The organism is Nocardia cyriacigeorgica (assembly GCF_029868385.1).
In the GTDB taxonomy this organism is placed as follows: Bacteria; Actinomycetota; Actinomycetes; order Mycobacteriales; family Mycobacteriaceae; genus Nocardia; species Nocardia cyriacigeorgica_F.
In genome coordinates this window covers 1-57,029 of sequence record NZ_JARWNX010000061.1, presented here as the reverse complement: position 1 = coordinate 57,029, position 57,029 = coordinate 1, and the positions used below count along the sequence as shown (strand labels likewise).

General features: G+C 67.4%; 53 protein-coding genes (1 of these 53 running past the window's edge). 20 read left to right on the top strand and 33 right to left on the bottom strand.

All coding sequences use genetic code 11. The features are described from left to right. The 5 genes from QH168_RS21870 to QH168_RS21850 all read left to right on the top strand — a co-directional run. On the top strand, positions 1 to 670 hold the end of the coding sequence (locus QH168_RS21870) for an MDR family MFS transporter (protein WP_280236635.1). It extends 848 nt beyond the left edge of the window; the window shows 670 of its 1,518 coding nt (coding positions 849-1,518); its start codon lies beyond the left edge, outside the window; its stop codon occupies positions 668 to 670. Positions 671 to 700: 30 nt separating this feature from the next. Continuing rightward, entirely contained in the window at positions 701 to 1,321 is a 621-nt protein-coding gene (locus QH168_RS21865; RefSeq protein WP_280236634.1) for a hypothetical protein, read from the top strand. Between the two features lie 15 nt (positions 1,322 to 1,336). After that, the gene (locus QH168_RS21860; RefSeq protein WP_280236824.1) at positions 1,337 to 1,981 is read left to right on the top strand and encodes an MspA family porin; all 645 of its coding nucleotides are present in this window, start codon (positions 1,337 to 1,339) and stop codon (positions 1,979 to 1,981) included. Beyond that, a complete protein-coding gene (locus tag QH168_RS21855) occupies positions 1,981 to 2,460 on the top strand; it encodes a hypothetical protein (protein ID WP_280236633.1) in 480 nt (159 codons plus the stop codon). The genes QH168_RS21860 and QH168_RS21855 overlap by 1 nt, the downstream gene beginning before the upstream one ends. Positions 2,461 to 2,528: 68 nt before the next feature. Further along, a complete protein-coding gene (locus QH168_RS21850) occupies positions 2,529 to 3,152 on the top strand; it encodes a GNAT family N-acetyltransferase (protein ID WP_280236632.1) in 624 nt (207 codons plus the stop codon). On the opposite strand, the gene QH168_RS21845 is transcribed toward QH168_RS21850, so the two are convergent. The 7 genes from QH168_RS21845 to QH168_RS21815 form a co-directional block, all read right to left on the bottom strand. After that, positions 3,141 to 4,088: an Lrp/AsnC family transcriptional regulator gene (locus QH168_RS21845; protein ID WP_280236631.1), complete on the bottom strand. Its 948-nt coding sequence runs from the start codon at positions 4,086 to 4,088 to the stop codon at positions 3,141 to 3,143. The genes QH168_RS21850 and QH168_RS21845 overlap by 12 nt on opposite strands. A gap of 114 nt (positions 4,089 to 4,202) precedes the next feature. Next, the gene (locus QH168_RS21840; protein WP_280236630.1) at positions 4,203 to 5,339 is read right to left on the bottom strand and encodes a TerD family protein; all 1,137 of its coding nucleotides are present in this window, start codon (positions 5,337 to 5,339) and stop codon (positions 4,203 to 4,205) included. Positions 5,340 to 5,639: 300 nt separating this feature from the next. Further along, the gene (locus tag QH168_RS21835) at positions 5,640 to 8,417 is read right to left on the bottom strand and encodes a DUF5682 family protein (RefSeq protein ID WP_280236629.1); all 2,778 of its coding nucleotides are present in this window, start codon (positions 8,415 to 8,417) and stop codon (positions 5,640 to 5,642) included. Next, entirely contained in the window at positions 8,414 to 9,526 is a 1,113-nt protein-coding gene (locus QH168_RS21830; RefSeq protein WP_280236628.1) for an ATP-binding protein, read from the bottom strand. The genes QH168_RS21835 and QH168_RS21830 overlap by 4 nt, the downstream gene beginning before the upstream one ends. Positions 9,527 to 9,541: 15 nt before the next feature. Then, a complete protein-coding gene (locus QH168_RS21825; RefSeq protein ID WP_280236627.1) occupies positions 9,542 to 10,981 on the bottom strand; it encodes a vWA domain-containing protein in 1,440 nt (479 codons plus the stop codon). After that, entirely contained in the window at positions 10,978 to 12,369 is a 1,392-nt protein-coding gene (locus tag QH168_RS21820) for a hypothetical protein (RefSeq protein ID WP_280236626.1), read from the bottom strand. The genes QH168_RS21825 and QH168_RS21820 overlap by 4 nt, the downstream gene beginning before the upstream one ends. Then, positions 12,369 to 12,893 (bottom strand): hypothetical protein, encoded by a 525-nt coding sequence (locus QH168_RS21815; RefSeq protein WP_280236625.1) that lies wholly within the window; start codon positions 12,891 to 12,893, stop codon positions 12,369 to 12,371. The genes QH168_RS21820 and QH168_RS21815 overlap by 1 nt, the downstream gene beginning before the upstream one ends. A gap of 136 nt (positions 12,894 to 13,029) precedes the next feature. Here QH168_RS21815 and QH168_RS21810 point away from each other — a divergent pair, with 136 nt between their 5' ends. Further along, positions 13,030 to 14,589, top strand: a complete 1,560-nt coding sequence (locus QH168_RS21810; RefSeq protein WP_280236624.1) for a phytoene desaturase family protein — start codon at positions 13,030 to 13,032, stop codon at positions 14,587 to 14,589. 129 nt (positions 14,590 to 14,718) lie between these two features. Further along, complete coding sequence (locus QH168_RS21805; RefSeq protein WP_280236623.1) at positions 14,719 to 16,131, top strand: three-helix bundle dimerization domain-containing protein; 1,413 nt, start codon at positions 14,719 to 14,721, stop codon at positions 16,129 to 16,131. Between the two features lie 72 nt (positions 16,132 to 16,203). Here the strand turns inward: QH168_RS21805 and QH168_RS21800 are convergent, their stop codons facing one another. The 4 genes from QH168_RS21800 to QH168_RS21785 all read right to left on the bottom strand — a co-directional run bounded on the left by QH168_RS21800 (position 16,204) and on the right by QH168_RS21785 (position 20,225). Beyond that, positions 16,204 to 17,163, bottom strand: coding sequence for a PQQ-dependent sugar dehydrogenase (locus QH168_RS21800; protein ID WP_348537606.1), 960 nt, complete (start codon positions 17,161 to 17,163; stop codon positions 16,204 to 16,206). 389 nt (positions 17,164 to 17,552) lie between these two features. Continuing rightward, a complete protein-coding gene (locus QH168_RS21795) occupies positions 17,553 to 18,887 on the bottom strand; it encodes an MFS transporter (RefSeq protein WP_280236621.1) in 1,335 nt (444 codons plus the stop codon). Positions 18,888 to 19,034: 147 nt separating this feature from the next. After that, the gene (locus QH168_RS21790) at positions 19,035 to 19,955 is read right to left on the bottom strand and encodes an LLM class F420-dependent oxidoreductase (RefSeq protein ID WP_280236620.1); all 921 of its coding nucleotides are present in this window, start codon (positions 19,953 to 19,955) and stop codon (positions 19,035 to 19,037) included. A gap of 45 nt (positions 19,956 to 20,000) precedes the next feature. Next, positions 20,001 to 20,225: a hypothetical protein gene (locus QH168_RS21785; RefSeq protein WP_280236619.1), complete on the bottom strand. Its 225-nt coding sequence runs from the start codon at positions 20,223 to 20,225 to the stop codon at positions 20,001 to 20,003. Positions 20,226 to 20,534: 309 nt separating this feature from the next. Here QH168_RS21785 and QH168_RS21780 point away from each other — a divergent pair, with 309 nt between their 5' ends. Together QH168_RS21780 and QH168_RS21775 are read left to right on the top strand one after the other, a co-directional pair. Beyond that, positions 20,535 to 22,640, top strand: coding sequence for an AMP-binding protein (locus QH168_RS21780; RefSeq protein ID WP_280236618.1), 2,106 nt, complete (start codon positions 20,535 to 20,537; stop codon positions 22,638 to 22,640). A 184-nt stretch (positions 22,641 to 22,824) separates the two neighbouring features. Further along, on the top strand, positions 22,825 to 24,339 hold the full coding sequence (locus QH168_RS21775; RefSeq protein WP_280236617.1) for a metallophosphoesterase: 1,515 nt from the start codon (positions 22,825 to 22,827) through the stop codon (positions 24,337 to 24,339). Here QH168_RS21775 and QH168_RS21770 read toward each other — a convergent pair. After that, a complete protein-coding gene (locus QH168_RS21770) occupies positions 24,320 to 25,537 on the bottom strand; it encodes a phthiocerol/phthiodiolone dimycocerosyl transferase family protein (protein ID WP_280236616.1) in 1,218 nt (405 codons plus the stop codon). The two genes, QH168_RS21775 and QH168_RS21770, sit on opposite strands and share 20 nt — an antisense overlap. A gap of 150 nt (positions 25,538 to 25,687) precedes the next feature. Between QH168_RS21770 and QH168_RS21765 the strand changes: the two genes are divergently transcribed. Beyond that, positions 25,688 to 26,464 (top strand): siderophore-interacting protein, encoded by a 777-nt coding sequence (locus QH168_RS21765; protein WP_280236615.1) that lies wholly within the window; start codon positions 25,688 to 25,690, stop codon positions 26,462 to 26,464. A 101-nt stretch (positions 26,465 to 26,565) separates the two neighbouring features. Here the strand turns inward: QH168_RS21765 and QH168_RS21760 are convergent, their stop codons facing one another. Then, a complete protein-coding gene (locus QH168_RS21760; protein WP_280236614.1) occupies positions 26,566 to 27,348 on the bottom strand; it encodes a M50 family metallopeptidase in 783 nt (260 codons plus the stop codon). Positions 27,349 to 27,589: 241 nt separating this feature from the next. Here QH168_RS21760 and QH168_RS21755 point away from each other — a divergent pair, with 241 nt between their 5' ends. After that, on the top strand, positions 27,590 to 27,970 hold the full coding sequence (locus tag QH168_RS21755) for a hypothetical protein (protein ID WP_280236613.1): 381 nt from the start codon (positions 27,590 to 27,592) through the stop codon (positions 27,968 to 27,970). 39 nt (positions 27,971 to 28,009) lie between these two features. Here QH168_RS21755 and QH168_RS21750 read toward each other — a convergent pair whose 3' ends face one another. The 3 genes from QH168_RS21750 to QH168_RS21740 all read right to left on the bottom strand — a co-directional run bounded on the left by QH168_RS21750 (position 28,010) and on the right by QH168_RS21740 (position 31,348). Further along, entirely contained in the window at positions 28,010 to 29,230 is a 1,221-nt protein-coding gene (locus QH168_RS21750; RefSeq protein ID WP_280236612.1) for a PucR family transcriptional regulator, read from the bottom strand. Between the two features lie 164 nt (positions 29,231 to 29,394). Then, positions 29,395 to 29,892, bottom strand: a complete 498-nt coding sequence (locus QH168_RS21745; protein ID WP_280236611.1) for a DUF3558 family protein — start codon at positions 29,890 to 29,892, stop codon at positions 29,395 to 29,397. A 376-nt stretch (positions 29,893 to 30,268) separates the two neighbouring features. Next, the gene (locus tag QH168_RS21740) at positions 30,269 to 31,348 is read right to left on the bottom strand and encodes a DoxX family protein (RefSeq protein WP_280236610.1); all 1,080 of its coding nucleotides are present in this window, start codon (positions 31,346 to 31,348) and stop codon (positions 30,269 to 30,271) included. Positions 31,349 to 31,636: 288 nt separating this feature from the next. Here QH168_RS21740 and QH168_RS21735 point away from each other — a divergent pair, with 288 nt between their 5' ends. After that, positions 31,637 to 32,215 carry a dihydrofolate reductase family protein gene (locus QH168_RS21735; protein WP_280236609.1) on the top strand — a complete coding sequence of 193 codons (579 nt, stop codon included), beginning with the start codon at positions 31,637 to 31,639 and terminating at the stop codon, positions 32,213 to 32,215. 167 nt (positions 32,216 to 32,382) lie between these two features. Further along, the gene (locus QH168_RS21730) at positions 32,383 to 33,378 is read left to right on the top strand and encodes a hypothetical protein (RefSeq protein ID WP_280236608.1); all 996 of its coding nucleotides are present in this window, start codon (positions 32,383 to 32,385) and stop codon (positions 33,376 to 33,378) included. A gap of 73 nt (positions 33,379 to 33,451) precedes the next feature. On the opposite strand, the gene QH168_RS21725 is transcribed toward QH168_RS21730, so the two are convergent. Together QH168_RS21725 and QH168_RS21720 are read right to left on the bottom strand one after the other, a co-directional pair. Beyond that, the gene (locus QH168_RS21725; protein ID WP_280236607.1) at positions 33,452 to 34,864 is read right to left on the bottom strand and encodes an MDR family MFS transporter; all 1,413 of its coding nucleotides are present in this window, start codon (positions 34,862 to 34,864) and stop codon (positions 33,452 to 33,454) included. Positions 34,865 to 34,940: 76 nt separating this feature from the next. Continuing rightward, complete coding sequence (locus tag QH168_RS21720) at positions 34,941 to 35,990, bottom strand: ferredoxin--NADP reductase (protein ID WP_280236606.1); 1,050 nt, start codon at positions 35,988 to 35,990, stop codon at positions 34,941 to 34,943. 194 nt (positions 35,991 to 36,184) lie between these two features. Between QH168_RS21720 and QH168_RS21715 the strand changes: the two genes are divergently transcribed. Beyond that, complete coding sequence (locus QH168_RS21715; RefSeq protein ID WP_280236605.1) at positions 36,185 to 36,982, top strand: mycofactocin-coupled SDR family oxidoreductase; 798 nt, start codon at positions 36,185 to 36,187, stop codon at positions 36,980 to 36,982. Position 36,983: 1 nt separating this feature from the next. Beyond that, positions 36,984 to 37,811 (top strand): mycofactocin-coupled SDR family oxidoreductase, encoded by an 828-nt coding sequence (locus tag QH168_RS21710; RefSeq protein WP_280236604.1) that lies wholly within the window; start codon positions 36,984 to 36,986, stop codon positions 37,809 to 37,811. A gap of 213 nt (positions 37,812 to 38,024) precedes the next feature. Here QH168_RS21710 and QH168_RS21705 read toward each other — a convergent pair whose 3' ends face one another. From QH168_RS21705 to QH168_RS21675, 7 genes are all read right to left on the bottom strand, one after another. Continuing rightward, positions 38,025 to 38,891 (bottom strand): alpha/beta fold hydrolase, encoded by an 867-nt coding sequence (locus QH168_RS21705; protein ID WP_280236603.1) that lies wholly within the window; start codon positions 38,889 to 38,891, stop codon positions 38,025 to 38,027. 233 nt (positions 38,892 to 39,124) lie between these two features. Beyond that, the gene (locus QH168_RS21700; RefSeq protein WP_280236823.1) at positions 39,125 to 39,268 is read right to left on the bottom strand and encodes an ATP-grasp domain-containing protein; all 144 of its coding nucleotides are present in this window, start codon (positions 39,266 to 39,268) and stop codon (positions 39,125 to 39,127) included. A 27-nt stretch (positions 39,269 to 39,295) separates the two neighbouring features. Then, a complete protein-coding gene (locus tag QH168_RS21695; RefSeq protein ID WP_280236602.1) occupies positions 39,296 to 40,795 on the bottom strand; it encodes an MFS transporter in 1,500 nt (499 codons plus the stop codon). A gap of 310 nt (positions 40,796 to 41,105) precedes the next feature. Next, positions 41,106 to 41,897: an SDR family NAD(P)-dependent oxidoreductase gene (locus QH168_RS21690; RefSeq protein WP_280236601.1), complete on the bottom strand. Its 792-nt coding sequence runs from the start codon at positions 41,895 to 41,897 to the stop codon at positions 41,106 to 41,108. A gap of 25 nt (positions 41,898 to 41,922) precedes the next feature. After that, the gene (locus QH168_RS21685) at positions 41,923 to 42,180 is read right to left on the bottom strand and encodes a hypothetical protein (protein ID WP_280236600.1); all 258 of its coding nucleotides are present in this window, start codon (positions 42,178 to 42,180) and stop codon (positions 41,923 to 41,925) included. A 58-nt stretch (positions 42,181 to 42,238) separates the two neighbouring features. Then, positions 42,239 to 42,610 carry a nuclear transport factor 2 family protein gene (locus QH168_RS21680; protein WP_280236599.1) on the bottom strand — a complete coding sequence of 124 codons (372 nt, stop codon included), beginning with the start codon at positions 42,608 to 42,610 and terminating at the stop codon, positions 42,239 to 42,241. Between the two features lie 106 nt (positions 42,611 to 42,716). Then, positions 42,717 to 44,252 carry an FAD-binding protein gene (locus tag QH168_RS21675; protein WP_280236598.1) on the bottom strand — a complete coding sequence of 512 codons (1,536 nt, stop codon included), beginning with the start codon at positions 44,250 to 44,252 and terminating at the stop codon, positions 42,717 to 42,719. A gap of 216 nt (positions 44,253 to 44,468) precedes the next feature. Between QH168_RS21675 and QH168_RS21670 the strand changes: the two genes are divergently transcribed. Beyond that, positions 44,469 to 46,100 carry a flavin-containing monooxygenase gene (locus tag QH168_RS21670; protein ID WP_280236597.1) on the top strand — a complete coding sequence of 544 codons (1,632 nt, stop codon included), beginning with the start codon at positions 44,469 to 44,471 and terminating at the stop codon, positions 46,098 to 46,100. A 68-nt stretch (positions 46,101 to 46,168) separates the two neighbouring features. Here the strand turns inward: QH168_RS21670 and QH168_RS21665 are convergent, their stop codons facing one another. Beyond that, positions 46,169 to 46,675 (bottom strand): flavin reductase family protein, encoded by a 507-nt coding sequence (locus QH168_RS21665; protein WP_280236596.1) that lies wholly within the window; start codon positions 46,673 to 46,675, stop codon positions 46,169 to 46,171. 195 nt (positions 46,676 to 46,870) lie between these two features. On the opposite strand from QH168_RS21665, the gene QH168_RS21660 reads away from it, so the two are divergent. Then, a complete protein-coding gene (locus QH168_RS21660; RefSeq protein ID WP_280236822.1) occupies positions 46,871 to 47,500 on the top strand; it encodes a PadR family transcriptional regulator in 630 nt (209 codons plus the stop codon). 94 nt (positions 47,501 to 47,594) lie between these two features. Here QH168_RS21660 and QH168_RS21655 read toward each other — a convergent pair whose 3' ends face one another. The 6 genes from QH168_RS21655 to QH168_RS21630 all read right to left on the bottom strand — a co-directional run bounded on the left by QH168_RS21655 (position 47,595) and on the right by QH168_RS21630 (position 53,109). Then, complete coding sequence (locus QH168_RS21655; RefSeq protein ID WP_280236595.1) at positions 47,595 to 48,449, bottom strand: IclR family transcriptional regulator; 855 nt, start codon at positions 48,447 to 48,449, stop codon at positions 47,595 to 47,597. Positions 48,450 to 48,635: 186 nt separating this feature from the next. Further along, positions 48,636 to 49,541: a biphenyl-2,3-diol 1,2-dioxygenase gene (bphC, locus tag QH168_RS21650; protein WP_280236594.1), complete on the bottom strand. Its 906-nt coding sequence runs from the start codon at positions 49,539 to 49,541 to the stop codon at positions 48,636 to 48,638. Between the two features lie 26 nt (positions 49,542 to 49,567). Further along, the gene (locus QH168_RS21645) at positions 49,568 to 50,746 is read right to left on the bottom strand and encodes an acyl-CoA dehydrogenase family protein (RefSeq protein ID WP_280236593.1); all 1,179 of its coding nucleotides are present in this window, start codon (positions 50,744 to 50,746) and stop codon (positions 49,568 to 49,570) included. Positions 50,747 to 50,780: 34 nt separating this feature from the next. Next, complete coding sequence (locus QH168_RS21640) at positions 50,781 to 51,947, bottom strand: Rieske 2Fe-2S domain-containing protein (protein WP_432421154.1); 1,167 nt, start codon at positions 51,945 to 51,947, stop codon at positions 50,781 to 50,783. Positions 51,948 to 52,103: 156 nt separating this feature from the next. Continuing rightward, on the bottom strand, positions 52,104 to 52,733 hold the full coding sequence (locus QH168_RS21635) for a Dabb family protein (RefSeq protein ID WP_280236591.1): 630 nt from the start codon (positions 52,731 to 52,733) through the stop codon (positions 52,104 to 52,106). Further along, positions 52,726 to 53,109, bottom strand: coding sequence for a hypothetical protein (locus QH168_RS21630; RefSeq protein ID WP_348537605.1), 384 nt, complete (start codon positions 53,107 to 53,109; stop codon positions 52,726 to 52,728). Before QH168_RS21630 ends, QH168_RS21635 begins: the two co-directional genes overlap by 8 nt. A gap of 287 nt (positions 53,110 to 53,396) precedes the next feature. On the opposite strand from QH168_RS21630, the gene QH168_RS21625 reads away from it, so the two are divergent. Both QH168_RS21625 and QH168_RS21620 read left to right on the top strand, forming a co-directional pair. Further along, entirely contained in the window at positions 53,397 to 53,813 is a 417-nt protein-coding gene (locus tag QH168_RS21625; RefSeq protein ID WP_280236590.1) for a hypothetical protein, read from the top strand. Then, positions 53,810 to 54,190, top strand: coding sequence for a MaoC family dehydratase (locus tag QH168_RS21620; protein WP_280236589.1), 381 nt, complete (start codon positions 53,810 to 53,812; stop codon positions 54,188 to 54,190). The genes QH168_RS21625 and QH168_RS21620 overlap by 4 nt, the downstream gene beginning before the upstream one ends. A gap of 292 nt (positions 54,191 to 54,482) precedes the next feature. Here the strand turns inward: QH168_RS21620 and QH168_RS21615 are convergent, their stop codons facing one another. Continuing rightward, positions 54,483 to 55,475, bottom strand: a complete 993-nt coding sequence (locus tag QH168_RS21615) for an LLM class flavin-dependent oxidoreductase (RefSeq protein ID WP_280236588.1) — start codon at positions 55,473 to 55,475, stop codon at positions 54,483 to 54,485. A 177-nt stretch (positions 55,476 to 55,652) separates the two neighbouring features. On the opposite strand from QH168_RS21615, the gene QH168_RS21610 reads away from it, so the two are divergent. After that, positions 55,653 to 56,507 (top strand): SDR family oxidoreductase, encoded by an 855-nt coding sequence (locus QH168_RS21610; RefSeq protein WP_280236587.1) that lies wholly within the window; start codon positions 55,653 to 55,655, stop codon positions 56,505 to 56,507. The last annotated feature ends 522 nt before the right edge of the window (positions 56,508 to 57,029 follow it).

The window sequence follows — 57,029 nt, the reverse complement described above, 5'->3', positions numbered from 1 at the left end:
GTTGCTCGGATTCCTCAGCGGCCTGGTCATGTTCGGTGCGGTGACCTTCGTTCCGGTATATCAGCAAGTCGTGCACGGCTTGTCGGCGACGAACAGCGGATTGCTCCTGCTGCCGCTACTGGGCGGGATGCTGGTGACCGCACCGGTGGTCGGCGCCTTGGTGTCGCGGACGGGCCGATTCCGTCGGTACCCGATCGTCGGAGCCGCCGTGATGACGGCCGGACTGTTCCTGCTGGCCGGGGTGGACGAGGACACCGGTCAGCTCGTGATGGTGGCCGCGATGCTCGCCGTCGGTGTCGGTATGGGCTGTTTCATGCAGTTGACCGTCGTCATCGCGCAGAACAGCGTGGCCGACCGCGATCTCGGCGCCGCGAGCGCGACGGCCATGCTGGCCCGCAATCTCGGTAATTCGCTGGGGGTTTCAGTGCTCGGCGCGGCGTATGCGTGGCAGCTGGCGCGGTCGCTGGGCGGCGCGGAGCCGGGTGTGGGGATGTGGTCGGGCGAGGCAGCGGCCGACCTCACGCAGGTGTCGGAACCGATGCGTGCCGCCGTCCGCGCCGCCGTCGCGGACGGGGTCGCCGACGTCTTCCTGATCGGTGGGATCTGTTCCGCCGCCATGTTTCTCGTTGCGTTGGCATTGCGCGATGTCGCTCTGACCAGCCACCACTGACCTACCGAAACCACTCGAAGGAGTAGATCCGTGCACGATCTCGACCGCTCACTACCCGATCTGGCCCGCACTGACACCACGGTGATCATCGAACGGCACCCGGTGGCCGGGCCCGCACAGACGACCTCGGTCGCCGACACGATCGTGGGCTCCTGGTATGCGCGGGCACGCCCGTCCGGCCTGGTCTCTGTTGTCTGCCTGCCGAGCATGCGCAACGATTCGGTGCTCACCTACCAGCAGTGGCAGTCGGAGGTCGACGGCGAAGTCGCCTCCTCGATGCCGGGATCGGCGACGCGCTACCGGCTTCGCCGCAGTGTCGTGTTCGGCGAACATACGCCTGCCGACTGTCTGGTGGTGAGTACCTTCGAGTTCCCATCGCCCACCGACGCCGAGCAGTGGACCGACCTGATGGCCGCCGCGCTGCAATCGCGCCGACCGTCCATCGACGGGCTGCTGGGGCAGTACCTGCATATCGGAGGCGCGACCGTACTCAATTGTTCGGCATGGACGCACGCGGACGACCACCGAGCCTTTCTGGAAGCATCGCTGCCCGGACCCGAGTGGCGACGAGTTCATGAGTATCCCGGCATGGTGCACGGGCCGGGGTCCCGCTGCCGAATTCACGCTGTGCTCCGGACCGAGCAGGCGTAGCCGATGCCGGGATCGATGTTCGTGGGTCTTGTAGCGGGTGTCGGCGCGGTGACCGCCGTGGCCCTGCCGCCGGTGTCGGCCGTGGCCGACAGTGTCGAGTCGTTGCCGGGCGGAGAGCTGACGCGGACCCTGGCGGACGGCACCCGGGTGACCGTGCGGCTGATCGGTGAGTCGGTCACTCTCAGCCCATCGATGGGCGCAACGCCGTTGCACCGCAACGCCTGGGTGTCCGGGAGCGCCCGCGTCGAGCTGTCCGGCAGCGCCGACGGCGCGAGAATCGCACCGGGCTACGTCGTGGGTTGCCAGGTGCACCTCGGTGGCGCGGACTCGTCGGTGGGCGGATCGGCAGGCGTGGCCGGGCGTGGTGAACAGCCGACGGCGAGCGCGGCCGGGGGCGCGAATCTCTCGCTCGGTCCGGGCCGAGCTACCAGCTTCCAGGTACTCGACCTGGAGCGCACCGACGACTACGGCAACGAGTCGCATCGCGGCGCGAACCGGTTCACCGGCACCAGCGGCTCGGTGACGTGGGCCGACCAGACCATCGGCCTCGACGGGTGCGCGGGCTACGCCCAGGCGCGGGCGTTCGTCGTCGTCGGGGTGGAGACCGCATCGGTGACGGCATCGGTCACGCTGTGGGGGCGACCGTTCAGCCTGGGCTGATGACCGAATCCGCCACCGGACGACCGTTGGATGTCGGATCGCGGCGTTCGGCGGGCATGAGGGGCTCGCCGAACGGATCACCACCGATCATCATCGGCATGGCACACCACCCCAATGGCGCCCGCGGCATCGTGGCGGTGTTGATCGTCGCCGACGACGCCGAGCACGCTGCGATTCTGCGCCGCTATCAGGCCGTCCTCGAAGTCGAGCCATCGACCATCGGGCCGAAGACCGTGCTGATCCGCGCCGGAACCCGGATCGAGATCGTCCCCGCGTCGGCGGCCGTGCAGGTGTTGCCGGGCGAGAAGGCCCCGGCGCCCTCGTATCTGGCAGCCGTGACCGTCCACGTGGACGACCTCGACCGCGCTAGGACGCTGGTCGGGGAATCGGGTACGGAGACCACGACCACCGATACCGGTTTCTTCGTTTCCGGTCGCGACGCCTGCGGCGCCGGGCTGTTCTTCACGGCGGTTCGATGATCGTCGAGACCACCAGCGGAAGGGTCCGTGGCACCACCCATCTCTTCGACGAGAGTTAGGAAACGATGATGTCGACCTCTTCTGATGTGCGTCCGGCGCGACGCGACGATATCGGCCCCCTGGCACACACGTTGGCTGCCGCGTTCCAGGATGATCCGGTGTGGGTGTGGCTGTTGCCGGACCCGCGACGCCGAGCAGCCGGACTGCCGCGTTTCTTCGCGGCCCAGGCTCGCCACCACTATCTGGCCAACGGCGGCGTGGACGTCGCTGTCGACGGATCCGGTGCGATCGGCGGTGCGGCGCTGTGGGATCCGCCGGGGCTGTGGCGGCACTCGACCTGGTCGGAATTGCGGATGCTGCCGCAATTCGCCCGAGCATTCGGCGCCAGACTGCGCGCGGGTAAGCAATTGGGCGATGCCTTGATCGCCCGACATCCAGAGGAACCGCATTGGTATCTCGGGATCATTGGCACCGATCCGGCGCAGCGCGGGCAGGGCCACGGGCAGGCGCTCTTGCGGGCCCGGCTCGACCGCTGCGACGATGAGGGGACGCCCGCCTATCTCGAGTCGAGCAACCAGGCCAATATCGGCTATTACGAGCGGTTCGGCTTCGAGGCCACCGAGACCATCAGCATCCCGGATGGCGGCCCGACCCTGTGGTCGATGTGGCGGTCCCCGCGATCAGACCGATGAGCCACCGCGTTTGACGACTCGCGAGACCGCGGCCGTCTCGACCCGATCGACACCCGCGAGCATCCCGACGCGCCCGGCGACGTATTCGAACAGCGCGTCCGCGTCCTGGCATACGACGAAGACGAGCAGGTTGTGGCTGCCCGTCGTTGCGCCGATGAACGCCACTTCCCGATCGGTCGCCAGCGCCGAGGCTACCGAGTTGAGTTCGGCCGGAGCAGCTGTGACCCACAGCAGGCATTGGAAGGTGTAGCCGAGAACAGCGGCGTCGATCTCGACATCGAAACGCAGCACTTGGGCGCGCCGCAGCTCGTCCACTCGCCTGCGGACCGCGGATTCCGACCAACCGAGCGTCCCCGCCAGCCGTGGATATGCTGTCCGCCCGTCGATGGCCAGCGCGGGCAGCAACCGCCGGTCCAGTTCCGTCAAGCGGACCCGGCCGGACACGTCATCGACCGGTGCGTCGAGAGCGGCGATCTGCTCTGCCGACAATGCCGCGGTGCGGCCGTGCCACGGCTGGGACATGAGGTTGCGGAGCAATCGATGTGCTTCCACCTCGAGTACGTCGCGGTGGCGAGCCAGTGCGGCGAGCGGCGCTGGCTCGGCGGCATCGGTGCGGAAGACACAGATGATTTCGCCGCTGGACAACGTCGTCAACCAGGCGGTATCCGGACGGCGCACCAATGCCCGGACGACCGGCTCGACGCCGGCCGGCCGGATGCGGATCCGTACCACCCAGTCCGCGTCGCCGGTGCGTCCGCTGTCGACCACTCCGGTCACCCGGACGATCCCACTGCGGCGTAGTCGCGCGAAGCGGCGGGCCACGGTGCGATCGGAGACGTCGAGCACGTCCGCGATCCGGCTGAACGGAGCGCGCCCATCCACCTGGAGCGCGTGCAACAAGCCGAGATCGACGGCATCGAGCGCGACCGAATCCACCACACCAGAATAGGCGGGTAGCGGAATTCGGCGCTGCTCATGCTTGCCGTGGCTGAAAGTCAGCTGGTCGGCCGTGCAGGCGGGATATCGACGGCGGTATCCCGAATCGTTGTTTCAGGCGAGGTGGTGGGTGAGCTGGTGGACGGCCTCGCCGGGGTGCGTGGCGTAGATGGGTTCGCCGATGGCCTGGAGCTTCCAGCCCGTCGCCGCGAGATACAGCTTGGCCATGACCATGCCGGTGTGGGTGCCGCCGCCGTGCAGGTCCAGGTGGGCCAGTTCCACACCGGTACCGGCATCCACCAGACGGCAGAAGGCGTTGCGGATGGTTTCGAAGCTGTGCCCGTGATAGCTGGTGACCACCAGGACCACGGTCGCCACCTGCGGGTGGATTCGGGAGAGATCGACTGTGATGACCTCGTTCTCGCCGCTGCCCTCACCGGTCATGCTGTCACCCAGATGCCGTACCGAACCGTCGTTGGAATTGAGCTGGGCGAAGTAGACCGCGTCGAGCAGATGGTGGTCGGTGTCGAAGAGCAATGCGGCGGCGTCGAGGTCGGCGGGCGTGGCCGCACCACCGGCGAGGGTGTGGTCGGGCACGGGGTCCCAGCCGAGGCCGAGCCGCACCAGATCCAGCGTGGGACCGGTGCTGGTGCGTAGGCGCACGACCTGGCCCGGTACCAGTCCGAGTGGGCGGCCCACCGGCAGCTCGGCCGCCTCCACCTGGGTACGAGTCGCGGGGCGACGACCGACCTGGACGTGGCTCTCGGCCAGTACGGCCGCGAAACCACCGGCATGGCCGCGCCCGACGGTGGTGATGCCCCAGCCCGCCCCGGTGCGTTCGATATCGACTGCCACTACCGCCGAGGCCGCGCCCAACCCGTCGAACACGGTGCGGTACAGGCCGGCACCGCGACCGTTGGCGACCTCGAGGGCGGGCGCGTCCGCCTCGGCGAAGGTGCGGTGCGGATTGTCCAGGGCGACGACGACCCGAACGGTGGTCGCCGCGTGTGGAATCGAGGACAGGTCGACGTGCAGTGTCGGCACCGGCGCGGCTCCCGGTCCGGACAGCCGCAGACCGCGTGCCTCGGACTGAGTACCGAACACGAAGTCGGTCTCGTCGTGGATGGCGCCGTCGGGGCCCAGCAGGATCGCCGCGAGATGCGCGGGCAGTGCCGTCCGCGCGGAAACTACCAGGCTGTCGGCGGCCAACGGAACGATCCTGTGCTGTTCGAGCCCTTCTGTCACGCGCATCCCTTCATCGTGTGCTGTTGAACATGCGGTGCACCAACGCATTACCCGCCAGTTTGCACCGCGTGCCGATCGGAGCGGTTCCGGGCGACATGTCCACTGTAGGTGCCGTGCTCGCGTCGATGAGCGCATCGGGCGGATGCCGGTGGGCGGTCGCCGATGAGCGCTGCTGCCACCGGATGCCGACGTAGCGGCGACAAACGCCTCGTCCGCATCGAATATCGGTCGGCATGAGGCAGTGTCGGTGTGCCGTTGCGGAGCCGGGCTCGCTCGTTATCGCACACCCTGCCCTCGGCCGGCGGCTCATGAACGCGGCGGTGGCTGTAGGAGACCTGCCAGCGATTCGGCCGACCGTGGGTAGCGTTCGAGTAGTGCGCTGACTTCGGCAGTCGGGTAACTGGACGTGTCTGCCTCGGGCTCATGCCATGTGGTGTCGTGACCGAGCATCGCGGCGAGTGCCGTGCAGGTTTCGGGATGGGCGAACAGGAGTGCGGTGGCCGGGCCGTCGACCTGCGTGGGTATCGATGGTGCGGCAGCGACGTCGGCGCGCCACGGCGGTGTCCACGCGTCGATCGCGGGCAAGGTCGCCGGGAAGGTACGCCCCGCCTCGGTCACCAATCCAGGAACGAAATCCGCTGCCTCCGACCGCAACGTCTCGAGCAGCGTGGGCAACCACGGCAGCAGCACCGCATCGGGTAGCCGACCGAAAGCCTTGGACAGCAACTCCACCACGAACGGCTTCAACGCGGGCGCTGGCTCCAATGCCTGGATGAATCCGCTGAGGTACCGCGGGAAGGACGGTACGACCAACGGGTTGGCCAGCATTTCGTCACAACGGGCACGTAGCTCCGGCAGAGTGAGCAGCCCGAGCTGGAACTGCGCCGCCCACAGCAGCGCCACCATGTCCGGTGATTCCGGATGCGATTGGCGCACGGCCAGTTCGAGCTGGGTGTGATCGCAGCCGAGCGAGAGCGCGAGATTCTCCATGCCGAACAGGAATCCGAGCATGGCACCCACCTGGCGGACACCGGTGTCATCGTCGGTGAACGCGATCGGCAGCAGCGTGCAGTAGTGGGCGTACCCCTCGGTGACGAAGCGGCGGCTCCACTCGGGCAGCTCGGGACCGGTACCGCGGAAATGGTTGAGCAGCCGCCGGATCCGGCGCAGCACCTCCGGTGCGTCGTCGACGGTGCGCTCGGCCGACAGCAATGCGATCGCGCGGGCCCCGAGTTCATCGGCCAACCGCGCCTGCGCGAGATAGACCAGCGCATCCTCGACGCCCGCCAGCGCCACGGCAGCGGTGGCGTCCGCGGCGGCGACTTCCCGGCGCAGCCGATGCTCGAGCACCTGTTCGACGGTCACACCTTCGTAGCCGAGTTCGACGAGGCTGCGCTGATGCCTGCCCAAAGCCAGATCCCAGCTCTCCTGGATCGAACGTTCGCCCAGGCCACGCGAACCCATGATCGGGCGGGCGGCATCCGGTGGCAGCAATCTGCGCAGCACCCACAGCAGATCCGAACACGGTTGCAGCCGCGGATCGGCACGCAGGTCGAGCAGTGTCCGCTGGACGGTGCGTTTGGTCTGATCCAGCCCGAGCGGGGCCAGGCGGTCCAGCACATCGCGCGCCAGCGGCGGCAACGCGTCATAGCCGACGCGGCCGATGCGATCGCCACCCAGCAGGATCTCGCACAGATGGCGGACATCGCGCCGCCCCGGCACGGTGTCCTTCTCGATGCAGGTGATCGCCGCATCCTGGAAGTCGTAGGGCGTGGGCCGGGCTCGGTTGCGCATGCCCGCCAGCAGGATCGATGTCTCGAATACCGCGATGGCGTCCGCGGTGGAGGCCAGATAGCCGTTGCGCCGTGCCAGGCGCACGATATCGACCGACCATTCGAGCAATTCGGCTTCGTCCAGTTCGTCCAGCGGCGGCGGACTCGACAGGAACCCGGACAGCCGATCCGCGACGCCGGTGCTCACCGGCGTGATCGCCTTGCGTTTGGCGCGCGAGCCCGCCGCTTTGCCGCCGAGTCGAAACGCGGTCAGTCCGCTGCGCCGGAGCCCCTTCGACCACGTGGCCGCCGCGATGGAGACCGAGCCGGGCGCCGACCCGAACTGGGCTTCGATGGCGGAATGGCTGGACGGGATCAACCCGTAGCGCCATTCGGTGCCGGTGCGCGGTTCGATCACATACGGCTCACCGGTGTAGCCGACACCGAACTCCTCGACCCGGCTGGCCGCGTGGAAGGCGCCGCAGATGTAGAGGCAGTTCGCCGGATCGGTGCCGGTAGCCGCGAGATGTTCGCGCATACGCGTCCACATATAGCGCTCACGGTCTTCGTCGCGATCGTGGTCGCGGGTGGGGCGCAACCGGCGGAACAGACTGCCGATCATCACCATGACCTGGCGGTAGGTGTCGTAATCGGCGCCGGACAGCGGTTGTTCGACGAACTGGTCCCACCACTCCGACCAGTGCCTGACCTTGCCGTGATGCAGCAGATACTGCTCCAGGTCGCCGAAACGTGGCCGCAGATCACCGATCTCGATACCCACCGCGTCGCCGTGTAACGCGACTTCCGCTTCCGCCTCCGGCGCCTCACCGGGCGGCCCCGCATCGCGTGGCGACCATTGGAAGACGTGGTCGGTGGACCGGTCGACCAGGATCAACTCCACACCGGGTGTGCCGAGCGCATAGGCGATGGCCTGGTATTCGGCCGAGGCCTCGGTGATGGGTGCGACCACCGACAGCGGCGCCCACTGTGCCGGAAATCCGTCGAGTTCACCGGCAAAAGCCTGCAACGCGACCGGAAGCGTGCAGTTGTGCAGCTCATCCAGCAGCGGACGGAGGTCTTCGCACAGTTCGAGATAGATGACCGAGGGTCGCTTCTCGTGCAACCGCCGCACCATCGCCAGCGCGGAGGCCGGTGAATGGTGGCATACGGGGAAGATCTCCAGCTCTTCGCGTAGCGCGCGATCGACATCGTCGACCATTCCGGCGAGGATCTCGCCGAGCGCACCCGGCCCGTCGGCGAACTCCGTGGCCGCGTCGGCCAGCTGCTCGCGCAGCGCCGTGAAGGTGCTCACGACAGCCTCGCGATCGCGTCTCGCCCGCCCTCCAGGAACTGCGTCCAGGCGCCACCCTGGTCTTTGCTGCGCGGCTCGACCACGCCGTGCCAGTACTTGTTGAGGATGGTGAGATCCTCCGGGCTGCGCCGGGCCAGCGAACCGACCAGCGATCCGGCGAGAGTTTCGGCGCTGAGGGTGGTGCTGCCGAAGAACTGGCTGTGCAGGATGGCGTCTTCGAGGACACCGATCTGTTCGGCGGTCGACAACGCCGATTCCAGCTTGTCGTCGTCGCTGGTCGCTGCGGCGGCCGCGGCGCGAAGATCGGCGAAACTGTCGAGCAGGATATCGAGCAGGGTGGGCGGCAGCTCGAGTTCGATCCGGTGACGGCGCAGCAGTTCGGTGGTGCGGAAGCGGACGATCTCGGCCTCGCTGCGCTTATTGGTGACCACCGGGATACGCACGAAGTTGAAGCGCCGCTTGAGCGCCGAGGACAGATCGTTGACCCCGCGGTCGCGGCTGTTGGCGGTGGCGATGATGGAGAAGCCTGGCTGGGCGAAGACGACATTGTCGTCATCGAGTTCGGGTATGGAGACGTACTTCTCCGACAGGATCGAGATCAAGGCGTCCTGTACATCGCTGGTGGAGCGGGTCAGCTCCTCGAAGCGGCCGATGGTGCCCTGTTCCATCGCGGTCATGATGGGGGAGGGGATCATCGATTCACGCGACTGCCCCTTCGCGATGACCATCGAAATGTTCCACGAGTATTTGATGTGGTCCTCGGTGGTGCCCGCGGTGCCCTGCACCACAAGGGTGGAATTGCGGCTGATCGCGGCCGAGAGCAGCTCGGCGAGCCAGCTCTTACCGGTACCGGGATCGCCGATCAGCAGCAGCCCGCGGTCGGAGGCGAGGGTGACGATACTGCGTTCCACAAAACTGCGGTCGCCGAACCATTTCTGCTCGATATCACGGTCGAGACCGTCGGCGCGTTCGGAACCGAGGATGAACAGTCGCACCATCTTCGGACTCAGCCGCCACGCGAACGGCTTGGGGCCGTCGTCGATCGATTCCAGCCAATCCAGTTCCTCGGCGTATTTGACCTCGGCGGGAGCGCGCAGCGCATCGGACATGGTCGTGGGTCTCCTTCAGTCGAGAAAGTTCTTCAGCTCGGCGACGAGCTTGCGGATATGGCCGGAGATGACGGGTGTGCCCATGGCGGTGAACCGTTGTCGGAACCATGGATTGACGCTCTGGTGGCCGGAGGAGTTCACCGAACCCACCGGGATGAACTTCACCCCGGATCGGTGCACCGACTCCATGGCCTCGAACAGCGGCTGGGAGCGGTCGAACTCGTAGAAGTCCGAGATCCACACCAGCACGGTGTTCTTCGGGTCGGTGATCTTCGGCTGGGCCATGGCCATGGCGACCGGGCCGTCGTTGCCGCCACCGAGGTTGGTGCGCAGCAGCACTTCGAACGGATCGTGCACCCAGGGGGTGAGATCGATGGCGCGGGTGTCGTAGGCGATCAGATGGACGTCCACCTTGGGCAGGCCCGCGAAGATCGACGCCAGGATCGTGCAGTTGACCATCGAATCCACCATCGACCCGGATTGGTCGACCACCACGATCATGCGTGCGGGCGTGGTGCGCTTGGCGGTCTGCCGGTAGAAGAGCCGGTCGACGTAGAGCCGTTCGTCCTCGGGATTCCAGTTGGTGAGGTTCTTCCAGATGGTTCGGTCGATATCGAGGTTGCGCAGGATGCGCTTGGGTGGCACCGAGCGGTCCACTGTCGCGGCGGCGGTCTGCTGCACCTGGGTGCGCAGCACCTCGGCGACCTGATCGACATAGCGCCGGATCAGGGCCTTCGCATTGGCCAGCGCCACACCGGACAGGTTCGACTTGTCACGCAGCAGTTGTTCGATCAACGACATGCTCGGCGTGAGTTTTGCGGCAAGTGCCGGATCGGCGAGCACTTCACGCAGCCGCATACGCGACACCAGCGCGCCCTCCAGCTCGGACAGCACCACGTTCATCTCACCGCCGGCCTCACCGCCGAGCGCACGCCGGAACCAGCCAGCATCGCGCTGCCAGTCGGCGAGTTGCCCGGCGCTGACGCTGCCACTACCGGTGGCGAACACATTGAGCAGCAGTTTGGCGACGAGTGCCGCGGTACGGACCTGCTCATGCGCGCCGCCCGTCGAATCCGAGTCGGCCGCTGTGGCATCGGTATCGGCAGCAGCCTCGGGGTCGTGCGGAGCGCTGTTGTCGGCGCCACTCGACGGTGCTGTCGAGGCCAGTCGCGTAGGCGCCGCCGACGGGACGGTCGGTGTTGCCGAACCCGGCTCTGGTGCGATGCGCAGTGCGTCGAACTCGGCGGCGAGTTCGGGGAACCGCTGAACGACATTGTCGATGGAGACCCGAGGATCCAGCAGCACCGGCGGCAGGCCGAGATCTTCGACGACGGCGAGGCTGCCCGTTTCCAGCGTTGGCTGTGGTTCATTACCGAAGATGGTGGCGAGCATGCGCCAGTACAGGATCTGCCGGCGGGTCTCGTCGGCTTCGGTGGGTGTGGATTGTTCGCTCATGTGCGCAGCAACCGTCCCGCCCGCTCCCGCAGCACCGCGACCGCATCACCCGATTTGGCTTGTGCCTTCACCACTTTCGGGTCGGTGGGGCCGCAGGCCCAATCGCCACCGTGCACCTCGACGACCTTGCCCTTCACTTTCCGCTGCACCGCGAGTGGGCGCAATGACCATCGGCCGTCGTCCCAGCGGAGCAGGCCGATGCAGGCGACCGAGCCGCGCACGGCCGCGGCATCCAGCGGCCCGCTGGACGGCAGCCGGTCGGCATTCACCGCGATGGCGGCGCCGTCGAGTTCGAGCCGATCCTCGATGATCCGGTAGCCCTCGATCAGCACCGGTTCGGCGATATGGACCGGATCGCGGTCCAGCGGCGACACCGCGGCGGCGAGCGCACCGGGCAGTTGCACCCTCGCGGTGGCGAACGGATCGGCGGGTTCGCCGACCTCGGCGCGCGCATCGTCCCACAGCAGGTCACCGCCCGCCAGCAGCGGCATATCGACGAGTTCCAGTGATCGATGTTCGGCCAGTGCGGTGCGCAGATGCTGGTGCGCGGTGAGCAGCTGCCACACCGCGGGACCGACCACCGTGTCGACCTTGGGCGCCGAGACACTGATCCGGACGCGCCGGGCGGCTGTGGCGTCGGCGGGCTCGAGCACCGCGTACACCTGCGCCTGGACCGCCGTGCCGTGCTCCTGCATATCGACGCCGATGATGAACAACCGCCCAGAGACGGTGGCCGTGTCCATCGCGGGTGGACGATCGGGCCCACGCCAGGTGAGCAGCATGGCCCGGCTCCACAGATCGGCCCAGCGCCGGACCGGTAGGTGCGGCAGGGTGGCAATCGGCGCACAAGCACGAAGTTCGGCGGCGAAACCGTCGAGCAGGAAAGCCAGGCGGCGCCGATCCGGGAGGGCGAACAGGGCCTCGATGGCCTGATCGGCCGCCGCCACCAGATCGTGGTCGATACCGCGCCAACCGGTGATCGCGAGTTCCTGGAGCCAGGAGCGGCAGGCGGCAACGGTGCTGTCCGGTGCGGCGCTGAAGGATTCCTCCGGCCATGGGAGGCGTTCACGGCCGGTGACGGTGTCGACGCGGCCCAGTAGCGCATCGTGGATCGCGCCGAGCAGCGCCGCGCGAGCGCCGCACAGCGCGGCCAGTTCTTCCGGTGTCGGCGCGGTGGTGCCGAGGGACGCGACGGCGGCCGCTGCCGAGGCGCCGAGCGGGGACCCGGTGACGGTGGCCGCGAGCACGCGCGTCGCGTCGGCGGTGCCCGCGTCGAGCCGGGCCAGGCCGTCGATCAGCGCGTGATCGAATCCGGCGACGACATCGAGCGCCTCGGCGACACCGGCGGGCAGGTCGGCGGTGAGTTCGCCGAGCTGGAGGGCAAGCATCAGGCGCTCCCGCCCATGGCCGGAAACCACTGCATCTCCGGGATCGGCGTCGTCACGCCCGGCAGTTCGATATAGGTGAGGTGACGCAAAAACCTGCTGAACACCACGGCCGCGGGTGCGGGTTCGTGGACGGGCGTGAGCGCTTGGGCGACGGTCTCACCTTCGGCCACCTCGACACCGAGATAACGCGCCACCCGATCCGTGCCGTACTGCACGACCGCTTCGGCGATGAGCGCCTGGATGTGCTTGCACGGGTAGGCCCCGCGCAGCCCTCCGCAGGGCCGATTGTTGTTGGTACTACAGCTGAGTCCGTGCGTGGCCGCCGATACCGACGACACGTAGACACGCCCGATGTCCGAACCGCTGGACACCACCCCCTGGAGCCGGCCGTCGGCGAGTTCGACGAACGGCACCTTGGCCAGTTTGCGGGGCGCGACCGCCGGGACCACCCGCACCACCGACGCGCGTTCGTACCCCTCGTCGGTACTCGATTCCGGTGGATTCACCACCGAGACACTGGACATCACCGCACTCCTCCCCGTCCGATCGACATGGCCATGAAGCTACGCGAGCCCACCGACAAGTTCCGCGCCGTGCGGCGCACCGTGGCCGACCTGCGCGAAGCTTTCGGCGGAGCGCGATCCGTGCTATCGAGAGACCATGACATCGACACGTTCGGACTACGACGTGGTGGTCGTCGGCGGTGGCCACAACGGACTGGTCGCCGCCGCCTATCTGGCTCGTGCGGGCCGTTCGGTACTGGTGCTCGAGCAACATGCCGAGGTGGGCGGTGCGGCCGTGTCGGCGCGGGTGTTCCCCGGTGTGGACGTCCGATTGTCGCGCTATTCGTATCTGGTGAGCCTGTTGCCGCGGCAGATCGTCACCGACCTCGGCCTGCGCTTCGAGACCAGACGCCGCACCATCTCCTCCTACACCCCGGTCGGCGGCAGCGGTCTGCTGGTCGACGCCGCGTCGCAGACGCGGACCAGGGACAGTTTCGTGCGCCTGACCGGGTCGGATCGGGAATTCCAGGCGTGGCAGCGATTCTACGCGATGACCGGAACATTGGCGCGTCGCGTGTTCCCGACGTTGACCCGTCCGCTACCCACCCGCACGGAACTGCAACGCGTGGTCGATGATTCGCACACCTGGGACGCCGTGTTCGAGCGTCCGCTCGGTGAGACGATCGAGTCGTGGTTCGCCGACGACGTCGTCCGCGGCGTCGTGTTCACCGACGCGCTGATCGGCACCTTCACCCACGCCCACGATCCGACCCTGCGCCAGAACCGCTGCTTCCTCTACCACGTGATCGGCGGCGGTACCGGCGACTGGGATGTTCCGGTCGGTGGAATGGGCGCCCTCACCACCGCATTGGCCACGGCCGCCCGCACATCCGGTGTGCAGGTGCGCACCGGATGCACCGTCACGGGCATCGATACCGATGGTGCGCGTGCCGAGATCCGTTGGGACAGAGGTGTGGTCGGTGCACGCCACGTGCTGGTGAACGCGGCACCGGCGCAGCTGAGCAGCTTGCTCGGTGAGGCGACCGGGCCGAAACCCGAAGGCGCACAACTGAAGATGAATATGGTTCTACGCCGGTTACCCAGGCTGCGTGACCCGGACGTCGATCCACGCGACGCCTTCGCCGGGACACTCCATGTGACCGAGTCGTACTCGCAGCTCGAACACGCCTACATCGAAGCCGCCTCGGGGCGGATCCCGTCGGCGCCACCGGCGGAGATCTACTGTCATACCCTCACCGACCCCAGCATCCTCGGTGCAGGAGCATCCGGCCTACACACCCTGACGCTGTTCGGATTACACACGCCCACAAGACTGTTCGAGAACACATCGGCGGCCGTGAAAGACGAGCTGGTCGCGGCCACGCTGGCGCAGCTGGACGCGGTGTTCGCCGAACCGATCCGGGATTGCCTCGCCGTGGACACCGACGGCATCCCATGCCTGGAGGCGAAATCGCCGCTCGACCTCGAGGCCGAGGTGGGCTTGCCCGGCGGCCACATCTTCCACCGCGATCTGGCCTTCCCGTATCGTCACGACGACGATCGCCGCGACGATCCGGGCGCGCGATGGGGTGTGGCCACGGGGCAGCCGAATGTCTTCCTCTGCGGTGCCGGTGCGCTCCGCGGTGGCGGTGTCAGTGGTATTCCCGGTCACAATGCGGCGATGGCGGTACTGGAAGCCACCAGCGCCGGTGGGTAATTCGGTAGGAAGCAGTTTCTTCCTATTATTTCCACCCGAGTATCGGGTCGGCGAATATGACGGTAGGGTTGGCGCCCGTGGGTGGCGCGGAGGCCGCCCGTCCCGTTGGTCCGGCGCCGAGGAGAACAGGTGGAGCTCGATACCGTCCGTGAGGAAAAAGCGATACGGGACTTGGAGAATCGCCTGGTCGACAACTTCACCGACGCGCACAGCCCGGAGCGGGTCGGCAGCGCGGTGCAGGATGCGCACCAACGTTTCGACGGTCGGCCGATCAGGGATTTCGTACCCATTCTGGTCGAACGGATCGTGCGCAGGGAACTCGACCCGGAACCGGTCGTAGAAAAGGTCGTCACGAGAATCGAAGCGGCGCCGGAGAAATCCGATAACGAATTGTTCGATTCGAATTCTGTTTCTCGTCACCTGCCGGAAACCTTGCGTGCCGCGCTGTTCTCACGCGGACGTCTGGTGCCGGTGCTCGGTGTCGTCGGAGTGCTGGTTGTCGCCGCCGTCGCCGTCGCCGCGGTGCGCGATCCGGAACCGGCCCCTGCTGCCGCCGCTACTGCGCCGTTGACGGTCGTCGAGGGTGTTGTCGGCTCGGAGAAGATGGCGTTCTTCGATGATCCGCGCGTGGCGGCCGCGCTGGCCGAGCACGGCATCGATGTCGAGGTCCGGCCCGCGGGTTCACGCCAGATCGCCACGTCGGTCGAACTCGACGGCCTCGATTTCGCATTCCCGTCGAGTCTTCCCGCCGCGGAACGGATTCAGCGGGAAGCGGGGGTGAGCACGCAGTACACGCCGTTCTCCTCGCCGATGGTGATCGCCACCTTCCAGCCGATCGTCGATCTGCTGACCCGCGCCGGCGTGGTGAAGCCCGGCCCGACACCGACTTTCGACATGTCGGCCTACCTGGACCTGGTCGCCCGTGGCGTGCAGTGGGATCAGCTCGAGGGCAACACCACCTATCCGGTGCGCAAGAACGTGCTGGTATCCACCACCGACCCCCGCAGCTCCAATTCCGCCGCCATGTATCTGGCCGTCGCCGGATATGTCGCCAATGGCAATGCCGTGGTGCGCGGAGCGGCGGCGGAAGCGCATGTGCTGCCACTGCTTTCGCGGCTGTTCGCCGCCCAGGGCTACACCGAGAACTCCTCCGAAGGCCCGTTCGGCGAATACCTCACCTCAGGTATGGGCCCCGCGCCGATGGTGTGGGCGTATGAGGCGCAGTATGTCGCCGCCGCGATCGGTGATCGGATCGCACCGGGAATGGTGCTGCTCTACCCATCGCCCACCGTGCTGTCGCGGCACACCCTGGTGCCGTTGAACGAGGACGGCGACCGGATCGGCCGACTGCTGTCCACCGACCCGAAGCTGCAATCGCTGGCCGCCGAACACGGTTTCCGCACCGGTGACGCCGCGAAATTCACTGCCGTCGCCGACGCCAACGAGGTCCCCGTCGCCCGCGACCTCATCGACGTGGTCGACATCCCGGCCTATGACACCCTGGAGAATCTGCTGAACGGGGTCGCGAACTCCTACAACTGATCAGGTGCGGGCCGCACTGCCGGGTGGACCCGGAGGGTCGGCACGTCGAGGAGATGCGACCGGCATCGGTGCTCAACGTGCGGGGAATCGCAGGATCCGGTCGTCGCCGGAGCGGATATCGCCGCGGCCGTCGGTATTTGATGTGGTGAGCCACAGCGCCCCGTCCGGGGCCACCACGACGGTTCGCAGACGTCCGTATTCGTCGAGGAAATGATCGGCGGGTGTGTCTGTACCGGAGTCGGTGAGCGGTACGGTCCACAGCCGTTCGCCACGTAATGCGGCGGCATACAGGGTATTCGCGGCGATGGCGATCCCCGACGGTGACGCCTCAGCGGTGGACCAGGTCACCAGGGGCTCGGTGAAACCGCGATCGCCGCCGCCGGTCCCTTCCACCGCGGGCCAGCCGTAATTGCGTCCCGGCTCGATCAGGTTGATCTCGTCGACATCGTTCTGGCCGAATTCCGCGGCGAACAACCGTCCCGCCGAATCCCAGGCCAGGCCTTGGACATTGCGATGGCCGAGCGAGTAGACAGGGGAGTCGGCGCGCGGGTTGCCCGGAGCGGGGCCGCCGTCCGGGGTGAGGCGCAAGATCTTGCCGTTGGGGCTGTCCGGGTCCTGCGAATCGATGCGCCTGCCGGCATCACCGGTACCCACGTACAGCATTCCATCGGGCCCGAACGCAATGCGGCCACCATTGTGGTTGCCGGACTTCGCGATACCATCGAACACGATTTCGGGAGGTACCCCGAGGCGGAACCGGACGATGCGGTTATCCGAGTCAGCGGTGAAATAGGCATACACCAGGCCGTCCTCGGCATACCGGGGCGAGATCGCGAGCCCGAGCAGACCGCCCTCACCACCCGCCACCACACCGGGCACCTCGTACACCTGCTCCGCGGGGCGACCGGGCACGATCCGCAGGACCCGCCCGGTATCGCGCTCGGCGACCAGCGCGGCGCCGTCGGGTAAGAAATCCAGGCCCCACGGCGTCTCGATACCTGCGGCCACTTCCTCGGCGGCAGCCAGGTCCACGGTGCCTGCCGGCCGGCTCGTCTCGGTCGTCACCGCCAGTGGCGGCGGCGAATTCTCGGGCCGGCCGGTTGTATCGTCAGCGCATCCCGCCACACCGCACGCGAGCACAGCGGCGGCGAGAACTCGGCGCAGCGATACGGTCGTCGAACGTGCGACAGGCCGGTCCGGTGTGGGACAGCTCCGCGGGATGAGGCCGCGGCGTGGAGGGCCGACGGCGGACCGGACGCCACGACGGCAGCGATCATCGACCGGAGTGGACGTCCCACGTGCGGGGGCAGCCGTCGTCTGGCGTACGCGCATGATCGTTGACCTCCGGGACGAGTAGCCGAGTCGTCGAGTAGCCGTCCAGTTCGATCGTGCCCGCAACCGCGCCGTAGCGCGAGTACCGGCTATGCCCGGACGCCCACCTCGGCCGCCTCCTCGACCGGGTACCGCCGCATCCGGGGCAACACCCAGAACAAGACGTAGGTGCTGATCGCACTCAACGCGCAGATCCCGACCGCATAGCAGCTGACCGCCAGCGACGACGACCCCGCTGTCCACAGCGCGGTGGCGATGAGCGGGGCGAGGCCGCCGCCGAGGATCACCGACACCTGGACGATGAGCGAGGTCCCCGAATAGCGCACGGCCGCCGGGAACAGTTCCGCGACGATGATGCCGCCCACGCTGTGACTGATCGGCAGCACCAGACCCATCCCGAGCAGCGCCACGTACACCACCACGGCATTGCCGGTGTTCATCAGCGGGAAATACACCGCCGACCACAACATCAGCGCGGCCGTGCCCGCGAGGAAGACCCGGTGGGTGCCGTGACGGTCTGCCAGCGCACCCCACAGCGGCATGGTCAGACACCACAGCACCGAGGACACGATCACCCCGAGCAGCAGGAAATCGCGGCTGAAATCCAGCGAATCGGTGCCGTAGGTCAGCGTGAAGACCATGAAGATGTACACCACCGCCGAGGTCGCGATGGCCGCGCACAGGATGAGCAGCAGCCGGGCCGGACCGACCCGCAACGCGTCCCGCAACGGGAACGACCGCACCTCACCGCGTTCGATCAGATCCGCGTACTGCGCCGATTCGGTGATGGTGAGCCGTACCGCGAGCCCGACCGACACCAGCACCACACTCAGCAGGAACGGGATCCGCCAGCCCCAGGACAGGAAGGCGTCCTCCGGCATCAACGCGCTGGTGCCCAGGAATATCGCGTTGGCGAGAATGAGCCCGGCCGGCGTCCCCATCTGCGGGAAACTCGCGTAGCGGTTGAGCCGCCCGCGCGGCGCGTGCTCCATGGAGAACACCACCGCGCCCGCCGCCTCACCGCCGAGTCCGACACCCTGGACCAGCCGCAACACCACCAGCAGGACCGGCGCCAGGAACCCGATGCTGTCGTAGGTCGGCAGCACGCCGATCAGGGTCGAACTCACCCCCATCAGGATCAGCGACACCACCAGCGTGGCGCGCCGGCCGACCCGGTCGCCGAAATGCCCGAACAGCAGCCCACCGACCGGCCGCGCACCGAACCCGACCGCGAAGGTGGCGAACGCGGCCAGGGTCCCGGCCGCGGGGCTCATCGAGGGAAAGAACTGTTTGCCGAAGATGAGCGCCGACGCGGTGCCGTAGAGCATGAAGTCGTACCACTCGAGGGTGGTGCCGACGAGGGTCGCCGTGGCGACCTTGCGGTGGGTCGGCGCGACGGTCGAGGTGGTCGGTCCTGCGGTCACTGCTACTGCTATCCATTCGGCCTGCGGCGCGCGCCGCGTGTCATCGGGGACGGGCCGACACCGGGGTGTCCGTCGACCGGTGCGGTCGCCTGGCCCGCGGGTAAATGTCCCATACCGGCGATGACCTGCCGACGACCGCGGCCGACTTCACAGCTGCGAACCCACCTGCTGCGCGATCAGCGCCAGATGATCGAGATCGGCGAGGTCGAGGATCTGGAGATAGATGCGTTCGGTGCCCAGCTCGGCGAAGCGCCCGATCTTGTCGACCACCTCGGCGGGAGAACCGGCGAGGCCGTTGGTCTTCACTTCGTCGACCGCGCGCCCGATCGCCTCGGCCCGCCGCGCCACCTCGGCATCGCTGCTGCCGACACATGCGACCAGCGCATTCGAATAGATCATCTCGCCCGGGGCGCGGCCACGCTCGGCGACGGCGGCACGGACCCGGTCGAACTGGGTGGCGGTCTCCTCGAGCGAGGAGAACGGCATATTGAATTCGGTGGCGTAACGCGCCGCCAATCGTGGGGTGCGACGCGCGCCCTTGCCGCCGATCAGGATCGGCGGCGGATCCTGCACCGGCTTGGGCAGCGCGGGCGAATCGGTGAGCTGATAGTGGGCGCCGTCGAAGGTGAACGTATCGCCGAGCTTGGTTTCCCACAGTCCGGTGATGACGGCCAGCTGTTCCTCGAAGCGGGCGAACTTGTCCTCGGGAAACGGGATACCGTACGCGGCATGCTCTTCGGCGAACCATCCGCTGCCGAGACCGAGCTCCACCCGGCCGCCCGACATCTGATCCACCTGCGCGACCTGGATGGCCAGCGGCCCTGGCAGCCGGAACGTCGCCGCGGTGACCAGCGTGCCGAGCCGGATGCGTGTGGTTTCCCTGGCCAGACCGGCGAGGGTGATCCACGCATCGGTCGGCCCGGGCAAACCGCTGGCATCACCCATCGCGAGATAGTGATCGGATCGGAAGAAGGCGCCGTAGCCGAGGTCTTCGGCGGCCTTCGCGACGGTGAGGAGCGTGTCGTAGTCGGCGCCCTGTTGCGGCTCGGTGAAGATACGCAGTTCCATATCGCCATCGTGCCGCACATCGGGCTCGCGGGCGCGGCCGGGCGTTCAGTGCCGACGTTGCCCCGTCGTCATCATGGTCGGCCGGACCCGATCGGCCCAGCCGCACGGTAGCGAGCAGGTAGCCGTCACCCAGGTCTCTTCGTCGCCATTGTCGAAGATGTGTTTGGTGGTCGCGGCGCGCGCCGGATAGCCGCAGTCGCCACATTTACCGAAGTAGTTGAGGATCTCCTCGGTGTGGGTGATCGCCACGCGGCGATCGGGTTTCGTCATCGCTTCTCCTTCATCGTCGGTCGGAACATCCAGTGTGCCGAAAATGTGGCTGTCGTCACACCTGATCCGGTTGGGAGTTGTCATAGGGCTGGTCGGGCGGCGTTGGGGGAACGGCCAAGCGTGCGTTCGGTCGTCGACGCAAAAGCCGTGGTGAACATCGGGCAACAGGATTCGCGGGGGATTTCGGCGGCTGCGGCGACGCCGAAAGGTGGTGGTGTGAACCACATACCGACTGTATTGTGACTGACGTTACACAGTAGCTACCCGCCGACCCGAGTTCGTTGCGGGCCGACGAGAAGATGTACGCAGTTGGTTACCGACGTCATCGATGTGGTCGCTGAATTGGCGGCAAGCCGCGCGGCAGTATGGGATCTGCTGCTCGAAGCGCAAACCTATCCACGCGTGTTCGCGGGTATCGGCGCAGCCGAACGGCTGGACGTACCCGACCGGAACCCGGTGCTCGAGCTGCGGGTGGGCACCCCGAGCACCGGCATCCGGATCCACCAGATCCGGGTGGTGATCGGGCGCTGGTACGAGAGCATGGAACTGCACAGCCCGATGCAGGGCAGTTTCGCCTCGGTGCGGTTGAGCGGGGAGGGTGAGCGCACCCGGGTCACCGTCACCTATTTCGGCCCCGCCCGGATGCATCCGCATCTGGCCGGGCTGTCCAACGGCGCCATCACCGAATGGACCGAGAGCGGGCTGCGGCGCATCGCCGATATCGTCCGTGGCGCGCGCACCTCGGTGGTCGTCAACGGCGAGAACTCACCGGTCCGGCATCAGGTGGGTGTGCTGCGCCAGGTGATGTCCACCGGCGTGGTGGCGACGGGCCGCCCCGATGTGGCCGTGAAACAGATACGGTCGCTGAACAAATGGGGTTTCAACCTGGCCGGTGGGTACGCCGCGGGCGCCGCCCATTCACCGGATCGCATCGCCGTCGCCGACGACCGCGGCAGCCGCACCTTCGCCGAGATGCATGAGCGCACCAATGCCCTGGCCGGTGCCATGGGATCGCTGGGGCTCACCTCGGGTGACGCCATCGGGCTGCTGTCGAACAATCACGCGGGCATGGTCGAGACCATGGTGGCCGCGGGCAAACTCGGCGTCGATGTCGCCCTGCTCAATTCGGGCCTGTCCGGGCGCCGCATCGAAGAGATCGTGCAGCGACACCGTTTGTCGGCGCTGTTCGTCGACGGTGAACTGGAACAGCTGGTGCGCTATCTGCACACCGACATCCCGCGCTACAACACCGACGGCCGACCGCCGCTCCCGGATCGCACCACCATCGAGGATCTGATCGCGATGGGGCAGAAGACGTTTCGTCGTCCGAGCCAGCCCGGCCGGTTGATCGTGCTCACCTCGGGAACCAGCGGCAGGCCCAAGGGCGCCCGCCGCCCGCATCCGAAGGGCTTCGCCACCATCGCCGCGCTGCTGTCGCGGATTCCGCTGGGCATGGACGAGGCGATGCTCATTCCCGCACCCCTGTTCCATACCTGGGGGCTGGCGGGCCTGCAATTGAGTACCGCGCTGCGCTCGACGGTGGTGCTGCCGGAGCGGTTCGATGCCGAGGACTGCCTGTGCCGGATCGAACAACATCGGGTGACCACGCTGATCGTCGTGCCGACCATGGTGAACCGGATCATGGATCTGCCGGTGCAGGTGCGGTCGAGATACGACACCTCCAGCCTGCGCCATGTCGTCAGCTGTGGTGCGCCGCTGGCCGGGGCGACGGTGCTGCGGTTCATGGACCTCTACGGCGACATCCTCTACAACGTGTACGGCTCCACCGAGGTCAGCTGGGCGTCGGTGGCCACACCGGAGGATCTGCGCACCTCGCCGACCACCGCTGGCAGGCCGCCGCTCGGCACGCGGGTCGCGGTGCTGGGTGAGAATCGCCGGCCGGTCCCGATCGGCGCGGCCGGGCGCATCTTCGTCGGCAACCACATGCTGTTCGACGGTTACGTCAACGCCGCGCCGCCGGATGAGGCCGATGGCATGCTCGACACCGGTGACCTCGGCTATTTCGATGTGGCGGGCCGATTGTTCATCGCCGGTCGCGATGACGAGATGATCATCTCCGGTGGCGAGAACGTCTTCCCGCGCCCGGTGGAGGAGGCGCTGTCGCATCTGCCGCAGATCAGTGAGGTCGCGGTGGTGGGTGTCCCCGACGACGAATTCGGACAGCGGCTCGCGGCGTTCGTGGTCAAACGGGAAGGCGCGGGGCTGGACCCGGACATGATCCGCACCTATATCCGTCATCGCCTCAGCCGTTTCTCGGTGCCACGCGACGTCACCTTCTTGAGCGCGCTACCGCGTGGTGAGACCGGCAAAATCCTCAAGCGGCTGTTGACCGACGCGGGCGGTCCGGGACGTCCGCCCGCGATCGGTGGGCTGGCGCTGCCGGGGCCGATGTAGGGCTCCGGTTCGGGGCGGTGCGGTACGGGTCGCCTCCGGGGCAGCGGCCGAGTGCCCCGGCCACGCGAGGACGATGCACGCGCCGCGGCCGACGGTGGGACGTCGTCGGTACTTGCCCATCGAACATGTGGGGGCATCGCGTAGGTTCGTCTACGCGAATGCCCGGCATGTTGGAAAGGCACCAGTGATCGTCGTCTCGGTTCTGATGGGTCTCGTCGCGCTGTCGGTGCTCGGTGCACTGCACTGGTATCTGTGGCGGCGCCTGGTCCGCGACACCACCCGGCCCGGATCGGTGACCCGCTGGTGTGGAACGGGCCTGATCGTGCTCGGCGCGGGACTGATGGTCGCCGCGTTGGTCGGGCAATTGGCGCGGGCGCCAATGGGTTTCATCCGGGCCGTCGCGTGGCCGGGGTTTCTGTGGGCGGCCCTGGTCATCTATCTGCTGATCGGTGTGCTGATAGGGGAGCTGCTGCGGCCCCTGGTGATGCGCTGGTACGACGGGGTACGCGGCGACGGTGCGGATTCCACGCGCTCGGCCGCGGCGGCGCAGCACGATGCGGCCGATTCCGCCACCCGAACCGCGGGTACGGACGCGACCGAACCGGTGCGTGCCGTGGCGGATTCGGGAACGGATTCCCATGCCGCGTTCACGAACTCGCGGACCGAACCCACACCGGACAGCGGTATCGACGGTGCTGGCGCGGAGGCCGCCGGGACCGTCTCTGCGGTGACGACCGCCGAATCGGAACCCGGCCGTACCCCCGCGGCGTCGGTCGCGAAATCGCAGGCAGACCCGATATCGGATGGTGAAGGCGAGGCAACCGAGCCCACCGCCGAAGCATCCGAGCCCACGGTGTCCAGGCGACTGTTCGTCTCGCGCGTACTGGGTGGTGCGGCCATCGCCGCGGCCGTGGGCACGGTCGGTCTCGGCACCCATAACGTGCTCAGCGGGCCCGCCGTCAAACGGATGACCGTCCTGCTGCCCAAACTTCCCCCGGAGGTCGACGGGTTCCGGCTCACCCTGGTCAGCGATCTGCACGTCGGTCCGGCGCTCGGGCGTTCGTTCACCCGGCAGGTCGTCGACACCGTCAACGGTACGAAACCCGATCTGATCGCGGTGGCGGGCGATCTCGTCGACGGTAGGGTGGCCGATCTGCGGTCGACCGTCGCGCCGCTGGCCGATCTGCGTTCGCGCCTGGGCACCTACTACGTGACCGGCAATCACGAGTACTACTCCGGCGCCGACGAGTGGGTCGCGCATGTGCAGGAACTCGGGATGCGGGTCCTGATGAACAGTCGCGTCGAACTGGAGGGATTCGATCTGGCCGGTGTCGACGACGTCGAGGGCGAAGCCGAGGGCCGCGGCCCCGATGTGGCCGCGGCGTTGGCGGGCCGGGACCCCGCGCGAGCGGTGGTGCTGATGGCGCATCAACCCGTCGTCATCCACGACGCCGTCGATCACGGGGTGGATCTGCAACTGTCCGGCCACACCCACGGCGGCCAGCTCTTCCCCGGCAATCTGATCGCCGAACTGGCCAACCCCACGGTCGCGGGGCTGGAACGCTACGGCGACACCCAGCTCTACGTCACCCGCGGTGCGGGCGCCTGGGGGCCACCGGTGCGGGTGGCCGCACCCTCGGATATCACCGTGCTCGAACTGCGCACCGTCCGCGACCGGATCAGTCCGCCGCCCCGTTGAGCAGCGCGCCGATCCGGGCGATGCGCAGCAGCTGCTCCGCGCGGAAGGTCGGTGGATGATGAACCTCGACGCTCAACCGGTCGTCGAAGGTGCTGATGATCGTGGTGCCGCCGCCCGGTTGTTGCAGCCGCCGCCCGGTGCGATCGCGTTTGGCGATCATCGTGGAGCGGAAGTCGGTGATGCGCAGCCCGTCGGGAGCGATCAGCGGCGGGATCCGGCCCCAGTTGGTGGCGATCACGGTGTCCGGTGGTGCCGCGGCCATCTCGGGAATCTGGAGTGGCGTCTGCTGGAGGAAACCCGAGTCGAGGTCGGCGCGCAGCGCCGCGCGGATGCCGCGGGCCACGCCGACCAGGGAGTGGTCGGCGCCCGGCCGGTAGGAGGTGTAGCCGAGGGCATTGGTGGCTTCGGTGGGACCGACCGGTGGGCTCAGTCGGGGACGCAGATCCACCGAGTACGCGTAGTGCAGCCGATTCACCGGGACCCCGCGCGTCTCCGCTTCAGCGAGCAGCAGCGCCGCCGACACCAAGCCGTGCACGGTGACGCCGGTCCGGTGGCCGAGCCCGATGAGCGCGGCGGTCGAGGCCCGGCTCAACCGACAGCGGGTGGTGATCAGCGGGGGATAGGCGTCCTCGGCGGCCGAGGTCGGCACCGTGGCGGGCAGGGGCGGGGCCGTCGGACCGCGCACCGGACGTTTCGCGATACCGCGCGCGCCGAGCAGGTCCTCCACCGACGCCGGATACGGCTGTTCGGTCACCACCGGCGACCGACCGGCGGCCGCTTCCCGATACCCGCGCCACAGCCGCGCGAAGATCGCCAGCGAATGCACGGCGTCGGCGATGCTGTGATGGGTCAGCAGCGTCACGCTCGCGGTGTCGCCGTCGCGGACCACGCACAGCTCACAGGCCGAGCGCCGCTGATCGGGATCGGCGCCGGTCAGCAGCTGTTCCGGCGTGCCATCGGTGATGGTCGGCCGCGGTGGGTCGCCGTCTGGTGCCAGCATCACATGAGCGGTGTCGTCGATCGGCATCAGTCGCGCGCCGAGCATCGGATGGGCGCGGACCACCGCGTCGAAGGCCACCGCCAACGCCGCCGGATCGAGTCGGCCCGACACCCGGGCCGAATATCCGACGAAGACCTCCGCGAATGCGAAAATCTGCTCACTCGGCGCCAAAGGGCGTAGAACAGTGGCTGCGGTCATTGTGATGCCTTCCCCGGTGACCTGCTGTGAGACTATCCCAAAACAGCGGGGCGGCCGGGGATTTCACCGGCCACGATGCGGTGGAGCCGGGCCGGCCGGACGGTCGTGTATCGTTCGGTTAGGTAAACCTAACTCGCCGAGGGAGGCTGGATGGCCAGGAAGCGCACGACCTTGACCGTTGTCGGGACCGAACAGATCGGCCCGCATTTCGTCCGGGTCCATCTCGGCGACCCCGGTTTCGATGAATTCACGCCGAACGAATTCACCGACGCCTACGTCAAGCTGCTCTTCGACCGTCCCGACGGTGAAGTGATGCGCACCTATACGGTGCGGTCCTACGATCCGGTGGCCCGTCGCATCGCGATCGACTTCGTGGTGCACGGCGATGAGGGGATCGCCGGTCCGTGGGCGGCGAATGTGGCTGTGGGCGAACAGATCACGATGTTCGGACCGGGCGGTGCGTACGCACCGCGCGCGGACGCCGACTGGCATCTGCTGGCCGGTGACGAGTCGGCGCTGCCCGCCATCTCGGCGGCGGTGGAGGCGCTGCCCGACGGTGCGACGGCCAAGGTGTTCCTCGAGGTGACCGATGCCGCCGACGAGATCGTGTTCGACTCCAAGGCGCAGCTCGAGGTGAACTGGATCCACCGCGGCGCCGCCGCTCATGAGGTGGGCGAGGACCGGGCCGGTGACAACGCTCCGATCATCGCCGCGGTGCGTGCGGCGCAGTGGCTGCCCGGCCAGGCGAATGTGTTCATCCACGGCGAGGCGCAGGCGGTGATGCACAATCTGCGCCGCTACATCCGCAAGGAACGTGGTGTGCCCGCCGAGTTCGCGTCCATCTCCGGATACTGGCGGCGTGGCCGCACCGAAGAGGGCTTCCGGGTCTGGAAGTCCGAACTCGCCGCGGCCGAATCCGTCGGATAGATCCGATCGGCTGCCACTGCCCGGTGCCCTCGGCATTCGACCGGTCAGGCGGAATCGGTGTCGCCTGACCGGGATGGCTCGCGTGGTGCGACCGTGACCGATCAGGCGGGAACGCAGGTGCTGTCGGACAGGACGGGCAGACAGATCCCGGCCGTCGCCGACAGCAGCAGTCCGGCACCGAGGGCGAGTGCGCCGAGGCTGACGGTCGCGAACACCAGCACCCACAGCAGTCCGGGCAGCCGGGTCAGCCGCGCGAGCTGATCGGCGTCGGTGGTGAGTTCGGCCGAGCGGCGCCCGGACCGGGTCCGCTGCAATTCGATCACCGGCCGGATCCCGGCCAGTAGCAGCAACCAGGTGGCGAGGTAGGCGAACCCGGCCTGCAAGGTATCCGAGCCGAACCAGGAGACGCCGAAAACCAGTGCGCCGGTAACGAATACCGAGACCACCCCGTAGACGTTGCGCACCATGATCAGCATCGCGGCCAGGGCGGCGATGGCGATCCACAGCATGAGCGTGATCCGGTTCGCGCCGAGCAGTGCGGCGAACCCGAGGCCGAGCAAGGCCGGTGCCGGATATCCGGCCAACGCCGTGAGGATCATGCCGAGCCCGTAGGGCTTACCGCTCGAGACCGTCAGCCCCGAGGTGTCCGAATGCAGGGTGATGCTGTTGAGCCTGCGCCCGGTCAGCAGCGCCACCAGCGCGTGACCGCCTTCGTGCGCGATCGTCACCACATTGCGCGTCAGCCGCCACAGCGGTCCGTATCCCACCAGTACCAGCGCCACCGCGGCGGCGCCGAGCACCAGCCACGACGGCGGCGCCGCCTGCGTCGTCGTCAGTCGATCCGCGATCGAGCTGCCACGGTCGACAAATTCGGCTGTATCCACCGCCGCACCCTAATCGACCCGGCCGAGCTTCGCAGCTTGCCCTGGACCGGGGGAGCGCTGGTCGAACGGCGGTTACGGCACTGTCGGAATGCCACGAAGCGAGATATGTGTGAATGGGACGTTTCACAATTGTTCGGCGCGTCGATTCGGCGGATAGCCGAAGTCCGTTCGATATGACCGGATGGACGGATAGACAGGGATACGTTCGTCGGGTCGGTGGTGGTTCGGTGGAGGGAATGCGATGAGCGAGGATGTCCCGTTCGATACGACGGCACGGGACTCCCCGGTGGCGCGCCGCGCGGAAAGCGATTTCGGCACCGCGCTCGGTCTCGGTCTCGATATGGCCCTGATATTGCTCGATGATTCCGACCCCTCGTCGCGGCGGGTCATGGCGCGGTTGGAGCGGGCGGCGGCGCGCTGCGCGAGGGAACAGGTGCCGTTGGAGGCGATCCAGCACGTCATCCACGACAGCGTCAAAGCCGGTCTCGGGCTCGGCGATCCGGGTCGGCGCCGCCTCGGATTCGGCACCGGAGGCGGCGACGAATGCCTCATCGTGGATCTGCTCGACACGCTGACCTCGGCGGTATCGCGCGCCTACGTGGCGCAATTGCGATCGGCGTAGCCGCGAGGGTCGGCAACCCAGGCGCTCGTCGCCAGCCGATCACGCCGAACGGTAGGTGCGGGCGACCAGCGCCGAACGCAGATACCACAGCCCCGAGGGCTGGGTCGGATCGAAGCCGGTGAGTTGGGCGATGCGTTTGAGCCGGTAGTCGATGGTGTTGGTGTGGATATGCATGACCCTCGCGGTGCGCTGCCGGTTGAGGTTGTTGGAGATGTGCCGCTGCAACGTCTCGAGCAGCTCCGGATGATCGTCGAGCGGGTCGAGCAGTGAACCGAGATACTCCCGGCCCGGTCCGGGGCGGGTGAGCTGGTACTCCAGTGCCATATCGTCGAACCGGTACAGCCCGCGCACACAGCGCAGTCGTTGCACCATGTCCAGCAGTTCATGTGCCTGGTCGGCGGCGCCGGGGATCGTCGAGGTCGGCGATTCCACCACCGCGGCGGTGATGGGCACCTGTGCGGCGCGCGAGAGCTGTGCGACGAGTTCGTCGAGTTCCTCATCGGAGAAGGTCGTGCTCGGCACGAGGATGGTGCCGCCGTCGACGCTCAGCAGCGACAGTGCGCGTTCCCCACAGCGGGTGGCCAGCTCGGCCTGTACGCGGCGCAGTTTGCGGCGGGCCACGACCTTGCCGTCCAACGTCGCGTCGGATTCGTCGGGATGGGCGGGGATCGCCATCGCCAGCACGGTGTACGACTCGGCGATCTCGATACCGCATTCGCGGGCCATGGTGGAGGTGCTGTGCCCGCCGAGCAGTGCGGAGGTGAGGGTGTGCACCGCCGTGTGGTGCTCGCTGACGACCGCGCGCAATTCGCGCACATAGGCCATGGAGATCGCCGAGGTCATCCGGTCGAGCATCTCGACAACGAGTTTGGCGCCGTCGACCAGATTGGAGTAGTCGGTGACCGAGGCGTTCGACACCACCAGATCGAAACCGAGTTTGAACCCTTCGTGGATGGCGTGGTGAATGGTGTCGATCGGCACGCCTTCGCGCGCCCAGCCCGCGGCGGCGTTCTCCAGGCGGCGGGTCTTCTCCGGGATGTCGCGCCCGTCGAGCATGCTCACCGCCAGCTCGAGACAGACCCGGGTGATGGTGGTGACATCGCCGTAGATGGCGTCGCCCGGCAGGGTGCCGCAGGGCACCACGTTCTCGACGAAATGGCCGACCATCTGCCGCGATAGATTGCGAACATCCTGGAGTGGCGCCGACATCGGCTGTCCGGAAACCGTGAGTGCTGCTCGCATCGCGCTGTCGACGGCCATAGTGACTCCTTCTACCCCCCGGTTGCGACTGTGCGGTAATACGCTAGCCAGCCCTCCACCGCAACCGGGGAGTTTTCCGAGTGGATTGGGCGGGCACGAGTCTACGAACGTCTTTGTTTGTGAGCCATCACAGGCGTGTGGACTCGTGGCGTCGGTGAACGGGCTCAGCCCGGTAGGGCGGGTGCGAGAACCGTGACGATGTGCTCGACCCGGGTACAGGTCGGCTCCCCGCCCGGATCGGCGCCGCGGTCCACCCGGACCCGAACCACCCCGCCGTCGGCGGTACCGAGGGCGAGTGAACAGCTGGTGGCGGGATCGCCGCCGGAGCTGTGGAAGCGCAGAGCGGGCCGATCGGCGACGGTGGTGTCGGTCGGCTCGATGATGCCTGGCTCGTCGCGCAACCGCGACAGCGCGGTGTCGTCGGCGAACAGGATGCGCACGGCGGCGTCGGCGCTGCTCCAGCCGCATCCCGCCCACGAGTCGTCGGCGCCGGCGGCGACATCCCTGCGCTTGGAACCGGCGACGAACCCGGCCTCGGTGATCAACTGATCGGAGACGGTGCACGGATCCCAGGAGGGCGCCGCCGTGGTGCTGTCGTCCTCGGCACCGCATCCCGTCGCGAGCAGGCCCGCGCTGATCACTACCGCCGCCAGTCGAATCATGGCGCGGATGCTAACGAGCCATGGGCATCACGCACACCTCGCTTGTGCTGGTTCACAGGCGGCGACGGAGCGAGATTGATCCTGCAACAAAAGATGCGGCGCATGCATGTTCGGCGTCGTGACGCAAGGCCCGGGCGGAACATGGCGTCCGGATGGCGCGCGCCCGCGACCGGGCCGCCGTGCGCACAAGATTCGCGTGAGCAGGCGACTTCCGCAGTAGTCTCCGAATCCGTGTAGTTCGCGGACCTGTGCGCGGCACGGCCGGGGGAACGGCCAGCGAGCGGACGTACGCACCGCTCGCTGGCCGTAGGTCGACGGGCGGTCGTACGTCCGCTCACTCGAGGGTCCCGATATGTGAAACGAGCGGCGGTCTCGGCTATCGAGAGCGACGCCAGAACCGGCGCTCGGGCTTGTTCGGCTCCAGGCGCTCGCGTGCCGTTTCGGCGGCCTGGGCGCCGGATTCGGCCAGTTGTGCGCCCTGTTCGCGCGCGGCTGCGGCCAGTTCCGCGGCACGGTGGCGGGCGGTTTCGGCCCATTCCGCACCGCGATGTTTGGCCACATCGGCGAACTCGGCGCCGCGATGTTTGGCGATATCGGCGAACTCGGTGCCGCGTGATTTGGCGACCTCGGCCCATTCGGGCCCGTGCTGCTGCGCGGTACCCGCGAGCGTCGCGCCACGCTGACGGGCCGCTTCGGCCAGCTCGGGCCCGCGCTGCTGGGCGGTCTCGGCCAGCGCAGCGCTGCGGTGTTGGGCGGTCTCGGCCAATGCGGCCCCACGGTGTCGGGCCGCCTCGGCGAGTTCGGCACCACGATGACGTGCGGTTTCGGCCCATTCCGGTGCCCGCTCCTGCGCGGTCTCGGCCAATGCCGCTCCCTTGGTGGCCGCGACTCCCGCGAACTCGCGCCCGCGTTCGGCCGCATGCTGGAGCTGCTGCCGCAACGCCTCACCGCTCCCGTCGTGCGCGGACGCCCCGAACGGCAACGCAGCGCCCACCGCGGTGGCGGCACTCTTCGCCGCACGCCTGCCGCGCCAGCCCAGCGACGGTTTGCCCGCGGTATCGGCGCTCGCGATCATCAGCCCGCCGAGCAGGCTGACATCCTTGAGGAACGCGGTCCGTTTGGCGGCCCTGCGGTCGGGGTCGGATTCGGCCCAGAAGTCCTGTTGGGTGACGGTGGCCGGGACAACGGTCGCGGCCAGCGCCAGCGCGGCCAGCCGCGGCGCCTTACCGAGCGCGAGCATCGCCCCACCGGCGACCTGCGTCACCGCTGTCGCCCTGACCAGCACACCCGGATCGCTGGGGAGTTTGTCGGCCATATCCGATGGCAGCGACTGCTGCCCCTTCTGCACCACCGCCGACGCCGATTTCACCCGCGACTCCGGGTGCATGAGGGTGTCGACGCCGTCCACGACGAAGGCACTCGCCAGCAGCGGTCGGGCGAGCCTGCGGATCAGCATGGTGGTAACCCCTTTCCTCGGGAGTGTCGATTCCTCGGGAGTGTCGATCGTGCGGTCGAACTCTGGCGAAGCCGCGGCAATGGGTCGTCGCGGACCGGCGACGGACCCGTGCGACAACATCGTCGGCCCGTCTACCAGGTGATTCCGACCGTACCACCGCGTATACCCGCTATGACCGAGCCGAATCGGCGCGTGTGGACCGATCCGCCGCCGCGGGCGGCGATGAGTTCTGCCATGACCGCCGGTCTGTACTCACATACGCGATCCATTGCACTCGAGGAGGGCACCATGACCGCTACCTACACCTTCGACGTCTTCTCCAGCCTCGACGGCTACGGCGCCGCGGGCGGCGACTGGACCGGCTACTGGGGAAAACAAGGTCCCGAATTACTCGACCACCGCCTCGCCTCCTACGCCGAAGAACAGCGAATGGTCTTCGGAGCCGATACGTACCGCTTGTTCGCACAGATGCTGGCCTCGAGCACTCCCGAGTCCGAGGTTCGTGACCCCTGGGTCACCCGGATGCGGAGCTTGCCGGCGACGGTGGTGTCGACCACCTTGGAAGGGCCGCTCGACTGGCCGGATGCGACCATCGCCAACGGTGACGCCGTCGATATCGTCGCCGAGCTGAAGAAGGTGTCCGCGGTGCCGTTGCGCTCGCACGGCAGCCTGTCGATGAACCGGGCGCTGATGGCCGCGGGTCTGGTCGACCGTGTCCAGGTGACGCTGTTCCCGGTGATCACCGGAAAGACCGGACTCGACCGCATCTTCGAAGGTGGCGCCGACTTCGATCTCGAGCTGATCGAGAGCCGGACACTGGACGGCGATATCCAAGAACTCGTCTACCGACCGACGCTGCACGGCTGAGTCGAATCTGCGCAGAAGATGTTCTGGGACATCGGATTACGCGTTCATCGGGGCCGTTTTCTGTCGGACCCCTCGACTATTCTGGTGCAGTGAGAAACAGTCGGCGCAGGGCCCGGACTTCGTGTGCGGATTCGGCGCCGATACCTGATGGAACGGGGGTTCTGTCCATGTACGACAACGGACACGATCGGTTGGTGCCGCCGCGCCAGCACGGCGCTTCGTGGCGGGAATCGGAGTTCCGGTTGCTCGCGGCGCGGCTACGGGCCGGGATCGGATTGCGCGGCATCGCCGACGAATTGGGCCGCACACCGTCGGCCGTGCAGGCGGCGTTGCGCAATTTCGTGCCCCCTGGTGAGCGGGTCCGCGCGAACGAGCGCGCGGCCTGGGTGCGGGATCGGCTGGTGGCCGAGCCGGAGTGGGATTGGTGGTCGGTGGTGGTCGAACATCATCAGCACAGCCCCTCGGTGCTGTGGCTCACCGAGGACGAGCACACCGCCCGCGAGGCCTGGCGCGACCGCACCCCGATGCCGGTGCTGGCCCAGCGGTTGCGAACCTCGGAATTGGCGGTCGCGGAATTCCTGCGGGCGCTGGGCATGGCCGAGAGCCTGGGCGAGGTGGCCGACCGGCTCGGTGCGACACCGGGGCAGGCGCTGGCCAAACGAGTGCGCGCCGGTCGCGATCAGGACACCTCCGCCAGCTGGGTGCTCGTGGTCGACGGCGCCGAGGGCACGGTGCGTCCACGCAGCGCACCGGTGAAACGGCATGTGTCGGTGCACGAATCCCGTGCCGCCGCCGAAGCGGGTAGGGACCGGGTGCTGCGCTGGCATCGGCGCAATGCGGGCGACAGCGCCGCCCCGGTGTGGTGGACCATCGCTCAGCGCGGGGTCGGGGATGTCGCGGGCCGCACCTACTGCGGGATCTACGGCCCGCGCGATACCGAGGGTGGTGGTGTGCGCGCCGATGCGCTCATGGTGGGCGACCACATCCGCGTCGCCTCCGCCGACGGCGTCGTGCTGGACGCGGTGGTCGAGTCGGTGGAGCACGCCGAGGGTGTGGTGGTCGCCGATCTGGGTCCGGTCGCCGATTCGCGGGTCCGGCAGGTGATCGAGTTCGACGCCGCCGAGCGGGTCGAGCTGCTGTCGGCCGAGCGCGCCGAGTTCTGACGCTCGGGCCGTGGTGCCGCAATGGGTTTCGTGCGGCACCACGGTGCGAGGACTGATCAGACGCGGAACGGGCTCACAGCTTGTCGCCCGTCCGTCGCGGCATCATGGTGCTGGTGATCACCGTCAACACGGTGATCACCAGCACGGCGATGAACACCAGATGCACGGCCGCCGCGAGTGTGTCCGGCGCCGGACTGTCGGCGCCGCCGAGACGCGCGTTGACGATCGCACCGAACACCGCCACACCCACGGCACTGCCGAGCGATCGGGCGAACATGTTCGCCGAGGTCACCACGCCGCGTTCATGCCAGTCCGCGCTGGTCTGCGCGGCGATCAGCGTCGGTGTCGCCACCAGACCCATACCGGATCCGATCACGAAACACGAGGCGGCGACCTGCCACAACGGGCTCTGCTCGCCGATCAGCAGCGTCGACGCCGCACCGACGGCGGCCAGGCTGCTACCGATCAGCGCCGTCGTGCGGAAGCCCAGCCGCAGATATACCCGCCCGGCCTGCGATGCGGCCAGCGGCCAGCCGAGCGTGAGCGCGCCGACGGTCAGACCGGCTACCAGCGCGCCCGTGCCCAAGACACCCTGAGCGAAAGTCGGCACATAGCTCGTCAACCCGAGCAGTAGGGCGCCGACCATCAGCGAGACGGCGCTGCTGGCCACCACCACCCGCCGGGTGAACAGCCACAGCGGCAGGATCGGATGTTCGGCGCGGCGCTGGACGAGTACGAACAACCCGAGCACCACCGCACCACCGGCGAAGATCGCGATACTCGCCGGTGACCGCCACGCCCACGCCTGCCCACCCTCGAGCAGTCCGAGGATCAGCGCGCCCGCACCCACAGTGAGCAGCATGGCGCCCAGATAGTCCACGCGCTGCCGTCGCCGCGGTGCGGTCTCGGTGAAATTCCGCAGCAGCATCCAGCCCGCGAGCGCCGAGAGCGGGAGATTGATCAGGAAGATCCACCGCCAGCCGATGTATTCGGCGAACACACCGCCCAGCAGCGGTCCCGCCACCGACGAAATGGCCCATACGCTGGCCAGATAGCCCTGCACCTTGGCGCGTTCGGCGAGGTTGTAGAGGTCGCCCGCGATGGTCATCGTCATCGGCTGGATGGCACCGGCACCCACGCCCTGGATCGCGCGGAAGATGATCAATCCGAGCATGCTGCCCGCCAGCCCGCACAGCAGCGACCCCACCGCGAAGACGGCGATCCCGAACAGGATCACCGGTTTGCGGCCGACGATATCGGAGAGCTTGCCGTAGATCGGCACCGTGACGGCCTGGGCCAGCAGGTAGATGGAGAACAGCCACGGGAACTGGGCGAATCCGCCGAGGCTTTCGGTGATGGTGAGGACCGCGGTGGCGATGATGGTCGAGTCGAGCGCCACCAGCGAGGTGGCCAGCATCAGTGAGCCGAGTACCGCCCCGCGCTCCGAACGCAGGCCGACCGCCGATTCCGCCGTATCGGTCACCATCGGCGGCCCCTTTCGTTCGTTCGAGTAACCATCTCGAACGAACGCCGCCGTACCGGGAATATTCCGCGTGCTCGCATCAGAAGCGGATCTTCAGTTGATCAGTGCGCGGTCGCGCCTGACAGCCCAGGATGTAGCCAGCCTCGATGTCCTCCTCGTCGAGGATCGCGCTCGGCGGCATATCCACTTCGCCTTCGAGGACGGTGCACGCGCACGAACCGCATTCACCTTCCCGGCAGGAGTAGGGCACATCGAGGCCCTTGGACAGCATGATGTCGACGAGAGTCCGGGAGCGCGGCCAGTTCATCTGGTGCACCTCACCGTCGAGTTCGACCGCGACGCTGGCCGAATCCTCCTCGTCGGCGACCTCTTCGATATCGGCGAACGGATCGCCCGACAGCGAGGTGAACACTTCGGTGTGCACCCGCTCGCGCGGCCATCCCGAACCGGTCAGCGCCTCGCCGACCGCGGTCATGAACGGTCCAGGGCCGCAGATGAACGATTCGTACTCGCCGAACGGCTCGGCGAACGCCGCCAGCTGCGCGGGCGTCGGCAGGCCCTGCAACGATTCCAGCCGGTGCACCACGGTCAACCGCGTGGGGTGGGCATTCACCAATTCCCGCAGTTCATCGGCGAAGATCACCGAATCCTGATCGCGGTTGGCGTAATACAGCACCACCCGGCCCTCGCCCTCGGCCAGTGCCGACCGCAGGATCGACATGACCGGCGTGATACCGCTACCCGCCGCCCACAGCAGGAAGTCGGCCGCAAGCGATGCGGGGGAGAACGTTCCCGAAGGCGGCAGCACTTCGAGCGTATCGCCGACGGAGACGTTGTCGCACAACCAATTCGAGCCGTAGCCACCGGCGGTGCGCTTCACGGTGACCTTCGGTGCGTCACCCGTGAACGGTGAACTGGCCAGCGAATAGCAGCGAGCCACCGACCCGGTCTGTGCGCTGGGGATACGCAAGGTCAGGAACTGTCCCGGACGATAGCGGAAACGGTCCGCGGCCTCGGCGGGGATATCGAACACCAGCGACCTGGCGTCGGCGGTCTCCTCGATCACCGACGCCACCCGCAGCGTCACCGCGCGCGAACTGCGCGGTAGGTCAACAGTCGCCGTGGTCACTTCATCCTCCTGCGGTCACGAATACGGTGGGCGTCCACCGCTATGCTCACCGATGCGCGCATTCCCGAGACGGGTCGTTCCCGATGGCCGGGAGGCCGTCGCCGACCGCCCGCTCACCGGGACGACGCGTGTCACCGCGGTCCGCACCGCTCTACCGTCACGCCGGTGAGCAGTCGATTCCCCGGGAGCGCCCCATGAACCGTATGCAGGACAAGGTCGCGTTGGTCACCGGCGCAGCGGGTGGGATGGGTCGCACCCACTGCCGCAGGCTGGCCGAAGAAGGCGCCGACATCATCGCCGTGGACCTGGACCGGACGGCCGACGATCTCGCCACGACGGCCAAGGAGGTCGAAGCGCTCGGGCGGCGATGCGTCACCGGATTCGCCGATGTGTGTGATCAGCAATCGCTCGACGCCGCGGTCGCCGAGGGTGCGCAACGGCTCGGCCGCCTCGACGTGATCGTCGCCAATGCCGGAATCTATGCCGATCTCGGCCCCTCGTGGGAGCTGACCGATGCCGCCTGGCAGCGCACCCTGGATATCAACCTCACCGGTGTCTGGCACACTGTGCGCGCCGGGGCGTCGTATCTGCCGAACGGCGCGTCCATCGTCATCATCAGCTCCACCAACGGCCTCAAGGGTGGTGCGGGCTCGGCACACTATTCCGCCAGCAAGCACGCCGTGGTCGGTTTGGCGCGCACGCTCGCCAACGAGATGGGCCCGCTGGGGATCCGGGTCAATACGGTGCATCCCGGATCCGTTGGAACGCCGATGATATTGAACGAGAGCGTATTCGCGAAGCTGCGCCCGGATCTGGCGAACCCGACCGAGGAAGACGCGGCCGAGGCGCTCGCGCAACGCAATCTGCTGCCCGTGCCGTGGGTCGATCCGGTCGACGTCAGCAATGCGGTGGTGTTTCTCGCATCCGACGAGTCCCGTTATGTCACGGGAACCCAGCTCGTCGTGGATGCCGGACTGACTCAGAAGGTGTGACATGGGACGGGTTTCAGGCAAGGTCGCGCTGGTCACCGGCGCGGCGCGAGGCATCGGTCGCGCGCAGGCGGTGCGGTTGGCCGAAGAAGGCGCCGATATCGTCGCGCTCGATATCTGCGCTCCGGTCGAGACGGTGATCATTCCACCGGCGACCGAGGACGATCTGGCGCAGACCGCGCGAGCGGTCGAGGCGGCCGGCGGACGTGTCGTCGCCGCGACCGTCGACGTGCGCGACGGTGAAGCGCTGCGCGCGGCCACCGATGCCGCCGTCGCCGAACTCGGCGGCCTCGATATCGTCTGTGCGACCGCCGGGATCACCTCCAGCGCACCGGCCTTGGAGCTGAGCGAAGCCGCCTGGCAGACGATGCTCGATGTCAACCTCACCGGTGTCTGGCAGACCTGCAAGGCCGCGACCCCGCATCTGATCGAACGTGGCGGTGGGTCGATGATCCTGACCAGCTCGATCGCCGGGCTGCGCGGACTCGTCGGCGTCGCCCATTACACCGCGGCCAAACACGGTGTGGTCGGTCTGATGCGTTCACTCGCCAAGGAGCTGGCCCCCCACCAGGTGCGGGTCAACTCGGTGCATCCGACCAATGTGGATACCCCGATGATCCAGAACGATATGGTGCGCAGGGCTTTCCGCCCCGACCTCGAGCATCCGACGCGCGAGGAATTCGCCGAGGCCGCCGTGACCATGAACATGCTGGCGATTCCGTGGGTGGAGCCGGTCGATATCGCCAACGCGGCACTGTTTCTCGCCTCCGATGAGGCGCGCTACATCACCGCCGTGACCTTGCCGGTGGACGCGGGTAGCACCCAGCGATAGCGCGCTCGTCCTGCGCGCCAGGGCACGCTCGGCTCGGGCGCAGTGTCGGCCCGGTCCGCGATCGTGCGGATCGGGGCCTGGCGCGGCGGCCGGTACACGGACACCGCGCCGGGATATCGACCACACCAAATGCTGCTGTACACAGGGGGATCCGCCCGGAAATGAACTTCGGCTCCACACCATGGTGTGGAGCCGAAGTTCGTATCGGCTCGGTTATTCCTTGCGAAGCAGGAACGCGCGCACCGCGGATTCGAACGCATCCTTCTGCTCGATCATCGCCCAATGCCCGCAGTGGGGGAACACATGCAGTTCCGCTCGCGGAATGGTGCGCATCGGGATCAGCGCCATATCCAGCGGGCTCACCCGGTCGTCACGCCCCCAGGTCACCAGGGTCGGTGCCTGCACCTTGTGCAACATCGCCCACGGCGGGGGAGTGTCGGAGACCTCCATGGCGCGGACCATGGCGGTGAACGCGGCCTTGCTGTACATGCGGCGCGCGCTGTCGAGGGTGGCCGGATCGGTGGCCTGAGTCCAGCGTTCCTCGATCAGTTCCTCGGTGACCAAGGCCGGGTCGTAGACCATCGAATGCAGCCATTCGATCAGCCGTGCCCGCGTGGGGTTCTCGGTGAACTCCTGGAGCAGTTTGATTCCCTCACCCGGACCGGGACTGAAGATGTTCTTGCCGATACCACCGATGGTGACCAGCTTGCCCACCTTCTCCGGGTGCGCGATCGCATAATTCAGCGCGACCCCGCCCCCCATCGAGTTCCCGATGATGTCGACCCGATCCAGCCCGAGCGCCTCGACGAACCGAACCACCGCTTCCAGCGCGGTGACCATCGGATGCCCCCCGAAGTCATCACTGACCCCGAACCCCGGAAACTCCAGGATCAGACACCGGAAATCCTCCGCGAACACCCCGAGATTCCCCCGAAAATTCCGCCACCCCGTCACGCCGGGCCCCGACCCGTGCAACAGCAACAACGGCGGCCCATCCCCGGCCTCGTGATACCGCAACACCCCGGCCTCGGTCCGAACCTCTCGCAACGTGCCCGCATAGCTCAGGTCGTCCGACGTCATATCCCAACCTCCATCTCAGTCGTCCGGTCCACGTTGCCATCCACGGTGTGTAGGCGGGGGCCGCTCCTCCCGGTGAGCGGACAAGGCGTCGTCGCCCGCCGCTGCACGCGACATCCCGACCGGAGGCGGAGGCGTACGTACATGCGCCAGGGAAGGTGACGGCCGTGGAAATGTGGCGCGGGCGATCCCAGCGCGAGGGCCTCAGGCGGCGATGTGTGTGCGCAGGGCGTCGATCAGCTGCTCGGTGGCATGGTGATGGGGCGGTCGCTGACCTGGGCGTCGCCGAGTTCGACTATGCGCCAACGGCCGTCGGTGTGTTGGACGAAGTCGGCGGTGACGAAGGGGAGGTCGAGGTGGGTCCGGGCCGGTCGCGTAATCCACGCGACCGGCCCGGCGACGACGACTCAGTGAGCGAACACCAGCCCTTCCTCCCCGCTGCCTGCCACCTTGCTCGGCGCGGACACCTGCACGATGCGGCGTGGTAGTGCGGCGGCGACCGCGGCGCCGATGAGTGCGGTCGCGGCGCCGATCAGGAAGGCGATCGTGAAGCCCTTGTCGAGGTAGAACACCGCGCCCTGGGTCATTTCCGGCGGGATCGGCGCGATGTAGGAGTTGTTCATGACTGTGAACGCGATGACCGGAAGCACGGCGGGGAAGACGCTCTGCGATACCCCGACGATGCTGGCGGTGCTGGCCTGGAGTTGCGGGGGCACCGCCTCGATCAGCAGGTTGGGGATGGCCGCGTAGGCCATGCCCATACCGGTGCCGAAGATGCCGGCGAACGCGATGAGCAGCGGTTTGCTGTCGTGTACGGCGGCGGTGAGTGTGAACCCGGCGGCCATCAGCAGCATGCCGCAGGTCATCAGGATGCGCGGCCGGACATCGCGGCGGCCGACGAGCAGGCCGACGAGCACACCACCGACCACGACCATCAGCCCGATCGGAGCCTGGAAGATCGCGAAACCCTCCGCGGTGACGCCGAATCCGTAATCGAGCCCGAGGACGGCGGGTGTCATCGCCAGCATCGGCAACAGGATGGTGAACAGACCGCTCGATCCGTAGCAGAGTCCGGCGCCGATCGTGGTCAGCAGCACCGGGCGGCGGCCGAGCACATCGAGGTCGATCAGCGGCTCGCGGATCATCCGCGCCGTCGTCAGCCACGCCAGCAGCAGCACCACGCCACCGGCGAGGTAGGCGAGGGTGGATCCGTCGCGCCAGCCCCATGTCGGCCCGAAGCTCACCGCGATGAGGATGCCCGCGATACCGCCGCCGAGCAGAACGGCACCGAGCAGATCGATACGCGACCGCAGCCGCACCGGCGATTCGGCGGTGGTGACGAAGATCAGCGCACCGAGAACCACGAGACCGATGACGAAGAACCAGAAGATGCTGCGGAACCCGAAATCATCGATCAGCCAGCCGGTGAGGAACGGCGCGGGGATCGCGATCAGCCCCATCCCGCTGGTCGCGATGCTGACGGCCAGTGCGATCGTCTTCGCCGGGAACACATCCCGGATCAGCGAGTAGCTCAGGAACAGGCAGGGGACCAGCAGGCCGGTGAGCGCGCGGCCCGCGATCAGGACGGCGTAGCTACCGGCGATCGCGGAGACGAACGATCCCACCGCGGCGACGGCGATGCAGCCGAGCAGGGCCTTGCGCTTGCCGTACATATCCGCCAGTTTGCCGATCAGCGGTGCGGTGACGGCTCCGACCAGCAGGAAAGACGTCAGCAGCCAGGCGCCCTGGGTGGTCTGGTAGTGCGCGGCGATCGACGGCAGCGCCGTGGAGATCATCATGTAGCTCACCGCGAGCATTTCCAGCAGCAGCACGATCGAGGCGAGCGAGAAGATCAGCCGTGGAGTCCAGCGCTCGGCGGTGTCGGGTGGTGGGGTGGGAGCGACCATGAGCGGTCCTTTCGGGATGGTTCTCGCATTCGCCGATCGTTCGGAATGCGTAACCGACATCACACTTTCTCCGGGCGTGTCGCAGAATCGAAGATCCCACACAATGGGACATGAATATGACTGATAGGCATGTTGCTGGAGTGAAAACTATTGATGATCTGCGGTTTTTGCGTGTATCACATTGTTCTGAATCGCGCTCGGGCCGTGAAACGCCGAGGCCCCCGTGGACAGTGATGTCCACGGGGGCCTCGGCATGCCAACCGCGTAGCGGCGCGAATCCCGTTCCGCAGGGCGCGGTTACGTGATCAGCTCAGGCGTGTGTCCCTCCATCGATACGGATCTCGGTGCCGGTGATGAACGCGCCGTCCTCGGAGACCAGCATGGCGATCACACCGGCGACGGCCGTCGGGTCGCCCATACCGGCGCCACCGGATTCGAGATCGGTCGGCAGCACCGGCGACAGCTTCGCGAACAATGCCCAATCGGCGTCGGCGGGCACGTAACCCGGTGTCGCGTCGGTGATTCCGGATTTGATGCTGCCCGGCGCCACACACACCGCCCGCAGGCCCTTACCGCCGAATTCGAGCGCCAACGCGTGCGTGAACGATTGGATTCCACCCTTGCTCGCGGCATAGGCCGCCATATACGGATGGGCGAACGCGGCCGAGGTCGAGCTGAAATTCACCACGGTGGCACGAGGATTGGCCAGCAGCGCGGGCAGCGCCTCGCGGACCACGAGGAACGTACCGGTGAGGTTCACGCCGATGATCTGGTTCCACAGATCCAAGCTCGTCTGATCGGTATGCGAGGCGCGCAGGATGCCTGCCGCGTTCACCACCGAATCCAGGCCGCCGAGCGTGTCCACCGCGCCGCGCACACCATCGACCACCGACTGTTCGGTGCCGATATCGATGGTGCGGGTGGTGAGGCGGTCGGCGGTGCCGCGTTCCTCTGCGGCGGCGCGGGTGGCCGCGAGACCATCGGCCGACACATCGGCGGCGACCACCGCGGCGCCCTCGTCCAGCAGCCGCAGGGCGGTGGCCTGTCCGATGCCCGACGCCGCGCCGGTCACCAGGGTGCGGTGGCCTTCCAATCGCTTCATGGTTCTCCTCGTCTTCTCTGGCAGATCAGCCGATCCGGCCGGGGACCGGTTCGTGTCGTAGTTCGTCGGTGGCAAGGACACCGGTGGTGACGGCACGTTCGATGGAATCGCGCAGTGCCGCGCAGGTCGGAATCCATTTGCTGTGCTCACCGAGCGCGGCCCGGCGGGCGAATTCCGGGCACGACGATTCGGCCTCGTCCAGCCACTGCACGCTGGTGTGGCTCGGACTGAACTTCTCAACCAGGACGCGGTTACCGCATGTCCCGCACTGTATCGCCTGCATCTCGTTCCTCCTCGTCAGCGGACGCCCGCGGCGCGCCGGGCGCCTGACCTCGATGGGCTCAGCCGAGGCCGATATCGTCCGGCGACCAGAACGCGCGCATGCTGGTGATCCGCGCGTTCTCGTCGAAGGTCATCACATCGATGGGTTCGATGGTGATGGTCTGGTCGCCGGTGTCGGTGACCACGCGGAACCCGAACGCGGCGCTGTCGCCCGCCACGCGGATGTTGTGCAGCTCGATGCTCCTGCGCGCCGAGCCGAGCGCGCTGTAGAACTTCTCGATCGCCGCCCGCCCGACGTGCGGCGGTGTGCCGACGGGATCCTCGAGGGTGGCGTCCTCGGTATAGAGGGCCGCGATATCGGCGGCGGACCCGTTCGCGACGGTGTCGAGGTAGCGGCGAACCGCCGAGCGGATGTCGTCTGGTGTGGCCATCGAGGCTCCTCCGGGAGTACTTGGCGGTGGATAGCTGCACACAACCATGTGCGGTCGCGGTCGACGGCGGTGCGTCCCGGCGAGCGGGAGGCACCGCGGATCGGGTTCAGTCGCCGAGCAGATCGCGCACGGCGAGATGGCTGAACAGCATCGACGCCCCGATCGGGTTGCCGCCGCCCGGATAGACGGTGCCGCTGACGGCCGCCATGGTGTTCCCGGCCGCGTACAGACCGGGAATCGGCTCCCCATCACGCCCGAGCACCCTGGCCGCGCTGTCGGTGCGCAGTCCACCCTTGGTGCCGAGATCGGAGATGCCGAACGCGGCCGCGTGGAACGGACCCTGCTCGATCGACACCAGCGGCGGTTCACCACCGGAGAACGCGCGATCGTAGGCCTCGTCGCCGCGCCCGAAGTCCGGGTCGACGCCGGTCTCGACGAACGAGTTGAACCGCTGCACGGTCGCCACCAGCTCATCGGCGGGCACACCGATCTTCGCGGCCAGCTCGGGGAGCGTATCGGCGGTATGCCACAATCCGGCCGCCACGTACTTCTCCGGTTCGACCATCGAGAGGTTGGTGGCCTTGATCGGCGGTACCTCGCCCTCTTTGTCGTCGTAGATCATCCAGTAGGGCAGCGTGACCGAACCATCGTCGAGCTTGCTGATGATGTCGCGGCCGAGCCGGTCGTAGGGCGCGGATTCGTTGACGAACCGCCGCCCGTTCTGGTCGACGAAGATACCGCCGGTGAACCACAGCGCGAACGCCGAACGGCCGTCGGGATGGGTCAGACCCGGCGACCACCAGGCCTGATCCATGAGGTCGGTGTCCGCGCCCGCGGCGATGCCCGCCTGGTGCGCCTTACCCTGATTGCCCCACGGGCCCATGGTGTCGCGCGCCTGTCCCGGCACCCCGTAATGCTTGCGCAGCTCGTCGTTCTGTTCGAAACCACCCGCCGCGAGCACCACACCCTTGCGTGCCCGGATCGCGAACGGTCCTCCCTCGCGTTCGGTGATCGCGCCGATGACTGCGCCGTCCTCGACCACCAGCTGCACCAGTGCGGTGTTCCGATACAGCCGGACATCGGGGTAGGTGGACAACGCGAGCAGGAACCGCCCGATCAACGCCTGACCACCGATGAGCATGTCCGGCAGCGGCGCCCCGAGCCGGTCGGTGTCGAGGGGGCCGCGCAACTGCTCACGCAGCTCACCCAGCGCCGAGGCGGGCAGCGCAGTGGGCATGGTGTGGCGTTGCCCATCCAGCCTGGCCTTGGGCGCCTTACCGAAATAGTCCGGCCACGGCAGCATCTCGAACGCGAAATGCTCATCGGCTTCGAGGTATTCGATGAGGTCGCTGCCGCGGCGCACGTAGGTGTCCTGTAGCTCGCGGGGCGTCCGGTCGCCGACGACGGCGTGGTAGTAGGTGAGCGCGTCGTCGATGGTGTCGTCGGTGCCCGCGCGGCGCAGCACCGGATTGCACGGGAACCACACACCGCCGCCCCCGGAATAGGCGGTCGTGCCGCCGAACTTGTCGGTCGCCTCGACCACCGCGACGGTCAGCCCCTCGCGGGCCGCGGTGTAGGCGCCGGCCAGGCCGCCGCCCGAACCCGCGACCAGCACGTCCACCTCGTCGTTCCAGTCCACCACTGTGTGTCCTCCTGTGTGTTGCTCGGCCCCGACGCTAAGCCGGGCGCGGGCCTTCGGCGCATGGCTCGTCCCGGTCACCGGGAACGTGCCTGTGCCGCCGGTGGACGTGCCCGTGTGTCCGGTGAACGTGCCGGTCAGCGGGAGAACGCCTGCTCGACAGGCATGCCGAGTACCTAGCGTCGCGGGGAGAACTGGATTCCATCGAAAGGTAGGCACGTGAACGCCGAGACGCCAACGTCCGCAGAGACCGCCCCGACCAGCGTCGACGTGGTGGTCGTCGGTGCGGGTATCGCCGGGCTCTACGCACTGCACAAGTTCCGCTCGCAGGGTCTGACCGTGCGGGCCTTCGAGGCCGCCGCCGGTGTGGGCGGGGTCTGGTACTGGAATCGCTATCCGGGTGCGCGCTGCGATGTGGAGAGTGTCGACTACTCCTACTCGTTCGACGAGGCGCTGCAACAGGAATGGAATTGGAGCGAGAAGTACGCCACCCAGCCGGAGATCCTCGCCTATCTCGAACACGTCGCCGACCGGTTCGACCTGCGCCGCGATATCGAGTTCGGCGCACGGGTCACCGACACCGTGCTCGATGAGACGACCCTGCGCTGGCAGGTCCGCACCGATACCGGGACCGTGGTGTCGGCGCGTTTCGTGGTCTTGGCGGTCGGTCCACTGTCGAATGCGAACACTCCGGCCATCGACGGCCTGGAATCGTTCGCGGGTCCGGTGCTGCACACCTCGCATTGGCCGCATGCTGGTGTCGACTTCACCGGCCGGCGCGTGGGCGTCATCGGCACCGGATCGTCGGGAATCCAGGCGATTCCATGCATCGCCGAACAGGCCGAGCGGCTGCACGTCTTCCAGCGGACCCCCAATTACAGTGTGCCCGCGGGCAATGTGCCCCTGGACGAGGCGACTCGCCGCGAACAGAAGGCGAACTACGCACAGCGGCGCCGGATGTCGATGGCCAGCGGCGGCGGCTCACCGCATCTGCCGCATCCGAAGTCCGCGCTCGAGGTGTCCGAGCAGGAGCTGCGTGACGCCTATCAGAAGCGCTGGGAACTCGGCGGTGTGCTGTTCAGCAAGACCTTCCCCGACCAGATGGTGACCCGCGAGGCCAACGACACCGCACGACTGTTCTGGGAGGAGAAGGTGCGCGCGGTGATCGATGATCCCGAGGTCGCCGAGCTGCTCATCCCGAAAGACCACCCGATCGGCACCAAGCGCATCTGCACCGACACGAACTACTACCAGACCTACAACCGCGACAATGTCGAGCTGGTGAACCTGCGCGCCACCCCGATCGAACGCATCGATGCCGAAGGCGTGCACACCACCGACGCCCACTACCCGCTCGATGCCCTGGTGCTCGCCACCGGCTTCGACGCCATGACCGGTTCGGTGGCCAAGATGAACATCGTCGGCCGCGACGGGCGCACGCTCAACGAAGCATGGCAGGAGGGGCCGAAGACCTATCTGGGGCTCGGCGTCACCGGTTTCCCCAACCTGTTCAACCTGACCGGTCCCGGCAGTCCTTCGGTGCTGGCGAACATGGTGCTGCATTCGGAACTGCACGTGGACTGGGTGGCCGAGGCCATCGCCTACCTCGACCGCAATGGCGCGGCGGCGCTGGAGGCCCGTCCCGACGCGGTCGCGGCCTGGGTGGCCGAATGCGCCGAACGGGCCGCTGGCACCCTCATGCCCACCGCGAACTCCTGGTATCTGGGCGCCAATGTGCCGGACAAGCCGCGGGTGTTCATGCCGTTCGTCGGTGGTTTCGGGGTGTACGGCGAGATCATCGCCGAGGTCGCGGCCGCCGAATACAAGGGGTTCGACGTCATCGCGGGCTGACGGAGGAACGAGGAACGGGTGGTTGTGCCGGTCGCGCCGGTACAACCACCCGTTTCGGGTCTGTGGGTTCAGTCGGCGAAGCCGCCGAAACCACCCTTGAAGAACAGCAGCGGCCGCCCGTGCTCGTCGGCGGCCAGCTCGGTCACCCGGGCCAGCGCGATGGTGTGATCGCCCGCGTCGTGCTCGAATTCCAGCGAGGCCTCGATATGGGCGAGGGCCCCGGCGATCGCGGGTGCGCCGTTGGCTCCGCGCGACCACTCGATCCCCGCGAACTTGTCGCCACCGCTCACCGCGAACTGACGGCAGATCTCGCGCTGGTCGTCGGCGAGCACGTTGATGCACAACGTCCCCGCCGAGCGCAGCAGCGGCCAGCTGGCCGAGGTCTTGGACGGGCAGAACGACACGATCGGCGGATCCAGCGACACCGATACCACCGACTGACAGGTGAAGCCCAGCGGCCGGGCGCCATCGTGGGCGGCGATCACCGCGACACCCGTGGCGAAGTGCCCGAGCACCTTGCGTAGCAGGGCGGGCCCAGGCACGCCCGGTTCGATGACGATGTTGTCTGCGCTCATACGTGGGGTCCTCCTGAAAGATCTGTCGAACTCCAGCATCGAGTGTGCCCGGTACACGCTCAATGCGCCGTCCCGGTGAGCGGTAGTTCGCCCCGGACGTCCCGGTTAGCTGGTTGCTAGCATTTGCCGGTGGCATCAAGTGAACCGGAAATCGGCCTGGTCAATCTTCCACCGACCAGTTGGGCCGTGCTCGCCATGCTCTCCTACGAGGAGGAGATCTCGGGCTACGACCTGAAGAAGTGGGCCGACTGGAGTATCCGGTACTTCTACTGGAGCCCGTCCTACAGCCAGATCTACTCCGAGCTGAAGAAGCTGGAGCGGCACGGGTTCGCGACCTCGCGCGTGGACAGTGATAACGCCATGCGCGGTCGCAGGCTGTACCGGATCACCGATGCCGGTCGCGCCGCGGTCACCGTCTGGTGCAATGAGGCGCCGGTCGACAAACCGGTCCTCAAGCATCACGTGATGCTGCGGATCATGTTCGGGCATCTGAGTTCCCCCGAGCGGCTCAAAGAGATCATGCGCGATCACATCGCCGATATCGATCAGTTGCGCGAGCGCGCCGCGATCGATTCGGCAGCGGCCAAATCCGAACCCGGCTGGGCCTATTCGCAGATCGTGCTGAAATGGGCCGAACGGCATTACGCCGCCGAACGCGAACTCGCCCAGGAGCTGATCGACGAGATCGACGCGGCGAACGCGATTCTGGACAAGGCCGAACACGACGACAAGTCCGAATATCCGCATCCGACGCCGGGGCGCTGGCGTGAGGTCGAGCGGCGAGTGCAGGAAGCCGATCCCAGTTGGGATGCCGTCAAGGAGTGAATCGGCTGTCGTCGGGTCCGTGAAGTGTCCGGCCCGGACAGTTGCGGCCCGACGCCATGAGGGCGCCGGGCCGGGTGGACCCACCCGGTGAGGATTACGCGTACTCGAGCGGCCGTGGCGCGGCGGCCGGGGTGCGCAGCGCGGGCCCGCCACGTAGCGGCCTCGACTGCTGGAGCGTCGGATGCACCCGTGACATCCCGTCCTCGATATTGCGCCAGATGCCGAGCGCGGTGGTGCGCACCGGTGCGGTGAGCCGGTAGTCGAAGCTCATCCGATCCACCGGGCCGCAGACCGAGACGGCGGCGACGGCCTCGCCGATATTGCCGATGGGCGCCGCCACACAACCGAATCCGGGCAGCGATTCCTCCCGCTCGTGTGCGATGCCGTGTGCGCGGACCTTGTCCAGTTCGGCCCGCAGTTGCGCCTTGTTGGAGATCGAGTACTTGGTGCTGCGGTTGAGCAGACCGGTACCGAGTGCGGCGATGCGGTCCTCATCGGAATAGGCGAGGATCGCCTTGCCGACGCCGGTACAGTGCGCGGGCCTGCGACCGCCGATCCGGGTGGGAACCGCCGCCGACATCCGGCCGCCGATCTTCTCCAGATACACCACATCCGGTCCGTCGAGCACGGCCAGATGCACCACATAGCCGGTGGCGCGGTACAGCTCGTGCAGGAACGGCATGGCGGCGCGATGCAGCCGGTCCTGGTGGACGGCCAGCGAACCCAGTTCCACCAGGCGGATGCCCAGCTCGTAGTCGCGGCCTTCCCGGCGCAGCCAGCGCAGCTGCACCAGCCGTTCGAGCATGCGGTGCGCGGACGACCGCGGCAGTCCGGTCCGTCGCACGATCTGGGCGAGAGTGAGCCGCCCTGGTCCATCGAAGGCGTCGAGGACGAGCGATACGCGGTCAAGCACCGCGCTGGGGGTTGCGGCTTCGGCCTGGTGAGTCATGTGGCGCTCCCTGCGGTTCTACGAGCTGATGCCCAACTGGATATTTCTATTAGGCATATGACTATTCATACCATGTCTTGTGGCAGCTGTCACATGAATCAGCAGGTGTGATGTAAATCACAACGACCCCGAGGTTTCAGCCTGATGGCTGGAACCTCGGGGTCGAGGGAGATGGCCGGTGTGCGACTACATGGCGGCCAGCGGTTCGCTACCGGACCAGTCGTGGCCCCAGTAGCTGTCGGCGGTGATTTCCTCTGCGGTGTAGTACTTTTCGTCGACACGCATACCTTCGGTGCCGAACTCGATATCCCAGCCGCCTGGTGCGCGCACGTAGAACGACACCATCTTGTCGTTGGTGTGCCTGCCCAGCGTCGACGAGACGGAGAAACCGTCCTTGACAACCCGGTCCAGTGCCTGGCCCACCGCGTCGAGCGAATCGACCTCCACCATGATGTGCACCAGGCCCGGCGCCCCGCCATGCGGAGCCGGGCACAGCGCCAGACTGTGATGACGCTCGTTCACACCCATGAACCGGATCCGCACCGGACCGAACTCCGGCGGCGCCGGAATGCGGAACGCGCCGCGCGGCAGGAACCCGAGCACCTCGGTGTAGAAGTCGAACGCGCCATTGGGGTCCATGGTCGGCAGCACCACGTGGCCGAGACCCTGCGCGCCGGTCACGAAGGTCGCGCCGAACGGCGTCACCACCGGGCTGTGATCGAGCACCGCGCCGTGGAAGACCTCAACGGTGGCGCCGGTCGGGTCCTCGAAGGTGATGACCTCCTCGACCCGACGCGCATCGGCCTCCTCGACCGACAGCGGCTTCACCGCGACACCCGCGGCGGTCACCGCCTCCTGCACCCGTACCAGGGCGGCGTGGTCGCGTACCTCCCAGCCGATGGTCACCACTTCGTCGGTCTCACCCGCCACGATGACGATCCGCGCGGCACGCTCGTCCATCCGCAGGTAGAGCGCGTTCTCATCCGGGCCGCTGCCCTCGGCGAAGCCGAGCACCTCGAAGGCGAACTTGCGCCACCGGTCCATCTCGTTGGTCTGGATCTTGACGTAGCCCAGACCCTTGATATCAGTCATTGCTGTTGTCCTTGTCGGTATTCGAATCAGATCATCGAGCGCAGCTGCTGCGGCGGTTCCACCCCGAGCGAGCTCAGCGCCGAGGCGTGGAACACCGTGCTCGGCACGTGGATCGCGTGGTTGAGACCGGCATGCGCATCACGCCAGAAACGCTGGAGCGGTTTGTCCATGCGCAGCGCGTTACCGCCGGACCGGGCGAAGATCTGGTCCACGGCCATCACCGCGCGCCACGCCGCCCGCACCTGTGTGCGTCGACCGGCCGCGCGATCGGCGAAGGAGACCTCCTTGCCCGCGTCGACCAGATCCCACATCCTGTCCACGTTGGCCAGCAGTTCCTGACGGGCGGCATTGATATCGGCCGCGGCCTCGCTGATCGCGAACAGCACGTACGGGTCGTCTTTGATCGCGGTGCCCTGAGCGCCGACCCGGTCGCGCTGGTAATCCAGATGCGCGGCCAGCGCGCCCTCGGCGATACCGATCACCGCCGAGGTGATGCCGAGCGGGAACATATTGGACCAGGGCATCTTGTACAGCGTCTCGGTGACGCCGTACTCCTTCTGGGCGGTGCCGTCGATGACATGATCACCGTTCATCACCCGGTAGGACGGTACGAACGCGTCCTTGACGATGATGTCCTTGGAGCCGGTGCCCTTGAGCCCCACCACATTCCACGAGTCCTCGACGATCTCGTAGTCGCTGCGCGGCAGGATCATATGCAGCATGGTCGGCGGGACGGCGATATTGCCGTCGGTATCGCCGAGCATGGCGCCGAGGAAGATCCAGTCACAGTGGTCGGTGCCGGAGCTGAACTGCCAGCGACCGTTGAAGATGTAGCCGCCGTCCACCGGACGGGCGACACCGGTCGGTGCGTACGGCGAGGCCATCCAGGTGTCGTTATCGGTGCCCCACACCTCTTCCTGCACCTTCGGGTCGGCAAAGGCCAACTGCCACGGGTGCACACCGACGATGCCGCAGATCCAGCCGGTGGCCGGGTCCAGCGCGCCCGCCGCCATGACGGTTTCGGCGAACTCGCGGGGATGCGCTTCGAATCCGCCGTATTTCTTGGGCTGCAACAGCCTGATCGGACCGGCCGATTTCAGCAGCTTCGCGGTGTCGTCGGGCAGCCGACCGAGGCGTTCGGCCTCGGGGGACTGCTCGCGCAGCTGCTCGGCGATGGCCGTGATGTTGTCGAGAACCTTGTTCATCGGAGCTCTGGTTCCTGTCGTGTGCGCGGGCGGATTAGGTGGTGATGACGGCGCCACGGGCGATGTTGTCGGCCACTTCGGCCTCCCAGCTCGTGACGGCGCGCTCGGTATCGATCTCGAACTCGAACCGCTTGGTCATGTCTTCGGTGATGTCGTCGACATCGACGTAGAACTGCTTGTACCAGCGGCGCAGCTGATACACCGGCCCGTCTTCCTCCGACAGCAGCGGATTGTCGATGGGGGCCTTGTTCTTCCAGATCGCCACGTCCTGCTCGAAGCCGACCTCGACGCCCTGGGCGAACTGCGCGGCCATCGCGTTGGCGGCCTCATCGGACATGCCCTGCGGCTTCTTCACCATCGCGCCGTACTGGAGCACGAACGAGTTGTCGGTGACGGGGTAGTGGCAGTTGATCAGTACGGTCTCGATCGTCATGCCCTGTGCCTCGCTCCACAGCCAGTCGATCATGTACGACGGGCCGAAATAGGAGGCGTCCGAACGCAGCGTGGAGTTCGGGTCGTCGTAGTTGGTGCCCACCTCGATGTCCTGGCGCGGCGTCGAGCGCATGTACTGGGTGGCGACATGGCCCTCGAAGACATTCTTGAAATAGCGCGGGAAGGCGTAGTGCACGTAGAAGAAATGCGCCATATCCACGACGTTGTCCACGATCTCGCGGCAGTGCGACCCCTCGATCAGCATCGAGTTCCAGGTCCAATCGGTCCACTCCGAGCTGCCGTATCCCTCGATCTCGGGGATCGTCACCTCATCGGTGGGCTTGCTGCCCTGCGGATCGTGCCAGACATAGAGCTGACCGTTGCGCTCCAGCGTCGGCCAGGACCTGGTCTTGGCCAGCGGCGGGACGCGGCGCGCGTACGGGATGCCGGTGCAGCGGCCGTTGCCGCCCCACCGCCAGTCGTGGAAGGGGCAGGCGATCGAATCGCCCTTGACGGTGCCATGGGCGAGGTTGCCGCCCATATGGCGGCAGAACGCGTCGAGCACGTTCAGCTTGCCGTCGGTCTCGGACTGGAAGACCACCAGCGTCGTGCCGAACGCCTTGATCTCGTGTGGTGTGCCGTCCTGGAAGGACTTCAGCAGACCGAGGCAGTGCCAACCGCGGGCGAACCGGGTGGGCGCCGCGGCAGCTTCGATCGTCCTGAATTCGTCCGCGCTCTGGGCTGAACCGTTCGGTGATTGACCCGGCATCGAAACCTCCATGTTCCACCGGATTACTGTGATCTGAGCCAAATGGTGGACCCGGTCTGGCCGGTGCGAACTGCGCCCTCCCGGTCAGCGGACAGGTTTCGGTCATCGTGAAACCCGCTGGGTGCCGGTGCTCCCGGTGAGCGGGAGCACCGGTGCTCACGGTGCGGACAACAGCGGCGCGTCCACGGCGCAGAAGCTATGGCACAGCCGGGTCACGATCTTGGTTCCGCGCTCGGGATCGAACCAGCGGTCGATATGCGCCCAGTGGTACGGGTGGGTCATATACGGGCCGGTCAGCCCCTGTATATCGGTGAATTCCTGCTCCCAGACATGGGTCCACCCCCGCCCGCCGGAATCGTGCACGCGGCTCAACTGGGATGCGCCGATCGTGTGGATGTAGTCGGGCATCGCCGCGGTCTCGGTGCCGAACCGGTCGACGAGTGCGCGGTCGGCCAGCGGGTCGACCGCGATGAGCAGCGCCCGGTACACGCCGGGCGCTGCTCGATGCCGTCCCGGTTTCGGGGTTCCGGTGAAGACGGCCGTTTCCATCCGTTCGACGGACGGCTCTCGGGCCCACTGTTCGACGGAGCTCTCGACGCTGCGCCGATCGGATTCGGTATCGAACCGGAGTCGGACGATCAGATCCCCGGCATCGATACCGCCCGGCAGCGTGGGGGCGATGAGCGTTCGGCACGCGTGTGGTTCGACGAGGTCGCGCAACTCGGACGCGATTTCGTCCCGACGCGACGGCTCGGCCAGGTGGACGAGATGGACGACCTCAGACATCGGCCAGTGCCTCCACATCCTCGTACGCGCAGCTGGTGGTGCGACGGCGGTCGACGAGCAGTTCGTCGGCGGTACGCCACCACTGCGCCACCGCCGGATCGCGGCTCGCCCCCAACCGCTGCCGCCACCACTGTTCAGCGCCGTGCACCGTCCAGCTGACGGTGATCGTGTTCGATTGTTCGTCCAACCACACCGGCGGGCTGACCAGCACGCGGTCCAGGACGAGGCCGCGGTCGCGCGCACCCGGCGCGTACTGGTGCAGATACATCTCGAGGAACGACCGGCCTTGTCCGGGCAGTGCGATCATCTCGTCGACGATGTAGATCGCCGGTTCGCCCGTTCCGGTCGGAGGTTCGTCGTGCGGCGCGTCATCCACGTCTCAACCCTTCTGTGTGTGTCCGGTGCCGCCGAATGCGGTGACGGACGGGATCCGCCGACAGCGGGGAACTCGGTAGCAGCCGTCACCACCGACACTTCGCCGCGCCGTCCCGCTCATCGCACTCCTCGGCCGTCGATGCCCGGCGAGGATGCGCCGGGCACCGTGCGATGGTCTGCGGACTGCCGGTCTCCGGCGTTCTCCGTTCCCGATCAGTGGAACAGGGCAGCTCACCCGGCACCGACCGGCTCTACCGTGGCGACAGGCTCAGCAGAAGGGAAGTGGCGATGGTGCACGTTGCAGCGGTCGGTGCTCGGCTCGACCTCGAACCGGACGCGGACCGGATCCGCGAGTTCGCCGCCGCCACGCGATCGCACGCGGCCGCGCATACGACGGCCGACGCACCGGTCGTCCCACCGACATTCCTACCGGCGCGGCTGGCCGCGGCGGGAGAGCCCGCCACCGCCGATCACTGGCCGGGTATCCCGATCGAGCAGGACCACCGCTTCTTCGGCCCGCCGCCGCGCGCCGGGGAACGGTTGACCGCACAGTCGCGGATCGAACGCGTGCACGAGGTGCTCGACGAGCACGACACCCCCGTGACCATGGTCGACATGGTCACTCAGTATTTCGACCGGACCGGTCGCCTGGTCGCCGAATCGTGGATGACCGGCATCCGCCCCCTCGCCCAGGAGCTCGCATGACCGCGACCACCCCGGCACCGGTCTCGTTCGGACCACTCACCGAGGCCGACTTCGCGCGTTATCAGGACGCCACTCGCGATCCTGGGCTCACACCGGACAGCGCCTCCGGCGCAACGGAATTCACCACTGCCTCCGGTCCTCTCTCGGCTGCCTTGCTCGCCTCCTACGCCACCGACTGGCTCGGCGCCGACACCGTGCGCCGCTTCCGCACCCGCTGCGCCCGCCCGCTGTGGCCGGGGGACACGCTCACCTGCTCGGGATACGTGGTGCAGCAGTACGTGCTGGACGGCGAAACATGCGTCGACATCACACTCGTCGGCACCGATCAGGACGGGCGCGTCGCGGCGCGCGCCTGGGCGACATTCGTCTGCGAGTGATCGTGAGCGCGCCGGTGACGGCGGCGGTGCGCGGGGGATCACTCCGAGCCCACCGAGTTCCTGGACGAGCATGTCCCTCTGGACGTCTCGAACACTTCCGGCGCGGATAGCCTCGGCCGATAGGTCGCCGAGGGGATCGGGCCGGTGGTCAGGAACTGCATTCTGTCGGTAGCCGCTTCCGCTCGGGTCGCGAGAAGTTTGTGCTCCGGAAGTGGCTGCGCCACAATGGGATTCGGATCGCAGCCCCATTGCCTCGCAGCCGTGCTGCTCGGAGCGGCGTGGGCGGTGAACCTCAGTTCTCGGTGAGCTTGCGGATCAACTCGAACGACCGAGCACGAGCGTCGATGTCGTAGACGAGCGTATTCAGCATGAGTTCGTCGGCCCGCGTCTCCTCGAGCAGATCGGTGAGCTGGCGGCGCACCGTGGTGGGGGAGCCGAGCAGTTGGCCCGCGCGGCGTTGCGCGGCGAAATGGCGTTCGCGGTCGTTGGCGGGGAAATCGGCGGCCTCCTGGGGAGTCGGTAACCGGCCAGGACGCCCGGACATCAGATGCAGGAACGCCATCTCGCGCGGGCGGGACAGGAGTTCGGCCTGCTCATCGGTATCGGCGCAGATCGCGGCCGCGGCGACCATGGCATGCGGACGCGCCAACTGCTCGGACGGTCGGAAGTTCTCCCGGTACAGCTCGAGCGCCGCCACGGTGTTGGTCGGGCTGATGTGATGGGCGAAGGCGAACCGCACACCGAGGATGGCCGCCACCTGCGCGCTGTAACCGCTGGACCCGAGCAGCCAGATCTCCGGTTCGTCGCCCGCACCGGGTGTCGCGGCAATCCCGTCCGGGCTGGTACCACGGAAGTAGGCGAGCAGAGCGGCCAGCTCCTGGGGAAACGATTCCGCCGACAGTCCGTCCTTGGTGCGGCGCAGCGCGAGTGCAGTCGCCTGATCGGTTCCCGGCGCACGGCCGACGCCCAGATCGATGCGGCCCGGATGCAGTGCATGCAGCGTCCCGAACTGTTCGGCCACCACCAGCGGTGCGTGGTTGGGCAGCATCACGCCGCCGGAACCGACCCGGATATGCGAGGTCGCCGCGGCCAGATGCGCCAGCAGCACGCTCGGTGCGGCGCTGGCTATCCCCGGCATGTTGTGGTGCTCGGCCACCCAGAACCGCGAATACCCCATCGCTTCCGTTCGCCGGGCCAGTTCGGTGGTGGCGGCCAGCCCGTCACCGGCGGTGCTGCCCTCCTGCACCGGCGCCAGATCGAGTACGGAGAGTGGGACGTTGATCATGGGGCTCCTTCGCGATCGATTCCCCTGTTCGAACGCGCGGTCCGCCCCCGGTATTTCGCCTGGCTCACGACTACGACCACGTCCGCTGTGTCGCCAGCTATCTGACTCATTGGTAAATTACGGTGAGGTCAATTGACTAGGATCGTGAACGGTGACCACGCCACCGAGAGGAGTCCCATGGCAACCGGACGTATGGGAACGGCGCTGCTGAACCCGCCCGCGCTGATGCGCGCCGTCACCACCCTGCTGCGGCCGGGCGGCGGCGAGGACATCGCGGGCAAGACCGTCCTGCTCACCGGCGCGTCATCGGGCGTGGGCAAGGTCGCCGCGCGCGAACTCGGCGCGCGGGGCGCGAACCTCCTGCTCGTCGCCCGTGGTGCGGAGGCGCTGGGCGAGGTGTGCGAGGGCGTCCGCTCGGCAGGGGGGAAGGCCGAAGCCCTGGCCTACGACCTGTCCGACGGCGCCGCCATCGATGCGCTCGCCGCACGGGTCGAGGCCGAATTCGGCGCAGTGGACGTCCTCGTCAACAATGCGGGTCGCTCGATCCGCCGCCGGGCCGACGACGCCACCGACCGCTTCCACGACTACGAGCGCACCATGGCGCTGAACTATTTCGGCGCCACCAGGCTCACCATGGCCCTGCTGCCGGCCATGCTCGCGGCGCGGCGCGGGCACATCATCAACATCGCCACCTGGGGCGTCGCGGCCGGTTCGATGCCGATGTTCACCGCGTATCACGCGTCAAAGGCCGCACTCGGCGCCTTCGGCCGCAGCCTCGGCGCGGAGACCCGACGGCACGGGGTGCACGTGACGACCATCGGATATCCGCTCGTGCGCACGGAGATGATCGCGCCGACCGCCAAATACGACGATGCCCCCGCGCTATCGGCCGAGGCGGCCGCCGACTGGATCCTCACTGCCATCCGCACCCGCCCCATCGAGCTCTATCCGCGCTACGCCCGGCTTCTCCAGGCGATCGGGACGGTGTCGCCGCAGACGGTCGATGCGCTCATCTGGCGGATGGGGATCTGAGGTCGGGGGAGCTGCCGGAAATTGATCTTGGTGGCCTCAGTCACATTCGTGTGATTCGACCCCGTAGACGGCCCGCTCGAACGCCTTCGACCAGCGGAAACACGATGGCGACCTGGGGATTTGACGTAGCGTTTCCCGCCACGTAACTTATTCCAGGTCAGAGCGACACGGACACCGACCCGGAGCCCACAGGGCCTGGGAAACGAGGTAGGACGAGGAGCGCCTGACAAGCCGGTCGAAGAGCGGATTTGACTCTGAGCCACTGATCGGTAAGCTAGGAACCCTGCCTCACTGAAACCCCTGGTTAATGACCGGGTCGGATGTGTGTGCGCCTGTTCTTTGAGAACTCAATAGTGTGTCGATGAATGTCAGTGCCAAATTTTATTTGGTTCCGGCCCTTGCATACCCCCCGGTTGTGGGGTCGGACATTTTGTCAGCAAATCTTTTTGCTGGCGTTTTGTTTTGCTGGGTTTTCGGACTCTGGTTCAGATACTTTTGATTGCGCCCTTTTGGGGTGTGATT

What these genes read in the sequence shown, in the direction of transcription:
- QH168_RS21715 (WP_280236605.1), top strand. Translation starts at nt 36,185, where the DNA reads ATGAACCGTATGCAGGACAAGGTCGCGTTGGTCACCGGCGCAGCGGGT.
- QH168_RS21785 (WP_280236619.1), bottom strand. Translation starts at nt 20,225, where the DNA reads ATGACGAAACCCGATCGCCGCGTGGCGATCACCCACACCGAGGAGATC.
- QH168_RS21860 (WP_280236824.1), top strand. Translation starts at nt 1,337, where the DNA reads ATGTTCGTGGGTCTTGTAGCGGGTGTCGGCGCGGTGACCGCCGTGGCC.
- QH168_RS21850 (WP_280236632.1), top strand. Translation starts at nt 2,529, where the DNA reads ATGTCGACCTCTTCTGATGTGCGTCCGGCGCGACGCGACGATATCGGC.
- QH168_RS21755 (WP_280236613.1), top strand. Translation starts at nt 27,590, where the DNA reads ATGAGCGAGGATGTCCCGTTCGATACGACGGCACGGGACTCCCCGGTG.
- QH168_RS21725 (WP_280236607.1), bottom strand. Translation starts at nt 34,864, where the DNA reads ATGGTGACCGATACGGCGGAATCGGCGGTCGGCCTGCGTTCGGAGCGC.
- QH168_RS21620 (WP_280236589.1), top strand. Translation starts at nt 53,810, where the DNA reads ATGACCGCGACCACCCCGGCACCGGTCTCGTTCGGACCACTCACCGAG.
- QH168_RS21615 (WP_280236588.1), bottom strand. Translation starts at nt 55,475, where the DNA reads ATGATCAACGTCCCACTCTCCGTACTCGATCTGGCGCCGGTGCAGGAG.
- QH168_RS21655 (WP_280236595.1), bottom strand. Translation starts at nt 48,449, where the DNA reads ATGACTCACCAGGCCGAAGCCGCAACCCCCAGCGCGGTGCTTGACCGC.
- QH168_RS21695 (WP_280236602.1), bottom strand. Translation starts at nt 40,795, where the DNA reads ATGGTCGCTCCCACCCCACCACCCGACACCGCCGAGCGCTGGACTCCA.
- QH168_RS21665 (WP_280236596.1), bottom strand. Translation starts at nt 46,675, where the DNA reads ATGAGCGCAGACAACATCGTCATCGAACCGGGCGTGCCTGGGCCCGCC.
- QH168_RS21680 (WP_280236599.1), bottom strand. Translation starts at nt 42,610, where the DNA reads ATGGCCACACCAGACGACATCCGCTCGGCGGTTCGCCGCTACCTCGAC.
- QH168_RS21855 (WP_280236633.1), top strand. Translation starts at nt 1,981, where the DNA reads ATGACCGAATCCGCCACCGGACGACCGTTGGATGTCGGATCGCGGCGT.
- QH168_RS21735 (WP_280236609.1), top strand. Translation starts at nt 31,637, where the DNA reads ATGACCGCTACCTACACCTTCGACGTCTTCTCCAGCCTCGACGGCTAC.
- QH168_RS21810 (WP_280236624.1), top strand. Translation starts at nt 13,030, where the DNA reads ATGACATCGACACGTTCGGACTACGACGTGGTGGTCGTCGGCGGTGGC.
- QH168_RS21660 (WP_280236822.1), top strand. Translation starts at nt 46,871, where the DNA reads ATGCTCTCCTACGAGGAGGAGATCTCGGGCTACGACCTGAAGAAGTGG.
- QH168_RS21825 (WP_280236627.1), bottom strand. Translation starts at nt 10,981, where the DNA reads ATGAGCGAACAATCCACACCCACCGAAGCCGACGAGACCCGCCGGCAG.
- QH168_RS21740 (WP_280236610.1), bottom strand. Translation starts at nt 31,348, where the DNA reads ATGCTGATCCGCAGGCTCGCCCGACCGCTGCTGGCGAGTGCCTTCGTC.
- QH168_RS21815 (WP_280236625.1), bottom strand. Translation starts at nt 12,893, where the DNA reads ATGTCCAGTGTCTCGGTGGTGAATCCACCGGAATCGAGTACCGACGAG.
- QH168_RS21710 (WP_280236604.1), top strand. Translation starts at nt 36,984, where the DNA reads ATGGGACGGGTTTCAGGCAAGGTCGCGCTGGTCACCGGCGCGGCGCGA.
- QH168_RS21840 (WP_280236630.1), bottom strand. Translation starts at nt 5,339, where the DNA reads ATGCGCGTGACAGAAGGGCTCGAACAGCACAGGATCGTTCCGTTGGCC.
- QH168_RS21730 (WP_280236608.1), top strand. Translation starts at nt 32,383, where the DNA reads ATGTACGACAACGGACACGATCGGTTGGTGCCGCCGCGCCAGCACGGC.
- QH168_RS21640 (WP_432421154.1), bottom strand. Translation starts at nt 51,947, where the DNA reads ATGCCGGGTCAATCACCGAACGGTTCAGCCCAGAGCGCGGACGAATTC.
- bphC (WP_280236594.1), bottom strand. Translation starts at nt 49,541, where the DNA reads ATGACTGATATCAAGGGTCTGGGCTACGTCAAGATCCAGACCAACGAG.
- QH168_RS21685 (WP_280236600.1), bottom strand. Translation starts at nt 42,180, where the DNA reads ATGCAGGCGATACAGTGCGGGACATGCGGTAACCGCGTCCTGGTTGAG.
- QH168_RS21645 (WP_280236593.1), bottom strand. Translation starts at nt 50,746, where the DNA reads ATGAACAAGGTTCTCGACAACATCACGGCCATCGCCGAGCAGCTGCGC.
- QH168_RS21820 (WP_280236626.1), bottom strand. Translation starts at nt 12,369, where the DNA reads ATGCTTGCCCTCCAGCTCGGCGAACTCACCGCCGACCTGCCCGCCGGT.
- QH168_RS21610 (WP_280236587.1), top strand. Translation starts at nt 55,653, where the DNA reads ATGGCAACCGGACGTATGGGAACGGCGCTGCTGAACCCGCCCGCGCTG.
- QH168_RS21705 (WP_280236603.1), bottom strand. Translation starts at nt 38,891, where the DNA reads ATGACGTCGGACGACCTGAGCTATGCGGGCACGTTGCGAGAGGTTCGG.
- QH168_RS21830 (WP_280236628.1), bottom strand. Translation starts at nt 9,526, where the DNA reads ATGTCCGATGCGCTGCGCGCTCCCGCCGAGGTCAAATACGCCGAGGAA.
- QH168_RS21765 (WP_280236615.1), top strand. Translation starts at nt 25,688, where the DNA reads ATGGCCAGGAAGCGCACGACCTTGACCGTTGTCGGGACCGAACAGATC.
- QH168_RS21745 (WP_280236611.1), bottom strand. Translation starts at nt 29,892, where the DNA reads ATGATTCGACTGGCGGCGGTAGTGATCAGCGCGGGCCTGCTCGCGACG.
- QH168_RS21770 (WP_280236616.1), bottom strand. Translation starts at nt 25,537, where the DNA reads ATGACCGCAGCCACTGTTCTACGCCCTTTGGCGCCGAGTGAGCAGATT.
- QH168_RS21635 (WP_280236591.1), bottom strand. Translation starts at nt 52,733, where the DNA reads ATGTCTGAGGTCGTCCATCTCGTCCACCTGGCCGAGCCGTCGCGTCGG.
- QH168_RS21625 (WP_280236590.1), top strand. Translation starts at nt 53,397, where the DNA reads ATGGTGCACGTTGCAGCGGTCGGTGCTCGGCTCGACCTCGAACCGGAC.
- QH168_RS21690 (WP_280236601.1), bottom strand. Translation starts at nt 41,897, where the DNA reads ATGAAGCGATTGGAAGGCCACCGCACCCTGGTGACCGGCGCGGCGTCG.
- QH168_RS21790 (WP_280236620.1), bottom strand. Translation starts at nt 19,955, where the DNA reads ATGGAACTGCGTATCTTCACCGAGCCGCAACAGGGCGCCGACTACGAC.
- QH168_RS21750 (WP_280236612.1), bottom strand. Translation starts at nt 29,230, where the DNA reads ATGGCCGTCGACAGCGCGATGCGAGCAGCACTCACGGTTTCCGGACAG.